50 protein-coding genes and 1 pseudogene (1 of these 51 cut by a window edge) are annotated in these 57,487 nt (G+C 72.7%); 35 read left to right on the forward strand and 16 right to left on the reverse strand.

Features of this window, described 5'->3' with window-relative positions; translation table 11 throughout:
- The 4 genes from NH2_RS20705 to NH2_RS20720 form a co-directional block, all read left to right on the forward strand.
- Positions 1-1,019, forward strand: a 1,019-nt coding sequence (locus NH2_RS20705; protein ID WP_157103895.1) for a C40 family peptidase, incomplete at its 5' end; no start/stop codon positions are given.
- A gap of 65 nt (positions 1,020-1,084) precedes the next feature.
- A complete protein-coding gene (locus tag NH2_RS20710) occupies positions 1,085-1,612 on the forward strand; it encodes a hypothetical protein (protein WP_157103896.1) in 528 nt (175 codons plus the stop codon).
- A 30-nt stretch (positions 1,613-1,642) separates the two neighbouring features.
- Entirely contained in the window at positions 1,643-3,481 is a 1,839-nt protein-coding gene (locus NH2_RS20715; protein WP_067656870.1) for a type IV secretory system conjugative DNA transfer family protein, read from the forward strand.
- A complete protein-coding gene (locus NH2_RS20720; RefSeq protein WP_067656873.1) occupies positions 3,481-3,867 on the forward strand; it encodes a DUF4913 domain-containing protein in 387 nt (128 codons plus the stop codon). Before NH2_RS20715 ends, NH2_RS20720 begins: the two co-directional genes overlap by 1 nt.
- Positions 3,868-3,904: 37 nt before the next feature.
- Here NH2_RS20720 and NH2_RS20725 read toward each other — a convergent pair whose 3' ends face one another.
- Entirely contained in the window at positions 3,905-4,462 is a 558-nt protein-coding gene (locus NH2_RS20725) for a hypothetical protein (protein WP_067656875.1), read from the reverse strand.
- Between the two features lie 389 nt (positions 4,463-4,851).
- On the opposite strand from NH2_RS20725, the gene NH2_RS20730 reads away from it, so the two are divergent.
- The 4 genes from NH2_RS20730 to NH2_RS20745 are packed head-to-tail and all read left to right on the forward strand — an operon-like array spanning position 4,852 to position 7,284.
- Positions 4,852-5,583 (forward strand): hypothetical protein, encoded by a 732-nt coding sequence (locus NH2_RS20730; protein ID WP_067656877.1) that lies wholly within the window; start codon positions 4,852-4,854, stop codon positions 5,581-5,583.
- A 53-nt stretch (positions 5,584-5,636) separates the two neighbouring features.
- The gene (locus NH2_RS20735) at positions 5,637-6,431 is read left to right on the forward strand and encodes a hypothetical protein (protein ID WP_067656880.1); all 795 of its coding nucleotides are present in this window, start codon (positions 5,637-5,639) and stop codon (positions 6,429-6,431) included.
- Complete coding sequence (locus NH2_RS20740) at positions 6,428-6,973, forward strand: hypothetical protein (RefSeq protein ID WP_157103897.1); 546 nt, start codon at positions 6,428-6,430, stop codon at positions 6,971-6,973. The genes NH2_RS20735 and NH2_RS20740 overlap by 4 nt, the downstream gene beginning before the upstream one ends.
- Positions 6,973-7,284 (forward strand): type VII secretion target, encoded by a 312-nt coding sequence (locus NH2_RS20745; RefSeq protein WP_067656886.1) that lies wholly within the window; start codon positions 6,973-6,975, stop codon positions 7,282-7,284. The genes NH2_RS20740 and NH2_RS20745 overlap by 1 nt, the downstream gene beginning before the upstream one ends.
- An 81-nt stretch (positions 7,285-7,365) precedes the next feature.
- Here NH2_RS20745 and NH2_RS20750 read toward each other — a convergent pair whose 3' ends face one another.
- The gene (locus tag NH2_RS20750) at positions 7,366-8,238 is read right to left on the reverse strand and encodes a peptidylprolyl isomerase (protein WP_067656889.1); all 873 of its coding nucleotides are present in this window, start codon (positions 8,236-8,238) and stop codon (positions 7,366-7,368) included.
- Between the two features lie 122 nt (positions 8,239-8,360).
- Between NH2_RS20750 and hisS the strand changes: the two genes are divergently transcribed.
- From hisS to NH2_RS20765, 3 genes are all read left to right on the forward strand, one after another.
- Positions 8,361-9,629: a histidine--tRNA ligase gene (hisS, locus tag NH2_RS20755; RefSeq protein WP_067656892.1), complete on the forward strand. Its 1,269-nt coding sequence runs from the start codon at positions 8,361-8,363 to the stop codon at positions 9,627-9,629.
- 23 nt (positions 9,630-9,652) lie between these two features.
- Positions 9,653-10,348 carry a hypothetical protein gene (locus tag NH2_RS20760; protein ID WP_067656896.1) on the forward strand — a complete coding sequence of 232 codons (696 nt, stop codon included), beginning with the start codon at positions 9,653-9,655 and terminating at the stop codon, positions 10,346-10,348.
- A gap of 92 nt (positions 10,349-10,440) precedes the next feature.
- Positions 10,441-11,451 carry a malate dehydrogenase gene (locus tag NH2_RS20765; protein WP_067656899.1) on the forward strand — a complete coding sequence of 337 codons (1,011 nt, stop codon included), beginning with the start codon at positions 10,441-10,443 and terminating at the stop codon, positions 11,449-11,451.
- Between the two features lie 78 nt (positions 11,452-11,529).
- Here NH2_RS20765 and NH2_RS20770 read toward each other — a convergent pair whose 3' ends face one another.
- The 4 genes from NH2_RS20770 to NH2_RS20785 all read right to left on the reverse strand — a co-directional run bounded on the left by NH2_RS20770 (position 11,530) and on the right by NH2_RS20785 (position 16,662).
- Complete coding sequence (locus NH2_RS20770; RefSeq protein WP_067656903.1) at positions 11,530-12,585, reverse strand: 2-oxoacid:ferredoxin oxidoreductase subunit beta; 1,056 nt, start codon at positions 12,583-12,585, stop codon at positions 11,530-11,532.
- Positions 12,582-14,519, reverse strand: coding sequence for a 2-oxoacid:acceptor oxidoreductase subunit alpha (locus NH2_RS20775; RefSeq protein ID WP_245650692.1), 1,938 nt, complete (start codon positions 14,517-14,519; stop codon positions 12,582-12,584). The genes NH2_RS20770 and NH2_RS20775 overlap by 4 nt, the downstream gene beginning before the upstream one ends.
- Positions 14,520-14,613: 94 nt before the next feature.
- Positions 14,614-15,627, reverse strand: coding sequence for an Rv2578c family radical SAM protein (locus NH2_RS20780; RefSeq protein ID WP_067656906.1), 1,014 nt, complete (start codon positions 15,625-15,627; stop codon positions 14,614-14,616).
- Between the two features lie 21 nt (positions 15,628-15,648).
- The gene (locus tag NH2_RS20785; protein WP_067656910.1) at positions 15,649-16,662 is read right to left on the reverse strand and encodes an NAD-dependent epimerase/dehydratase family protein; all 1,014 of its coding nucleotides are present in this window, start codon (positions 16,660-16,662) and stop codon (positions 15,649-15,651) included.
- Positions 16,663-16,800: 138 nt separating this feature from the next.
- Here NH2_RS20785 and NH2_RS20790 point away from each other — a divergent pair, with 138 nt between their 5' ends.
- Entirely contained in the window at positions 16,801-17,109 is a 309-nt protein-coding gene (locus NH2_RS20790; protein ID WP_067656913.1) for a type VII secretion target, read from the forward strand.
- The gene (locus NH2_RS20795; protein ID WP_067656916.1) at positions 17,106-18,743 is read left to right on the forward strand and encodes a hypothetical protein; all 1,638 of its coding nucleotides are present in this window, start codon (positions 17,106-17,108) and stop codon (positions 18,741-18,743) included. Before NH2_RS20790 ends, NH2_RS20795 begins: the two co-directional genes overlap by 4 nt.
- Before the next feature lie 36 nt (positions 18,744-18,779).
- Here the strand turns inward: NH2_RS20795 and NH2_RS20800 are convergent, their stop codons facing one another.
- Positions 18,780-19,307, reverse strand: a complete 528-nt coding sequence (locus NH2_RS20800; protein ID WP_067656919.1) for a hypothetical protein — start codon at positions 19,305-19,307, stop codon at positions 18,780-18,782.
- Between the two features lie 55 nt (positions 19,308-19,362).
- Positions 19,363-20,283: a KPN_02809 family neutral zinc metallopeptidase gene (ypfJ, locus tag NH2_RS20805; RefSeq protein WP_067656922.1), complete on the reverse strand. Its 921-nt coding sequence runs from the start codon at positions 20,281-20,283 to the stop codon at positions 19,363-19,365.
- Positions 20,284-20,449: 166 nt separating this feature from the next.
- Between ypfJ and aspS the strand changes: the two genes are divergently transcribed.
- The gene (aspS, locus tag NH2_RS20810) at positions 20,450-22,261 is read left to right on the forward strand and encodes an aspartate--tRNA ligase (RefSeq protein WP_067657164.1); all 1,812 of its coding nucleotides are present in this window, start codon (positions 20,450-20,452) and stop codon (positions 22,259-22,261) included.
- Between the two features lie 169 nt (positions 22,262-22,430).
- Here the strand turns inward: aspS and NH2_RS20815 are convergent, their stop codons facing one another.
- On the reverse strand, positions 22,431-23,123 hold the full coding sequence (locus NH2_RS20815) for a hypothetical protein (RefSeq protein ID WP_067656925.1): 693 nt from the start codon (positions 23,121-23,123) through the stop codon (positions 22,431-22,433).
- Positions 23,124-23,541: 418 nt separating this feature from the next.
- Here NH2_RS20815 and NH2_RS20820 point away from each other — a divergent pair, with 418 nt between their 5' ends.
- The 7 genes from NH2_RS20820 (at position 23,542) to NH2_RS20850 (ending at position 32,400) form a co-directional block, all read left to right on the forward strand.
- Positions 23,542-24,711, forward strand: a complete 1,170-nt coding sequence (locus NH2_RS20820; protein WP_067656927.1) for a phosphotransferase family protein — start codon at positions 23,542-23,544, stop codon at positions 24,709-24,711.
- 48 nt (positions 24,712-24,759) lie between these two features.
- Positions 24,760-26,157, forward strand: a complete 1,398-nt coding sequence (locus NH2_RS20825) for a replication-associated recombination protein A (RefSeq protein WP_067656929.1) — start codon at positions 24,760-24,762, stop codon at positions 26,155-26,157.
- Between the two features lie 11 nt (positions 26,158-26,168).
- Positions 26,169-28,835 carry an alanine--tRNA ligase gene (gene alaS, locus NH2_RS20830; RefSeq protein ID WP_067656932.1) on the forward strand — a complete coding sequence of 889 codons (2,667 nt, stop codon included), beginning with the start codon at positions 26,169-26,171 and terminating at the stop codon, positions 28,833-28,835.
- Positions 28,835-29,410: a Holliday junction resolvase RuvX gene (gene ruvX / locus NH2_RS20835; RefSeq protein ID WP_067656935.1), complete on the forward strand. Its 576-nt coding sequence runs from the start codon at positions 28,835-28,837 to the stop codon at positions 29,408-29,410. The genes alaS and ruvX overlap by 1 nt, the downstream gene beginning before the upstream one ends.
- A gap of 29 nt (positions 29,411-29,439) precedes the next feature.
- Complete coding sequence (mltG, locus tag NH2_RS20840) at positions 29,440-30,978, forward strand: endolytic transglycosylase MltG (RefSeq protein ID WP_067656938.1); 1,539 nt, start codon at positions 29,440-29,442, stop codon at positions 30,976-30,978.
- Positions 30,979-31,027: 49 nt separating this feature from the next.
- A complete protein-coding gene (locus tag NH2_RS20845; RefSeq protein ID WP_067657167.1) occupies positions 31,028-31,840 on the forward strand; it encodes a shikimate dehydrogenase in 813 nt (270 codons plus the stop codon).
- Between the two features lie 104 nt (positions 31,841-31,944).
- Positions 31,945-32,400: a B-4DMT family transporter gene (locus NH2_RS20850; protein WP_067656941.1), complete on the forward strand. Its 456-nt coding sequence runs from the start codon at positions 31,945-31,947 to the stop codon at positions 32,398-32,400.
- A gap of 48 nt (positions 32,401-32,448) precedes the next feature.
- Here NH2_RS20850 and aroB read toward each other — a convergent pair whose 3' ends face one another.
- From aroB to NH2_RS20870, 4 genes and pseudogenes are all read right to left on the reverse strand, one after another.
- The gene (gene aroB / locus NH2_RS20855; protein ID WP_067656944.1) at positions 32,449-33,567 is read right to left on the reverse strand and encodes a 3-dehydroquinate synthase; all 1,119 of its coding nucleotides are present in this window, start codon (positions 33,565-33,567) and stop codon (positions 32,449-32,451) included.
- 767 nt (positions 33,568-34,334) lie between these two features.
- Positions 34,335-34,853, reverse strand: a pseudogene (locus NH2_RS20860) (shikimate kinase); the annotation flags it as partial.
- Positions 34,850-36,118 (reverse strand): chorismate synthase, encoded by a 1,269-nt coding sequence (gene aroC / locus NH2_RS20865; protein ID WP_174552857.1) that lies wholly within the window; start codon positions 36,116-36,118, stop codon positions 34,850-34,852. The gene aroC and the pseudogene NH2_RS20860, both read right to left, overlap by 4 nt.
- Entirely contained in the window at positions 36,115-36,588 is a 474-nt protein-coding gene (locus tag NH2_RS20870) for a prepilin peptidase (RefSeq protein WP_067656950.1), read from the reverse strand. The genes aroC and NH2_RS20870 overlap by 4 nt, the downstream gene beginning before the upstream one ends.
- 129 nt (positions 36,589-36,717) lie before the next feature.
- Between NH2_RS20870 and NH2_RS20875 the strand changes: the two genes are divergently transcribed.
- The 6 genes from NH2_RS20875 (at position 36,718) to NH2_RS20900 (ending at position 41,873) form a co-directional block, all read left to right on the forward strand.
- On the forward strand, positions 36,718-37,878 hold the full coding sequence (locus tag NH2_RS20875) for a M24 family metallopeptidase (RefSeq protein ID WP_084505745.1): 1,161 nt from the start codon (positions 36,718-36,720) through the stop codon (positions 37,876-37,878).
- Positions 37,879-37,928: 50 nt separating this feature from the next.
- Positions 37,929-38,492: an elongation factor P gene (gene efp / locus NH2_RS20880; RefSeq protein ID WP_067656953.1), complete on the forward strand. Its 564-nt coding sequence runs from the start codon at positions 37,929-37,931 to the stop codon at positions 38,490-38,492.
- A gap of 20 nt (positions 38,493-38,512) precedes the next feature.
- The gene (gene nusB, locus NH2_RS20885) at positions 38,513-39,022 is read left to right on the forward strand and encodes a transcription antitermination factor NusB (RefSeq protein WP_067656956.1); all 510 of its coding nucleotides are present in this window, start codon (positions 38,513-38,515) and stop codon (positions 39,020-39,022) included.
- 283 nt (positions 39,023-39,305) lie between these two features.
- Positions 39,306-40,196 (forward strand): hypothetical protein, encoded by an 891-nt coding sequence (locus tag NH2_RS20890; RefSeq protein ID WP_067656959.1) that lies wholly within the window; start codon positions 39,306-39,308, stop codon positions 40,194-40,196.
- A gap of 30 nt (positions 40,197-40,226) precedes the next feature.
- On the forward strand, positions 40,227-40,916 hold the full coding sequence (locus NH2_RS20895) for a hypothetical protein (protein WP_067656962.1): 690 nt from the start codon (positions 40,227-40,229) through the stop codon (positions 40,914-40,916).
- 54 nt (positions 40,917-40,970) lie between these two features.
- Entirely contained in the window at positions 40,971-41,873 is a 903-nt protein-coding gene (locus NH2_RS20900) for an inositol monophosphatase family protein (protein ID WP_084505746.1), read from the forward strand.
- 138 nt (positions 41,874-42,011) lie between these two features.
- On the opposite strand, the gene NH2_RS20905 is transcribed toward NH2_RS20900, so the two are convergent.
- Positions 42,012-43,229 (reverse strand): ArsB/NhaD family transporter, encoded by a 1,218-nt coding sequence (locus NH2_RS20905; protein ID WP_067656967.1) that lies wholly within the window; start codon positions 43,227-43,229, stop codon positions 42,012-42,014.
- Between the two features lie 62 nt (positions 43,230-43,291).
- Between NH2_RS20905 and NH2_RS20910 the strand changes: the two genes are divergently transcribed.
- Both NH2_RS20910 and NH2_RS20915 read left to right on the forward strand, forming a co-directional pair.
- Entirely contained in the window at positions 43,292-48,967 is a 5,676-nt protein-coding gene (locus tag NH2_RS20910; RefSeq protein ID WP_218021733.1) for a TIR domain-containing protein, read from the forward strand.
- A gap of 66 nt (positions 48,968-49,033) precedes the next feature.
- Positions 49,034-49,591, forward strand: a complete 558-nt coding sequence (locus NH2_RS20915; RefSeq protein ID WP_067656973.1) for a DUF4334 domain-containing protein — start codon at positions 49,034-49,036, stop codon at positions 49,589-49,591.
- 16 nt (positions 49,592-49,607) lie between these two features.
- On the opposite strand, the gene NH2_RS20920 is transcribed toward NH2_RS20915, so the two are convergent.
- Positions 49,608-50,351 (reverse strand): HD domain-containing protein, encoded by a 744-nt coding sequence (locus NH2_RS20920; RefSeq protein WP_067656977.1) that lies wholly within the window; start codon positions 50,349-50,351, stop codon positions 49,608-49,610.
- A 47-nt stretch (positions 50,352-50,398) separates the two neighbouring features.
- The gene (locus tag NH2_RS20925) at positions 50,399-51,022 is read right to left on the reverse strand and encodes an alpha-ketoglutarate-dependent dioxygenase AlkB (RefSeq protein ID WP_067656980.1); all 624 of its coding nucleotides are present in this window, start codon (positions 51,020-51,022) and stop codon (positions 50,399-50,401) included.
- Between the two features lie 169 nt (positions 51,023-51,191).
- Here NH2_RS20925 and pyrR point away from each other — a divergent pair, with 169 nt between their 5' ends.
- The 6 genes in view from pyrR to carB are tightly spaced (at most 1 nt apart) and all read left to right on the forward strand, a layout consistent with a single transcriptional unit that may run on beyond the window.
- On the forward strand, positions 51,192-51,800 hold the full coding sequence (pyrR, locus tag NH2_RS20930) for a bifunctional pyr operon transcriptional regulator/uracil phosphoribosyltransferase PyrR (protein WP_067656983.1): 609 nt from the start codon (positions 51,192-51,194) through the stop codon (positions 51,798-51,800).
- Entirely contained in the window at positions 51,800-52,762 is a 963-nt protein-coding gene (locus tag NH2_RS20935; protein WP_067656986.1) for an aspartate carbamoyltransferase catalytic subunit, read from the forward strand. The genes pyrR and NH2_RS20935 overlap by 1 nt, the downstream gene beginning before the upstream one ends.
- Complete coding sequence (locus NH2_RS20940; protein ID WP_067656989.1) at positions 52,759-54,060, forward strand: dihydroorotase; 1,302 nt, start codon at positions 52,759-52,761, stop codon at positions 54,058-54,060. Before NH2_RS20935 ends, NH2_RS20940 begins: the two co-directional genes overlap by 4 nt.
- Entirely contained in the window at positions 54,060-54,569 is a 510-nt protein-coding gene (locus tag NH2_RS20945; RefSeq protein ID WP_067656992.1) for a PH-like domain-containing protein, read from the forward strand. The genes NH2_RS20940 and NH2_RS20945 overlap by 1 nt, the downstream gene beginning before the upstream one ends.
- A complete protein-coding gene (gene carA / locus NH2_RS20950) occupies positions 54,566-55,681 on the forward strand; it encodes a glutamine-hydrolyzing carbamoyl-phosphate synthase small subunit (protein ID WP_067656995.1) in 1,116 nt (371 codons plus the stop codon). The genes NH2_RS20945 and carA overlap by 4 nt, the downstream gene beginning before the upstream one ends.
- A 1-nt stretch (position 55,682) precedes the next feature.
- A protein-coding gene (gene carB / locus NH2_RS20955) for a carbamoyl-phosphate synthase large subunit (protein WP_067656998.1) crosses the window boundary here: on the forward strand, positions 55,683-57,487 show its 5' portion. The gene runs 1,564 nt beyond the window's last position; the window shows 1,805 of its 3,369 coding nt (coding positions 1-1,805); its start codon is at positions 55,683-55,685; its stop codon lies beyond the right edge, outside the window.

Raw genomic sequence — 57,487 nt, forward strand, 5'->3', positions numbered from 1 at the left:
TGCCGTGGCTGGACGGCGCGCCGACCCCGGATGTCGGCGGCGCGCAGGCGTACTCGGCCGACCCCAGGTGCAGCCGCGGCTTCGGCAGCGCGGGCGGCGCGCTCGCGGACGGCAAGGTCCCGGCCGAGCTGGAGATCTGGTACCGCAGGGCGGGCTCGCTCTGCCCGGAGATCACCCCCTCGCTGCTGGCCGCGCAGGCCAGGCAGGAGTCCGGCTTCCGGCGCGGGCTCACCTCGCCCGCGGGCGCGCAGGGGCTGGCGCAGTTCCTGCCGGGCACCGCCGCCTCGACCAACCCGGACGACGGCCAGCCCTACGTGATCGACGCCGACGGCAACGGCACCGCCAGCGTCTGGGACGACGGCGACGCCATCATCGGCCAGGGCCGCTACATGTGCGCCATCGCGGGCAAGATCAAGGGCTGGATCGCCGACGGCCGGGTGCGCGGCGACGTCGTCCCGCTGACGCTGGCCGCCTACAACGCGGGCGAGGGCGCGGTGCTCGCCTCCGGCGGCATGCCCAACCAGTACGCTGCGCACCTCTCGGAAACCGCACCCTACGTGCGCAATATCCTCAGCATGGAGCCGGAGTACCGCGACCCAGGTGCGAACGGGCGCTTCACCCCGGAGGAGGGCGGCGGCACCGCGCAGGTGCTCGCCGCCGCGCAGGAGTGGGTCGGCACCCCGTACGTCTGGGGCGGCGGCGGGCCACAGGGGCCGAGCAGCGGCGGGCTGGACGGTCCCGGGCTCACCGCCGCCGCGGTCTTCGCCGCCTCCTCCGGCACGGTGACGCTGCCGCGCACCGCCGAACAGCAGTGGGAGGCGGGCGCCGAGGTGCCGCTGGCCCAGGCCGCCCCCGGCGACCTGGTGTTCAGCGGCTTCGGCGCGCGCGGCCCCGCGCAGGTCGGGGTGTACGCCGGGAACGGCAGCATGATCCAGGCGGTGCCGGGCGCGAACGGTCAGGGCGGCGGCGTCACCGAGGTGCCGGTGCCGGGTGACGCCAGGGCGAGGAGGGTGCTGTGAATACTCGGCCGACGTGCGCGGACGCGTTACCCTGGAGGGGCAAGGGGAATTCACGCGCGACGCTGGTGGTGGTGCTGATGGCGGGCATCGCGGTGCTGCTCGCGGCCTGCGGCAACCGAGAGCCGGACTCCGCCGCGCCCGGCGGGGCAGGCCAGGCGACCTCGACCACGAGGCAGTTGGAAGCCGTCCCCGCCCCGGACCCGGTCACGCCGGACGGCGTCGCGGTCGCCGCGCTGCGCGAGATCTACACCTGGAACCCGGCCGCCGAGGCGCCGGGCGATTCGCTGGCGCGGGCCCGGAAGTTTCTCGGCCCCAGCCTGATCCGCACCGCGGATGCCCCCGCCGCGGACGGGCCGAAGCCGACCCTGCAGTGGGGGGAGTGGGCTGCCGCGGGAGCGACGGTGCGGGCGTTCACCTTCGCGTCCGGGGAGCGGCCGCTCGCGGCGGCGGACCCGAACGTGCGACAGTTCAAGATCGGAATCGAGCAGACCGTCGAGTACCGGAACGGCAGGCAGGAGCAGCTGCCGCCGGCCACCGTGATCGCCACCGTGGTGCGCACCGCCGAGGGCTGGCGGCTCGACGGTTTCCGCTGACCCGTTTCATCACAGAGTCCGGAGGAGCGCATGGCTAAGAAGAACGTGGTCAAGGACCCGGCCGAGGTCGGGCCCGACCTCGGGCTGTACGCCGTCTACGCGGGCTTCGCCGTCTTCGGCACGCTGTATCTCGCGCTGCACCTGGGCAACTGGTTCCTGACGCCGCCGCAGGACATGCCGATCAACCCGGTCGACATCGTCATCAGGCTGGTGAAGGGCGAACTCCGCTGGCCACCGGCGACGACGGCGCTGATCCTGCTGGTGATCGCGCTGGTGATCGCCTTCGTGCTGCTGCGCAAGCGGCGGACCAAGAAGGCGGCGGCCGGGCGGCTCGGGGTGGACGAGAAGGCCGACAAGATGGGCAACGGCAGCGCCATCGCGTCGCTCACCGAGGCCGGGGTGCGGGCCAAGGCCGAGCAGCTCGGCACCCGGCTGGAGCCGGGGCACAGCCCCGGCGTGCCGATCGGTATCGGGGTGGCCGACGGGGTCATGCTCTACGGGTCGTACGAGGATCTGCACCTGGACATCTGGGGGCCGCGGCAGGGGAAGTCCACGTCCCGGGTGATCCCGGCCATCCTCACCGCCATCGGGCCGGTGCTGGCGACGTCGAACAAGCGCGATGTGGTGGACGCGACGCGGGATGTGAGGGAGGCGAAGGGCAGCCGCACCTTCGTCTTCGACCCGCAGGGCGTGGCGGGGGAGGAGCCGACCTGGTTCTGGGATCCGCTGAAGTGGGTCGACGCCGCGCACGAGGGCTGCGAGATGCGCGCCGCCCGGCTGGCCGGGCACTTCGCCGACGGCGACGACGGCGAGGACGCCAAGGGCGACGCCTTCTTCGACCCGGAGGCCGAGGACCTGCTGGCCGGGCTCTTCCTCGCCGCCGCGGTCGGCGACGGCCCCGGGCAGCCGCGCCCGATCACCCAGATCTGGGAGTGGGTCACCAACCCGCTCGACACCGAGCCGATCGAGCTGCTGCGCCGCGCCAGGCACCACTTCACCGCGTCCGGCCTCTCCTCGCAGTACAACGCCGACCCGCGCACCCAGAGCGGCATCTTCGGCACCGCCAAGAAGATGGTGCGCTGCCTCAAGCTCTCCAATGTGCATCCGTGGGTCTCCCGCGGCGACGACCGCAGCGAATTCGACGAGCTGGCCTTCCTGGAGGGCAACGGCACCCTCTACAGCCTCTCGCTCGAGGGCCGCGGCTCGGCGTCGCCGCTGGTGAGCGCGCTCACCGAGGCGGTGATCGACGTGGCCATGCGAAAGGCGTCGAAGTCGCGCGGCGGCCGGCTGCCGGTCCCGCTGCTCGCGGTGCTCGACGAGGCCGCGAACGTGGTGCGCTGGAAGGATCTGCCCAAGCAGTACAGCCACTTCGGCTCGCGTGGCATCGTCGTGATGACGGTACTGCAGTCCTGGGCGCAGGGCGTGCGCTGCTGGGGGCAGGCCGGGATGAACGCGCTCTGGGCGGCGGCGAACATCAAGGTGCTCGGAAGTGGGGTTGACGACACCAGCTTCCTGCGCGAACGGTCCGAGGCGATCGGCTCGCACGACGCCATCTCGCAGTCGGTCTCGGAATCCAGTGGCGGCAAGAGCTTCTCCCGCTCGCTGAGTTCGTCTACCACGTTCAGCGTGCAGGCGCTGGCCCAGCTGCCGCGCGGCCGGATCATCGTGTTCGCCTCCGGCGCGCCGCCGGTACTCGTTCGAACGGTGCCGTGGTGGGAGAGCGAGTACGCTGCCGAAGTGAAGAACTCCATCGCGCGGCACGATCCGCAGCGCAAGACGGAGATCACCGACCTCTACGGTTCGCCGTCGCTCGACAAGCAGATCGCCGGCGAGGATCAGGGGCAGATCGAGGAGGTGCGGCCGCTGTGATGGAACCGCAGCAGCAGCAGCCCATGGTCCATGCGACCGTGGTCGAATTCGTGGAAAACTACCTGAGCGTGGTCTACCGGCGCCAGGTGACCGATCTGGGCGACACCGTCTGGTGCCCGGAGTGGTTCAAGCATGCCGAGGCGTGGGCGCGGCTGGACGCGCTGTGGCGCGCCTGGGAGCACTACCGGCTGGACGGCGCGACCGGGATGAGCGTGTGGTTCCTGGATCACGCCGATCCGCACATGGCCAAGCTTTTCGACCCGCGCGGGCCGTTCAAGTACTGCAGTGTGCGCAACGGCCACAAGGACATGCTCAACCCGCTGCCGGTGAAATCGCCGCAGCAGGGCGTGTTCGCCGATCCCACGCTGGGCGAGTACCGGATCTGAAGCCGTCGCCGGGCGGGTACGCCGCCCGGCAGCCGGGTCAGTTGCGGGTGCGCTGGAGGCCGCGTGGATCCTGCTCGCGCCCGCCGCGCTGCACCGACGGCGCGTCCGGGCGGGTGCGCACCGCCTCCTCCGGCGGTGCGCCGTGGCCCATCTCGACCAGCATCCGCACCGCGGCGAGTTCCGGTGCCACGCCGAGCCGTTCGAGGTGCTGCGCGATGGCGCTGCGGCGCTCGGCGGAGTCGTAGCGGAGCGCGGGCTTGGCCGCGAGCGCGGATTCGGCCGCGGCCATGCCGACGGAATCCCGCTCGGCGGAGAGCCGATCCTTCTCCAGCGACAGCCCCTTGGACGGCGCGGGCGCGCGATCCATCAACCGGCTCAGCTCCACGTTCCGCGGATCCTTCGCCTTGGATTCCCTGGCCTCCCGGACCTGGAGCTCCCTGGCCTCCTTCATCCTGGCCTCGGTGACCTTGACGCGCGCCTCGGCTTCCTTCTGACCGCGTTCCCTGGTGCGGAGCGCGACGAGTGTCGCGATCTGCAACATGGTCCGCATCACCGCGGCGGTCTCTTTGCCGATGTCGTCCAATTCCTCGGCCATGGCTGGCTCCCCGATGCCGCAGTTATCCGATGTGGTGGTACACCAGACGAACGTCGCGGGACCTTCAGGGACCACTCGGTAGGGAAATCGCTACCGGCGGAACTCCCTTCAGGCCCCGCGACCGAGAATGCTCCTCAGTCGAGATTACAGGATGCTCCGGCAAATGTGCGCGCCATCAGCGTGTCCTTCGCGGAATACTGCGCAAAGCAGGCGTTAGATACCGACCGGTCTGCCGCTGCTATCGGGCATCGGGTGCGCGCCGCCCTCCCTCTATGGTGTCGTGAGACGTTGTTCAGGGAGGTCGGGCCGGCCGAGCGGTCGCCGACACGAGGGGGGACGATGCCGAAATCGGCTGAGAGTCGGGTGCGCTGCCCGCGTGGTGTGTGCTGATGGCAGGGGGCTTCTACAACCACTACGACGATCCCGACGAGTTCTGGGATGACGAGCCGCTGGTAGCCGGTACCGCGGTCCGGTCGATTCGATCGCCGTCGTCTGTGGCGGAGCCTCCGGTCCGGTCCGCCGATCGAGCTGTTCCGTCCGGTGGGATCGAGCTCGTGCCACCCCTCGAGTCGGCGCTGGTATCGGTGGAGGTGGGTCTCGACTGCCTGCCGATCGGCATCACTTTGGAGCGCGGCTGGAAGAGCGCTTTCGAGCCGTCCCGGTATGCCGGGTCGATCATGGAGGCCTACCGGCACGGCCTCTACGTGATGGCCATTCGCGCCGTCGAAGGCGGCGCTTTGCCTCCGGCGACGAGGATGTCGCTTCGCGCCGCCACGCCGTTGTTGCTGCGGACAGTGACGCTCGACGAGTTCCGTCAGCTCTACGACCGCCTGTTCGGCGACGTCCCGGTCACGGTGCACGGGCCTGGCCGGGATCGATTCGGTGGGCCCGGACTCACTGTCACCGGCACTGTCTCCAAGCTGATCTCGATCGAGATCGATCGCGGCTGGGCGGAGCAGACCGAGACCGCTTTCATCGCGCAGGACGTTCTGCAGTGCTGCGAGCAGATCCGCGCTTCCCGACCGCATCCGGTGGTCGATGCGTATCTGGACGAGGAGTCGATCAGTGAGCTGGCTTCACGCATCGTGGCGCACGAGCGCCACTTGTTGCGGCACAGCTAGTTTGCCGCAGGCCGGGAAATTCGTCACGACGGAAGAGTGGATACCGAACGATCATGGCCGAACTGACCGAAATAACTCTGGAGCAAGTCAGAAATGACTTTGCTGCCAAGTACGAGGAACTGAAGAAGACGCCGGACACGCTCAATCATGCGGTCGATCAGCTGAAGTACTACACACCGCTCATCTACCTCAAGGTCACGGAGGTGCGGGACGACATCCAGCAGAAACTCGCCGAACTCTTCGATCTGCTCGATCAGGCGGTCGAGGGGATGTACGCTCCGTGGCTCTTTCTGAACTACGCGGCAAAGTGGCAGGCTGTGGGCGGCCGGGTTCGCGATGGCAACGGTATGCAGGGCAGACGTGAAAACAATATGGAGGGCCGCTGGGACGGAAGTGCCTACAAGGCATTCAAGACGACAAAAGAGAGTCAGCAGGCGGCGATGGTGTCCATCGACGCCATGTGCACCACGATGCACGACCGCCTCGTCACCGTCGCGGAGGAGGGGCAGAACCTCTACTACAACCTCGTCAATAAACTGGCGTCGATCATCGGTAGTGTGGCGACCTTCGCTGCCGAGACTTCGGCTACCGCGGGTGCTGCGGCGATCTGGACGATCAACAATCTCAACGACGCTATTGTCAAGGCCGTCGAACTCGTTGCTCAAGCGCTGACGGATTTCGTGAAGGTCCAGAGCAAAGTGTACGGGGCCGCCAACGATCTCAAGAAAATGATCGTGGCTCCCGCGGGGTTCGATGTCGCGAGCTCGGGCAAGGTGACGTGGCCGAGTACCGCTGCCGAGCAGTACGACAGCAGGGACGACGGCTGGAAGCAGGACGGAGCGGCATGATGAGCAGGAAAACCCTGCCGGGAATCGTGGCGGCAGTCACTACCGTGAGTGCTCTGACCGCTTGTGGGACCGAGAATCCGGCTGATCCGGCCACCCATCCCGGTTCGACGGCGGCGGCGGTGACCTCCACCCGGACAGCTCTGGGCTGTACGTACGACAAGCGCGGGGATTCGCGGTCCGTCGAGGAGGAGCGCCTCGGATCGGCGATTCTGGCTTTGCCGTTCCCCGCGAATATCTGCCTGTTCTCGGTCAAGGTGAGCGACTCGCTCGACAGGCCCGGAATGAGCTGGGTCACGATCGCACTCGAAGCGCCCGAGTCGAAGAGTCCCAACGATCTGCGATCGATCGCGACCGACATCGCGCAGGTCGTGAAGACGACCGACGTCGGATCGCGGACCGCGGTTCTGGACATCACGAACGGGGGCGCGCCACCGCCCAGATACTCGGAGTTACTGACCGATGAGGATTTTCAACAGCACTCTTGGAACGGCAACCCCTCCGAAGAGTCCGACCGCGCGATCTGGAAAGTGGTGAGCCAGTAGTGGCCAGGGAAATCAGCGTAGATGTCGAACTTCTGGAAAAAGTCTCCAAAGTGTGGATGAGCGAGGTTGCACCCACGCTCGGGTTGGCGGCGACGAGTATCGATGAGCTGAAGTACACGGCCGTGCAGTTCGGACCGCTGTTCGCCCTGATGTGGTCCGAGTACAGCCAAGCCGCCAATTTCCTCCAGAACCGTCTCGAGGAAGCCAAACCCGCGGCTGAACAACTCGGAAACGCGCTTTACTCGGCTGCGGCCAGTTTCCGGCAGCAGGAGCACGATCAGTCGAAGAAGCTCGAGAAGATTCCCGAATAGTTCATGGGCCGGCAACCCTGAGTCGCGCCGGATAAGCCGGACGCCGAGCCTCCTCGGGGAGTGGCCCGGCGTCCTGCCCGGTCAGTCGATCTGGACGGTGCTCAGGGTGATGGGCTCGTTCGGCGCGCCGTCACCGGGGCCGTTCGCGCTGTCGGTGCCGATCGCGGCGATCCGATCCAGCGTCGCCAGGCTCGCGTCGTCCACCCTGCCGAAGATGGTGTACTGCGGCGGAAGCTGGGAATCGCCGTAGACCAGGAAGAACTGGCTGCCATTGGTGCCGGGGCCCGCGTTGGCCATGGCGAGCACACCGCGCTGGTACGGGACCGGCTGGCCGGAGGCGGGGTCCATCTGGTCGTACTGGTCGGTCGGGTACTCGTTGTCGTACTCGTAGCCGGGGCCGCCGGTTCCGGTTCCGGTGGGGTCGCCGCACTGCAACACCTTCAGCCCCTCGCCCGCGGTGAGGCGGTGGCAGTCGGTGCCGTCGAAGAAGCCCTGGCTGGCCAGGCTGGCGAAGCTGTTGACGGTGCACGGCGAGGCCGCGTTGTCCAGGGTGACGCCGATCGGGCCGACGCTGGTGTCGATGCTCATGCTCAGGGTGGCGTCGGCGCCGGTGGTCGGGATGCCCGTGGTCTTGCTCGGCTTCTGCACCGGCTTGTCGGCGGGCTTGACGCCATCCCGGTAGGTGCAGTCCACGGCCGCGGCCTTGGGCTCGGCGGCGGGCAGCTCGCCGGCGACCGGGGTGCTGGAGAGCGAGGCGTCGGCCTGGTCGGTGGTGCTGTCGTCGCCACTGGTGAGGAAGTACACGCCGATGCCCGCCGCAACCACCACCACGACTCCGAGTACCGACCCCGCGATCGTCAGCTGCCTGCGCTTGCGCGCCCGCTCCGCCCGGTTGGCCAGCTGGCGCTCCAGCTTCCGCTTCGCCGTTGCTCGTCGCTGTTCGTTGCTCGGCACTGGCAGATCCTCCCGTTTCCGTGTCTTCCGCCCTACGAGTGTGCCATCCCTCCCTGAGACGGCTCGCGGCTGTGCGGAACCGGTTGGACTCCGCACCCCCCGGTGGAGGAAACTGGACCATCGTGACCAAGACCAGCAGCTTCGCCGCGCCCAAGGGAGTCCCGGACTACCTGCCCCCCGCCTCGGCCGAGTTCGTCGCGGTGCGCGACGGGCTGGTCGGCGCCGCCAGGCTGGCCGGATACGGGCATGTGGAGCTGCCGATCTTCGAGGACACCGGGCTCTTCGCGCGCGGCGTCGGCGAGTCCACCGACGTGGTGAGCAAGGAGATGTACACCTTCGCCGACCGCGGCGAGCGCAGCGTCACGCTGCGCCCCGAGGGCACCGCGGGCGTCATGCGCGCGGTCATCGAGCACAACCTCGACCGCGGCCAGCTCCCGGTCAAGCTCTGCTACGCGGGCCCGTTCTTCCGCTACGAGCAGCCGCAGGCCGGGCGGTACCGGCAGCTGCAGCAGGTGGGCGTGGAGGCGATCGGGGTCGACGACCCGGCGCTCGACGCCGAGGTGATCGCCGTCGCCGACGCCGGGTTCCGCGGGCTCGGGCTCACCGATTTCCGGCTGGAGCTCACCTCGCTCGGCGACGACACCTGCCGCCCGCAGTACCGCGAGCTGCTGCAGGAGTTCCTGCTCGGGCTGCCGCTGGACGCGGAGACCAGGCGTCGCGCCCAGCTGAACCCGCTGCGCGTGCTGGACGACAAGCGCCCCGAGGTCCGCGAGCTCACCGCGAACGCCCCGCTCATGCTCGACCACCTGTCCGAATCGGCCAAGGCGCACTTCGAGCAGGTGCTCGGCTACCTGGACGGGCTCGGCGTGCCGTACGTGGTGAACCCGCGCATGGTCCGCGGCCTCGACTACTACACCAAGACCACCTTCGAGTTCGTGCACGACGGCCTAGGCGCGCAGTCCGGCATCGGCGGCGGCGGCCGCTACGACGGGCTGATGGCGCAGCTCGGCGGCGCCGAGCTCTCCGGGATCGGCTTCGGCCTCGGGGTCGACCGCACGGTGCTCGCGCTGCGCGCGGAGGGGAAGGAAGCGGGCGATCCGGCGCGCTGCGACGTCTACGGGGTGCCGCTCGGCGACGCCGCCAAGCAGCGGCTCGTCGTCCTCGCCGGGGAGCTGCGCACCGCCGGGATCCGGGTCGATCTCGCCTACGGCGGGCGCGGCGTCAAGGGCGCCATGAAGGCCGCCGACCGCTCCGGCGCCCGCTTCGCGCTCGTCCTCGGCGACCGCGACCTGGCCGAGGGCACCATCGGGGTGAAGAACCTGGCCGACGGGGAGCAGCGGCAGGTGCCGCTGGCCGAGGTGGCCGGCGTGCTGCGGGATCAGCTCGGCTGAGCCGGGAGAGGAGAGAGCCCCGGATGAACGAGGACGCCGCGCACGAGGACGCCGCCCCGAAACCCGCCCCGGCCCCGGCCCGGCCGCCGGTGGGGCTGGATCTGGTCGAGCCCGAGGTGTACGCGCCGACCCTGCGCAAGCTCGCCGCCTTCGCGGCGGGCGCCGGGCTGATCGCGGCGCTGCTCGCCGCGGTGCTGCTCGGCCCGGTGCCCGCGCTCGCGGTGTTCCTGGTGATCGCGGCGCCGACCGTGCTCACCGTCGCGGCGGTGCGCAGGCGCCGGATGTGGCTGGCGGACGGCGTCATCCACGCCCGCACGGTGCTCGGCGAGCGCCGGGTGGCGGCGGCCGCGGCCACCGAGGTCGCGGTGCTGGTGCTGCCGGGGCGGATCAGCCGGGTCGCGCTCCGGATCACCGCGGGCGGTCCGGCGATCACCGTCCCGCTGGCGCTCTACACCGGCGGCGCAGGCGCCGAGGCGGGCGAGGCACGCGGCCGGGAGCTGCCGCTGCTCGGGCTGCGCGGGCTCGCCGACGCGCTGGCCGCCGCCCCGCTGGCGGCGGCGCTCGCGCTCTCCTCGGTGCTGGTGGCGCAGCTGCGCGCCGAGGCGCGCGACGCCCCGCTGGAGCAGCGCCCGCTCTACCGCGCGGTGCGGGCCGCGCTGGACGCCGGGCACCGGCGCGCGGTGGTGCTCAGCGACCGGGAGATCGCCGACCTGGCCTGAGCCTGTCTGCTCGCTCACCTTCGGCGGCCCGCGGCGGTGAGCCTCGATAGGGTTGGGGACGTCCGTGCCCCCGCTGAACAGGAGAGCCCGCCGTGACCAGCACCGATCGCACCGCTCCGGTGACCGTCGCCGTCACCGGCGGCGCGGGCCAGATCGCCTACGGGCTGCTCTTCCGGATCGCCTCCGGCGCCATGCTCGGCGCGCACACGCCGGTGCGGCTGCGGCTGCTGGAGATCCCGGCCGCGGTGGCCTCGCTCGCGGGCGTCGCGATGGAGCTGGAGGACGGCGCCTTCCCGCTGCTGGAGTCGGTGGACATCAGCGACGACCCGTGGACCGGCTTCGCCGGGGCGAATATCGCGCTGCTGGTCGGCGCCAGGCCGCGCACCGCGGGCATGGAGCGCGGCGACCTGCTCGCCGCCAACGGCCCGATCTTCACCGAGCAGGGCGCCGCCATCAACGCGGCCGCCGCCGACGACGTCAAGGTGCTCGTGGTCGGCAACCCGGCCAACACCAATGCCTTCATCGCCAGGAGCAATGCCCCCGACGTGCCCGCCGAGCGCTTCACCGCCATGACCAGGCTGGACCACAACCGGGCCATCGCCCAGCTGGCCCGCAAGACCGGCACGCCCGCGGCCGGGATCGCCCGGGTGGCGGTCTGGGGCAACCACTCCGCCACCCAATACCCCGACATCACGCACGCGACCATCGGCGGCCGCGACGCCCGCGCGGTGATCGCCGACCCGGCCTGGGTGGAGCGCGACTTCATCCCGACGGTGCAGCAGCGCGGGACCGCCATCATCGAGGCGCGCGGCGCCTCCTCCGCGGCCAGCGCCGCGAGCGCCGCCATCGACCACATCCACGACTGGGTGCTCGGCACCGCGCCCGGCGACTGGACCTCCATGGCGGTGCCGTCGGACGGCTCCTACGGCGTGCCCGAGGGGCTGATCAGCTCCTTCCCGGTGACCTGCGCCGACGGCGGGTACCGGATCGTCCCGGACCTGGAGATCGACGACTTCTCCCTGGCCAGGATCGAGCTCAGCGCGGCCGAGCTCGACCAGGAGCGGTCCGCCGTGATCGACCTCGGCTTCGCCAAGAAGGACTGAGGGGCCCGGCCGAGGGCCGGAAGCGGGCGTCCGGCGGACGCCGGGCGCGGCGGAGGTGATTGCGGTCGTCGCGCGCGGTCAGCGCTCGGCGGGGCCGACGGTCCAGGTCTCGGGGCCGTCGAGCAGCGCTTGCAGATCGCCGGGTTCACCGGCGGCGAGCTGGGCGCGCACCCCGTCGTCGTAGGTCGGCCGCTCGACATCCCGCAGAATGCCGGTGACCACGTGGTTCAGCTCCTGGTCGCCGAGCCGGGCCAGGGCGTGCGGGTACCCGGGGTCGGTGCTGTGCGCGTCGTGCACGACCACCTCCATGTCGCCCACCTCGTCCGCCCGCGCCACCGTCAGCCCGAACCCCGACCGCACCACGGCGAACTCCCGATCCGCGCCGAACCGCAGCGGCTCCCCGTGCCGCAGCGGGATCAGGCGCCGCGGCGCCTCCTCGCGGCGCAGCACGTCGAACGAGCCGTCGTTGAAGATCGGGCAGTCCTGCAGGATCTCCACGAAGGCCGCGCCCCGGTGCGCGGCCGCCGCGCGCAGCACCTCGGTGAGCCCGGCCCGGTCCGAGTCCAGCGCCCGCCCGACGAAGCTCGCGTCCGCGCCGAGGGCGAGCGCGAGCGTGTCGAAGGGGTGGTCCACCGAGCCGAGCGGCGTCGACTTGGTGACCTTGCCCGGCTCCGAGGTCGGCGAGTACTGCCCCTTGGTGAGCCCGTAGATCCGATTGTTGAACAGCAGGATCGTCATGTTCACATTGCGCCGCAGCGCGTGGATCAGGTGGTTGCCGCCGATGGAGAGCGCGTCGCCGTCGCCGGTCACCACCCAGACCGAGAGATCCGGCCTGGTCACCGCGAGCCCGGTGGCGATGGCGGGCGCCCGGCCGTGGATGGAGTGGATGCCGTAGGCGTCCAGGTAGTACGGGAAGCGGCTGGAGCAGCCGATCCCGGAGACGAACATGAGGTTCTCCCGGCGCAGCCCGAGCTCGGCGAGGAAGCCGCGCACCGTGGCCAGGATGACGTAGTCGCCGCAGCCGGGGCACCACCGCACCTCCTGGTCGGTGGTGTAGTCCTTCGCCTTCTGCGGCGTCAGCGCGAGCGGCACGTGCGCCAGCCCGGTGTGCGCGTGGTCGTCGATGATCGTCATCGGCTGCCCTCGGTCCGATAGGTCGCCCGCGCGCGGGCGGCGAAATCCTTGTCCTGCTCCAGCTCCCGGATCGAGCCGTCCAGCGCCGCGTCGATCACGCCGACGAGCTCGGCGGTGGGGAAGGCGGTGCCTGCGGTCCTGGTCCAGGGCACCACGTCCACCAGGTAGCGGGCGCGCAGCAGCAGCGCGAGCTGCCCGCCGTTCAGCTCCGGCGCCACCACCGTGCGGTACCGGCCGAGCACCGCGCCGAGATTCGCCGGGAGGGGGTTGAGGTGGCGCAGCTGCGCGTGCGCCACCGAGCGCCCGCGCCGCCGCGCCCGGCGGCACGCCTCGCCGATCGGGCCGTACGAGCTGCCCCAGCCGATGAGCAGCACCTCGGCGGCGCCGTCCGGGTCGTCCACCTCCAGGTCGGGCACCGGGATCCCGTCGATCTTGCTGCGGCGCAACCGGACCATGAGGTCGTGGTTCGCCGGGTCGTAGGAGATGTCGCCGGTGCCGTCGGCCTTCTCCAGCCCGCCGATCCGATGCGCCAGCCCCGGCGTGCCCGGCACCGCGAACGGGCGGGCCAGCGTCTCCGGGTCGCGGGCGTAGGGCAGGAACTCCCGCTCGGGGTCGGGCTCGGCGAAGCCGGGGTCGATCGGCTCCAGCTCGGCCACCCGCGGGATCGCCCACGGCTCCGACCCGTTCGCGATGGCGCCGTCGGAGAGCAGCAGCACCGGGGTGCGGTGCACCAGCGCGATCCTGGCCGCCTCGACGGCGGTGGCGAAGCAGTCCGCGGGGGAGCGCGGGGCCAGCACCGGCACCGGCGATTCCCCGTTCCGGCCGTAGAGCGCCTGCAGCAGGTCGGCCTGCTCGGTCTTGGTCGGCAGCCCGGTGGAGGGGCCGCCGCGCTGCACATCGATCACCAGCAGCGGGACCTCGGTCATCACCGCGAGCCCGATCGTCTCGCTCTTCAGCGCGAGCCCCGGCCCCGAGGTGCTGGTGACCCCGAGCGCGCCGCCCAGCGCGGCCCCGAGCGCCGCGCCGATCCCGGCGATCTCGTCCTCGGCCTGGAAGGTGGTGACGCCGAAGGACTTCTGCCTGCTCAGTTCGTGCAGGATGTCCGAGGCCGGGGTGATCGGGTAGCTGCCGAGGAAGACCGGGATCCCGGCCAGCCTGCCCGCGGTCACGATGCCGTAGGCGAGCGCGGTGTTCCCGGTGATCTGCCGGTAGCTGCCCGGCGGCAGCGCGGCCGGGGCGACGTGGTAGGTGGTGGCGAAGCTCTCGGTGGTCTCGCCGTAGGCGAACCCGGCGCGGAAGGCGAGCAGGTTCGCCTCCGCGATCTCCGGCCGCTGCGCGAACTTCTCCCGCAGGAAGCGCTCGGTGCCGCCGATCGGGCGGCCGTACATCCAGGAGAGCAGCCCGAGCGCGAACATATTGCGCGCTCGCTTGCCGTCTTTCTTGCCCGCGCCCGCCGCCTCGGTGGCGCCCGCGGTGAGCGTGGTCATCGGCACCCGGTGCAGCACCAGGTCGCCGAGTGTGCCGTCGTCCAGCGGATTTTCGGCGTACCCCGCCTTGGCCAGGTTGCGCCCGGTGAACTCGTCGGTGTCCACGATGACGGTGGCGCCGCGCGGCAGCTCGGCCAGGTTGGCGGCGAGCGCGGCCGGGTTCATGGCGACCAGCACGTCGGGGTGGTCACCGGCGCTGAGGATGTCGTGGTCGGCGATCTGGATCTGGAACGACGAGACCCCGGGCAGCGTGCCCTGCGGCGCCCTGATCTCGGCCGGGAAGCTGGGCTGGGTGGCGAGGTCGTTGCCGAAGGCGGCCGCCTCGTGCGTGAACCGATCACCCGTGAGCTGCATGCCGTCGCCGGAATCACCGGCGAACCGGATCACCACGCGGTCCAGCGGGGTCGGCCCGCTGGCCTTTGCCGGATGCTCGGGGGGCACGGTCACTGCCTGCCTCACCGTCCTCGTCGTCGAGTGGTGCTAGCACCCGCCAAGGTACTCCCGCGGGCCCGCGGCGTCCGGCGTACTCGCCGGTACCGGCTCAGCCGAAGAGCGCGAGCTGCGGGGCGGGCCCCGGCTCCGGCCGCGGGGCCGGGGCGCTGACCGCGCTGTCGCGCACCAGCCCGTGCCGCTCGCGCAGCGGGTCGACCCGCGCGCGCAGCCAGCTCGCGTACTCCGGCGAGACCTGGGCGCCGCGCCCGTAGAGCTGCCGGTAGCGGCGCAGCAGCGCCGGGTGGTGCTCGGCCAGCCAGCCGAGGAACCAGCCCTTGGTGCTGCCGCGCAGGTGCATGGGAACGGCGGTCGCCGACTCCGCCCCGGCCCCCGCCAGCGCGGCGAAGAGCGCGTCCAGCTGCTCGCTGCCGTCGGTGAGGTACGGGATCACCGGCGCCACCATGACGTGCACGGCGAATCCGGCGTCGGCCAGCGCCGCGATCAGCTCCAGCCGCGCCTTCGGCGCCGGGGTGCCCGGCTCCAGGCCCCGGTGCAGCTCCGGGTCGAGCATGGAGAGCGAGACCGCCAGCCGCACCGGGACCTCGCCCGCGGCCGAGGCGAGCAGCGGCAGATCCCGGCGCAGCAGCGTGCCCTTGGTGAGTACCGAGAACGGCGTGCCGGAGGCGGCGAGCGCCCGGATGATGCCCGGCATCAGCCGGTACCGGCCCTCGGCGCGCTGGTAGGGATCGGTATTGGTGCCGAGCGCCACCGGCTCGCGGCGCCACGACTTGCGGCGCAGCTCGCGCCGGAGCACCGCCGCCACATTGGTCTTCACCACCAGCTGGGAGTCGAAATCCGCGCCCGCGTCGAGCTCGAGGTACTCGTGCGTCGGGCGGGCGAAGCAGTACCGGCAGGCGTGTGAGCAGCCCCGGATGGGGTTCACCGTCCAGCGGAAGGGCAGTTTCGAGTTCTCCGGCACCTCGTTCAGCGCGCTCTTGCAGAGCACCTCGTGGAAGGTGATGCCGTCGAATTCCGGCGTGCGGACGGTGCGGACGAAGTCGGCCCGGCTCAGCCCGGGTAGCGCGCCGTCGTCCGCGTCGAGGGACTGCCCCTGCCACCGCACGCCATCAGTCGAACACCAGTTCTAGGCGGTGTCAAGCGTGTCCGCGGGGGCCCGGCGCGGCGGCAGGGTGCCGTCGGCGAAGAAGCGGGCCAGGTCGTGCACGGTTTCGGTCATCGGCCGCGGCCGGTAGCCGAGTTCCGTGCTCGCCTTCGTGTGATCCACCTCCGGTGCGGAGACCAGCGCGCCGAGCGCGGCCTTGGAGACGATGTCGGTCTTGAAGAGCTTGCCGACCGGAGCCAGCAGCGGAATGGCCCGCTCGACCGGGCGGGCCGGGATGGTGAAGCGCGGGCCGCGGGTGCCGCCCGCGCGCGCCGCCTCCCGGCAGAGCGCGGGCATCCGCACCATCTCGCCGCCGAGCAGGTAGTTCTCCCCGGTGCGGCCGTGCTCGCCCGCGAGGATCAGCCCCAGCGCGACATCGCGCACGTCGACCAGGTCGAAGGCGCCGTCGATCATGGCCGGGATCCGGCCGCGGGCGGCGTCGCGCAGCGTCCGGTTGATCCGGGAGAGCGGCGTGCCGTGGTCGGCCGGGCCGTAGACGCCGGTCGGGTTGCAGAGCACCGCGTCCAGCCCCTGCTCGAGCACGGCCCGCAGCTCCTGCTCGCCCGCCCACTTGGAGCGGTCGTAGACCGGGAGGCCGGGGTCGGTGGAGCGGCCGGAGCGCTCGTCGATCCGGCCGCCGCAGTCGTACTGGTCGTAGGCGTGGATGGAGCTGGCATGCACCAGCCGGCGCGCGCCAGCCGCCAGCGCGGCCTCGGCCACCACCCGCACGCCCCTGGTGTTCACCCGCCACGCCAGATCGTTCCGGTCGGCCAGGGTGATCACCGCGACCAGGTGGTAGACGATCTCGGCGCCGTCGATCGCGGCGCGCACGGCGTCCGGGTTCAGCACGTCGGCGCTCACCCAGGTGACGCCGTCGGCGGTGGGGCCGGGGGGCGCGGCGCGGTCGATGGCGATCACCTCGTGACCGCGATCGGTGAGCAGGGGGAGGAGGTTGGAGCCGAGGTACCCCGCGGCGCCGGTCACTGCGACCTTCATGGCGACGAGAATATAGAACTTGTTCTAGATTGCAACACGTTCTACTTTCCTCGGGTGTTCGGCAGGCTGAATCGGTGCAGCGCTCTGCGTTATATTGGGCCGACGAACGTGTACGACGATGGTGGGGGGGCAACTCGAATGACCGATCTCTCGGTGGACACCGACGGGGTGCGGGATTTCGCCGCGACGAATGCCGGGGTGGCGGGGCAGATCGCCGGGGCGGGGAATTTCGACGCGGTGGCCAATGTGTCCGCGCTGACGCCGGTCTTCGGCCTGATCGGGGCCGATTACCTGGTCATGTTCGCGGCCGCGCAGGTATTGCAGGCGCGCGATATCAACGATCTCTCGGGCAAGGTGGGCGAGCTCTCGAACTCCGCGTTCAACGCGGCCGCGGCCTTCGACGGCCAGGAGTTCGCCAGCGGCGCCGCGATCGGGGGCGCGCTGTGAGGCCGCTGGATTCCGGGGTGATCGCCCCGGCCGCGGAGCCGGAGCGGCTCGCGCACGAGGCGCTCACCGCCACCGCCGACCCGTCGCGGTACGCGATCCAGGACGTGGTGCTGCCGCAGCTGCCCGCCGACCTGGAGCCGGTCGAGGCGCCGGAATTCGTGCTGTCGCAGCGGATCACGGACGAGCCGGGCCATACCGCGGCCGTGCCCGGCGGGTTGCCCGGGCTCTCCGGGCAGGGCGGCGGCGACGGCGCGCAGGATGTACTCGCCGGGTTGCCGCCCGAGGCCGACGCGCTGCTCGGCACCGCAACGGGGGTCCTGGACGGCGCGAATCAGCTGGCGCAGCAGGCCACCTCGGCGCTCGGCACCGCCGTGGCGCCGGTGACGAGCGGCGTGCAGCAGGCCGCGCAGGACAGCGGGCTGCTCGGCGGCGCCGAGACCGGCGCCGCCGCGGCGCCGCTGCCCGCGCTCCCCGCCGACCCGGTGGGCGCGCTGCTGAACGGGCTCGCGCTGCCCGCGCTGCCCGGCGTCGACCTGCTCATGAAGCCGATCCTCGACCTGCTCGGCAGCTTCGGCACCGGCGTGCTCGGCGCGCTCGACCCGACCGCCATCCTCAGCGCCTCCTCCAAGATCATCGACACCGCCATGCAGGTGGCGAAGGGCAGCCTCAGCACCGTCGACCAGCTGTGGCAGGGCCAGGCCGCGCGCAATGCCCAGGTGGTCGGGCAGCAGGCGCAGAACCAGGCCACCGAGACCAGCCAGCGCGGGATCGACATCTCGGAGATCACCCAGCGCGCCGCGGCCGCGGTGCAGCAGGGCAACGCGCAGCTGCTCGGCATCGCCTCCTCGCTCGCCACCCAGGCGGTCGCGCTGGCGCCGGTGATCGTCACCCCGCCCGCGCAGGCCACGCTCATGGCGACCGCCACCGAGCACCTCGGCCAGGCGGTGGCGGTGGCCAATGCCACCCGCGGCGACCTGGCCGGGAAGACGGCCGAGCTCACGGCGGCGGTCAACCAGCTGATCGCGCCCGGTGGCGGGCCCGCGCCGCAGGAGGTGGCGCAGGCGGTGATGCAGAACATCGCCGAGCCGATCATGTCGCAGGCCACGGACGGCGTGGAGTCGGCGACCACCGCCGCCGGGCTGGACAGCTCGACCGTCCCGGGCAGCACCCCCTCCACCACCCCGGCCTCGGTGACGCCGAGCGGAACGCCGAGCACCACGCACGGCACGCCGGGCATCGTGCCCGGCTCGCCGACCCGCTCCGGCACCCCCGGCTACAGCCCGGGTACGCCGAACGGCACCGGCACGCCCAAGGTGACGACCCCGCTGCCGAACGCGCTGGTATCGCCGATGCGCGGAGTCCCGGGCATGCCGGGATCCCCGCTGGCCACCGGCGTGCCGAGCTCGACGGCGACCTCCACCTCCGGCTCGTCCGGCTTCATGGGCGGCGCGCCGGGCGCGGCGGGGGCAGGCCAGCGCGGCGACGACGAGCACGGCCGGAACGTGCAGCCCTACCAGAGCCGCACCGGCAACGACGACCTCACCGGCCCGCTCGGGGAGTCGACGCCCGAGGTGATCGGGGCGACGCACACCGACGAGCTGTTCGGCACCGACTACGACCAGGATCAGTTCTGAGCTTCCGGGGCGGGCGGCGGCCCGCCCCGGATCAGCTCAGCGCTTCTCCTCGAAGGCGTCGATCACCGTGCGGTAGAGCCGATCGAATCGGTCCCGCGCCTTTTTCTGGTCGTCGTTCAGCCCGTCGGTGAAGCCGGGGGCGTAGACGATGGCGTGCACCGCCTCGGCGTCCTGCGCCGGCATGACGTCGATGATGCGCGAGCCCTGGTCGGAGACGGACGGCATGCCGAGGTCCAGCTTCGCCAGCTCCGCCGTCTCGCTCACCGCCGCCTTCAGGACGTCCGCCGGGACCGTCCCCTCGACCTCGCGCGGCGTGGCGTCCGGCGCGCGGTTCGCGGCGATCGCGTCCGGCACCCGCACCGCCCTGCCGTCGGCGTACACCTGGAGCTCGGGGCGGAGGTCCACCCTGGTCTGCCAGCCGTTCGGAATCGCGGTCAGGGTGAGCAGCGGAACGGCGGTGGCAGGCGGCTGCGCGCTCGGCGTCGCGGGCTCGGCCTGTGCGGTGCCCGCCCCGCCGAGCAGGGCAGAGATCAGCAGCACCGGCAGCAGCAGTGCTCGTCGCATCGTGTGTCCTTCTGTCGGAACGGCTTCGGGGGTGTTCCCGCGCCGCAGACGATGGTCAGCGCAGGGCAGGGGGGTTGTCCAGGTTTCGCGCCGAATAGGTGTCGCACGCGTCCAACCGGCCGGTTCGGTACCCGGTCAGGAACCACTTCTGCCGCTGGTCGGAGGAGCCGTGCGTCCACGCCTCCGGATTCACCCGACCCTGCGAAGCCCGCTGGATCCGGTCGTCGCCGACCGCCGCCGCCGCCGAGAGCGCGTCGGAGATGTCGGTCTCCGTGAGCGGCTTCAGGAACGGGATGTCGCCGCCCGGCGCCGGCGTCTTGTCGGCGTAGTGCGCCCAGAGCCCGGCGTAGCAGTCGGCCTGCAGCTCGGTGCGGACCGCGCCGGACTCCGCGCCCTGCGGGTCGTTCTGCGCCCTGGCGATATCGCCGAGCTGGGTCTGGATGTGGTGCCCGACCTCGTGCGCGACGACGTACTCCTGGGCCAGCGGCCCGCCGCTGGAGCCGAACCGGTCCACCAGCTCCTGGAAGAACGAGGTGTCGAAGTAGGCGGAGTTGTCCGCCGGGCAGTAGAACGGGCCGACCTCGCTGGTGGCATTGCCGCAGCCGGTGCTCACCGCGCCGGAGAAGAGCACCAGCTTCGGCTCCTCGTACTGCACCCCGGTCTGCGCGGGCAGCTGCTCGGCCCAGACCGCGTCCAGGCTCTCCGCGGTGAGCACCACCCGGCAGTCCACGTAGCGGTTGGCGTCCGCCCCGGTCTCGCAGTGCTCGGGGGTGCCCTCGGTGGCGCTCGACCCGCCGCCGCCGTCCGCCCCGGTGAACTGGCCGAGGATGGAGCCGGGGTCGCCGCCGAGCAGCAGCGCGAGCACCACCAGGACGATGCCGCCCGCACCACCGCCGAGCGCGATCTTGCCGCCCCGCCCCGGCCCGCCGCTCGAGGCTCGATTCGGGTCGATCTGCAGGCCCTCGTTGAAGGTCATGTCGTCGCTTTCTGTTCGAACTGCCCGCGCGCCGGTACAGCTTGGCACGGCTATACCCGGTCCGGGTGGACGGATATCGGTTTTCCCTTGCCCGGCGGGTCTCACTACGATGGCGACCGCACTGGTCGCGCCCCACCGGTGCCCGGACCCCGTCGAAAGGAACCCCGTGCTGCGCACCCACTTGGCCGGCTCGCTGCGAAGCGAGCACGCCGGCCAGACCGTCACCCTGACCGGATGGGTGGCCCGGCGGCGGGACCACGGTGGCGTGATCTTCATCGATCTGCGCGATGCCTCCGGGGTGGTGCAGGCGGTGTTCCGGCAGGGTGAGGCCGCCGCGCAGGCGCACCGGCTGCGCGCCGAGTACTGCGTGCTGATCACCGGCGTGGTGGAGCAGCGTCCGGACGGCAACGAGAACCCGGAGCTGCCGACCGGCGCCGTCGAGATCGACGTCACCGAGCTGGAGGTGCTGAACGAGAGCGCCCCGCTGCCGTTCCAGCTGGACGAGCAGCCCGGCGAGGAGGCCAGGCTCAAGCACCGCTACCTGGACCTGCGCCGGGACACCCCCGCGCACGCCATCCGGCTGCGTTCCAAGGCCAACGCCGCCGCCCGCGCGGTGCTGGCCGGGCACGAGTTCGTCGAGGTCGAGACGCCGACGCTGACCCGCTCCACCCCGGAGGGCGCGCGCGACTTCCTGGTGCCCGCGCGGCTGCAGCCGGGCAGCTTCTACGCGCTGCCGCAGAGCCCGCAGCTGTTCAAGCAGCTGCTCATGGTCGGCGGCATCGAGCGCTACTACCAGATCGCGCGCTGCTACCGGGACGAGGACTTCCGCGCCGACCGGCAGCCCGAGTTCACCCAGCTGGACCTGGAGATGAGCTTCGTCCGGCAGGAGGACGTGATCCTGCTGGCCGAGGAGATCCTGGCCGCGCTGTGGAAGCTGATCGGCTACGAGATCCCCACCCCGATCCCGCACATGACCTACGCCGAGGCCATGCGGCGCTACGGCTCGGACAAGCCGGACCTGCGCTTCGGCGTCGAGATCACCGAGTGCACCGAGTACTTCGCGAACACTCCGTTCCGGGTGTTCCAGGCGCCGTACGTGGGCGCGGTCGTCATGCCGGGCGGCGCGAGCCAGCCCCGGCGTCAGCTCGACGCCTGGCAGGAGTGGGCCAAGCAGCGCGGCGCCAAGGGGCTGGCCTACGTGCTGATCGGGGCCGACGGCGAGCTGGGCGGGCCGGTGGCCAAGAACCTCAGCGACGAGGAGCGGGCCGGGCTGGCCGCGCACGTCGGCGCTGCGCCCGGCGACTGCGTCTTCTTCGCGGCCGGGCCCGCGAAGGCGCAGCGCGGGCTGCTCGGCGCGGCGCGCGGTGAGATCGCGCGCAAGGTCGGGCTGATCGACGAGAACGCCTGGTCCTTCGTCTGGATCGTGGACGCCCCGCTCTTCGAGCCCGCCGCGGACGCCACCGCGGGCGGCGACGTCGCGCTCGGGCACTCGGCGTGGACCGCCGTGCACCACGCCTTCACCTCGCCCAAGCCGGAGTCGCTGGCGACCTTCGACACCGACCCGGGCTCGGCGCTGGCCTACGCCTACGACATCGTCTGCAACGGCAACGAGATCGGCGGCGGCAGCATCCGCATCCACCGCCGCGACGTGCAGGAGCGGGTCTTCGCGGTGATGGGGATCGAGCCGGAGGAGGCCCGGGAGAAGTTCGGCTTCCTGCTCGACGCCTTCGCCTTCGGCGCTCCGCCGCACGGCGGCATCGCCTTCGGCTGGGACCGGATCGTCGCGCTGCTGGCCGGGCTGGACTCGATCCGCGAGGTCATCGCCTTCCCGAAGACCGGCAACGGGGTCGACCCGCTCACCGACGCCCCCGCCCCGATCACCCCGCAGCAGCGCAGGGAGGCCGGGCTGGACGCCAAGCCGCAGCACAAGGACGCGTCGAAGGGGAACGGAGTCGCGGCGGCCGCGCCGCAGGGCTGAGCGTCTCTCGGCGGCGGTCGTGAACCGCCGCCGGACACGTTCCGCGGCGCCCGCCGCGTCGGGGAGAAGGCGGCACGCGCGGAGTGCCGCCCTCCGCGCGACCCGGTCGCGGATGTGGTCCGGGCCGGTCGCAGGGCTACCCAGCTTCCTTCGCGCGCCCGGCGATCGGTCAGACCGGCGACAGCGCGCCACCGGTGAGCGTGCGGAAGGCGTAGGTCACCGCGAGGGTCGCGATGGGGAACGCCACCAGCAGCCCGAGCCCGCAGGCCAGCAACCCCAGGAGCGTGATCACCAGCACGGCCAGCGTCAGCAGCACGACCGGCCAGAGATTGCCGACCACCAGCCCGGCGCTCGCCTTCAGCGCGCCGAACGGCCCCAGGTCCTGGTCGATCGCGAAGTGCAGCGAGAACATGCACAGCACCCCGACCACGATCCCGGGCAGCAGGCAGAACGCCGACGCCAGCAGCGTGAGGGTGAAGGCGAGCAGCGCGGTGAGCACCACATTGCCCGCGTTCAGGTACTGGAAGAAGGCGCCGAATGTGGGCCGGTGCCCGTCGCATTCGTAGAGCGCCCCGCGGATCATGGCCGCCTGCAGCACCCAGACGCCGACGATCAGGACGAGGAACAGCAGCAGCACGCCGAACAGCGAGGTCGGCTCGAAGATCCGGACCACGAGCACGAAGACCAGGTAGAGCAGCACGCCCAGCGCGGAGACCGCGATCCAGGTCGGCGCGTCGGCGCGGAACTTCTCCCAGCCGTAGCTGATCGCCCGCCCGACATCGAGCGTCGCCGGCGCGCGGTTCTCGTAGCCGTACTGCGGCCGATCGTCCGGGTATGCGCTCGCGCCGGAGCCGGTGTACATCTGCCCGGTGGGGTCCGGCCCGGTGCCTTGCGGGCCGTATGCCGGACCCCCGTAACCCGGACCATCCGGTCCGTACCCGGAACCGGGCGGCGCGGGTTGCGGCGCGGTGTGCTTCGGACCGGTACCCTGAGGCTGCGAGCCGGGCTGGCCGTGGCTTTCGGTCATCGTCCGTGGACCCTTTCGACGCGGGGGCGGTGGCGGCGGAACGCGCAGCCGACGCGGAGACGGTATGCCCACGCCGAAGGTCGGATCATGGTGTGCCACACCACGGTCGAGATCGAGACAACCCGACTCGCGCGGGCGATGTCAAGCACGGCGGCGCGTGTTGCGCGGTGGCGGTGCGGGACACGCCGGGCGACGCGGAAAGGTTGTCGAACCGCTCGCTGAAAGTGACCCGATGCGAGTACTTTGAGAGACGATGACCGCACTATTGGCCGAACGCGCCGCCGAAGTCGTGGCCGCAGCGCAACATTTGCTCACAAAGCGGATGGGCGCTCCGGTGAAGCTGAGTGACCCGACCGAACTCGGCGGGAGTGGCAGAACCACGGTTCTGCGGGTCCGCGTCGCGGAGAACGCCTTCTCGCTACCCCGCACGCTGATCGTCAAGCAGGTGAACGGCTCCGGCGCGGTCGGCGGGTCGGGCAGCGTGGCGCCCGGGGTCACGGGCAGCGACTCCGCCTTCCTGCGCGAAGCCGTGTCCTACCAGTTCACCACCGCGCTCAGCCGGGAGCACCGCCCCGGTGCCTACCTCGTCGCCTACGACCTGCCCGCCCGGCTGCTGATCCTCAGCGACCTCGGCGAGAACGCCAAGATGACCCACGTGCTGCGCGCGGGCACCCCGAGCGCGACGCACAACGGCCTGATGGCGTACGCGCAGGCGCTCGGCCGGATGCACGCCGCGACCGTCGGCCGGGAGGCCGATTTCGTCGCGCTGCTGCGCCGGGTCGAGGTGGTGCACCGGATGGACGGCATCGCCCAGCAGGCGCAGGCCGCGGTCTCCGAGGTGCCCGGCATGCTGGAGCGCGAGCTCGGCGTCGACGTGCCCGGCGAGATCGCCGAGCGCATCGTGCGCGGCAACCGGCTCTTCACCGCGGGCCGCTTCCGCGCCTTCAGCCCCTCCGACCTGTGCCCGGACAACGTCATCCTGAACGAGGAGGGCGCGCGCTTCCTCGATTACGAGTGGGGCGGATTCCGGGACGCCTCGCTGGACGTCGCGTACGCGCTGGTCTCCTTCCCCGGCTGCCTCTGCGACGTCGAGCTCTCCCGGAACCGGGCGCAGCAGATGATCGAGGCCTGGCGCTCCGAGGTGGTCGGGGTCTGGCCCGCGCTCGCCGACGACGCGATGCTCGCCGAGCGGATCCTGGAGGCCAGGCTCATCTGGGTGTGGCTGAGCACCTACTGGTTCCTCCCCGTCGACCATCTGCGGATCGCCGCCGCCCGCGAGCACGGTCTCTCGGTGCCGCGCTCCGAGGCGCTGATCAACCGGTGGGCCGCGCTGGCCGAGGACGCCCGCTGCATCGGTGACGACCACGTCGGTGATTTCGCCGAGCGGGTCTCGGCGACGCTGGAGGAGCGCTGGTCGGTCTGACCGCTCGGCTCGGTAGCCGCGTCGGACCAGGCCGGTACGGTCGAACCCATGAGCGAAGGGCTGTTCGACGTGCCCGGTTCGGCGGCCGCCGAACCGGAGCGCGGCGCCGTCGAATTCCGCGGCGCCGGTGGCGGCGACCTGGTTCCGCTCGCCGTCCGGATGCGGCCCCGGACGCTCGACGAGGTGGTCGGCCAGCAGCACCTGCTCGGCCCCGGCTCGCCGCTGCGCCGCCTGGTCGAGGGCTCCGGCGCGGCTTCGGTGCTGCTCTACGGCCCGCCGGGGACCGGGAAGACCACGCTCGCCGCGCTCGTCTCCACCGCCACCGGCCGCCGCTTCGAGGCGCTCTCCGCGCTCTCCGCCGGGGTCAAGGAGGTGCGCGGGGTCATCGAGCTGGCCCGGCGCAGGCTCACCGCCGGCGAGCAGACCGTGCTCTTCATCGACGAGGTGCACCGCTTCTCCCGCACCCAGCAGGACGCGCTGCTCGCCGCGGTGGAGAACCGGATCGTGCTGCTGGTCGGCGCCACCACCGAGAACCCGTCCTTCTCCGTGGTCTCGCCGCTGCTCTCCCGCTCGCTGGTGCTGCAGCTGCGCCCGCTCACCCCGGACGACATCCGCGCGGTGCTGAACCGCGCACTCGACGACCCGCGCGGCCTCGGCGGCGCCTGCACCGTCACCGACGAGGCCATGGAGCACCTGGTCCGGATCGCGGCGGGCGATGCCAGGCGGGCGCTCACCGCACTGGAGGCGGCCACCTCCTCGGCCCCCGGCGGCACCGTCGACCTGGCCCTGGTCGAGGCCAGCGTGGACGAGGCCGCCGTGCGCTACGACCGCGCGGGCGACCAGCACTACGACGTGATCAGCGCCTTCATCAAGTCCATCCGCGGCTCCGACGTGGACGCCGCGCTGCACTACCTGGCCCGGATGATCAGCGCGGGCGAGGACCCGCGGTTCATCGCGCGCCGGCTGGTGGTGCATGCCAGCGAAGACATCGGCATGGCCGACCCGATGGCGCTGCAGACCGCCATCGCCGCCGCGCAGGCGGTGCAGCTGATCGGCATGCCGGAGGCCAAACTGGCGCTGGCCCAGGCCACCATCCACCTCGCGACCGCGCCGAAATCCGGCGCGGTGGTCGCCGCGCTCGGCGCGGCGCTCGCCGACGTCGGCGCGGGCAAGGCCGGCTCGGTGCCGCCGCACCTGCGCGACGGGCACTACGCAGGCGCCGCCGCGCTCGGCAATGCGCAGGGGTACCGCTACCCGCACGACCACCCCGGCGGGGTGCTCGCCCAGCAGTACCCGCCGGACGAGCTGGTCGGCGTCGACTACTACGCGCCGACCGAGCACGGCGCCGAGCGCGAGGTCGCCGCGCGGGTCGGAAAGCTGCGCCGGATCGTGCGCGGGCTGCGCGCCGGGCCGGGCAGCGGAAAATCGGATGAACCGGGCCGGTAGGCTGGACTTCCGTGCAGACCCACGACATCCGACGGCGCTTCCTGGACCATTTCGTCCGTGCCGGACACACCGAGGTGCCCAGCGCCTCGCTGATCCTGGCGGACCCCAACCTGCTGTTCGTGAACGCGGGAATGGTGCAGTTCAAGCCGTACTTCCTGGGGCAGGAGGAGCCGCCCTACCCGCGCGCGACCAGCGTCCAGAAGTGCGTGCGCACCGGTGATATCGACGAGGTCGGCATCACCACTCGGCACAACACCTTCTTCCAGATGGCGGGCAACTTCTCCTTCGGCGATTACTTCAAGGAGGGGGCGATCGGCTTCGCCTGGGAGCTGATCACCAAGCCGCAGGATCAGGGCGGCTACGGCTTCGACCCGGAGCGGATCTGGGTCACCGCCTACGAGTCGGACCCCGAGGCCGCCGAGATCTGGCAGCGGGTCGCGGGCATCCCGGCCGAGCGGATCCAGTTCCGCGACGGCAAGGACAACTACTGGGACATGGGCGTGCCCGGCCCCGGCGGCCCGTGCTCGGAGATCTACTACGACCGCGGCCCCGCCTACGGCCGCGAGGGCGGCCCGGTCGCCGACGAGGATCGCTACATCGAGATCTGGAACCTCGTCTTCATGCAGGACATCCGCGGCGAGCAGAGCCCCAAGCAGGGCCACCCGCCGGTCGGCACGCTGCCGAAGAAGAACATCGACACCGGCATGGGCGTCGAGCGGATCGCCATGCTGCTGCAGGGCGTGGAGAACGTCTACGAGACCGACCTGCTGCGCCCCATCATCGCCAAGGCCGAGCAGCTGACCGGCCGCGCCTACGGCGCCGACGCCGGCGACGACGTGCGCTTCCGGGTCATCGCCGATCACGCGCGCAGCTCCGCCATGCTCATCTCGGACGGCGTGAACCCGGGCAACGACGGCCGCGGCTACGTGCTGCGCAGGCTGCTGCGCCGGATCGTGCGCTCGGCCCGGCTGCTCGGCGCGGAGAAGCCGGTGATGGCCGAGCTGATCACCGTCGTCACCGAGCTCATGGCGCCCTCCTACCCGGAGCTCGGCACCGACTTCCGGCGGATCGAGACCGTCGCCGTCGGCGAGGAGACCGCCTTCCTCAAGACCCTGAGCACCGGCTCCACCCGGTTCGACAACGCCGTCACCGAGGTGAAGGCCGCGGGCAGCAGCACGATCCCCGGCGCCGAGGCGTTCACCCTGCACGACACCTACGGCTTCCCGATCGACCTCACCCTGGAGATGGCCGCCGAGGCCGGGCTCACCGTCGACGAGGCGGGCTTCCGCTCGCTCATGGCCGAGCAGCGGCAGCGCGCCAAGGACGATGCCGCCGCGCGCAAGCACGCGCACGCCGACCTCAGCGTCTACAAGGAGCTGATCGACCGCGGCGCCACCGAGTTCACCGGCTTCGCCGAGCTCACCTCCGAGGCCACCGTGCTGGCGCTGCTGGTCGACGGGGTCCGGGTGCCGGTCGCCTCCGAGGGGCAGCGGGTCGAGGTGATCCTGGATCGCAGCCCGCTCTACGCGGAGTCCGGCGGGCAGATCGCCGACCGCGGCAGCATCACCGCCACCGGGCTGAAGCTGCGCGTCGACGACGTGCAGAAGATCGCCAAGAAGCTGTGGGTGCACAAGGGCACCGTCGAGCAGGGCGCCGTCACCGAGGGCGATGCGGTGCTGGCGCAGGCCGACCCGGCCTGGCGGCGCGGCGCCACCCAGGGCCACTCCGGCACGCACATGGTGCACGCCGCGCTGCGTCAGGTGCTCGGCCCGAACGCGGTGCAGGCGGGCTCCCTGAACAAGCCCGGCTACCTGCGCTTCGACTTCAACTGGCAGGGCCAGCTCTCCGAGCAGCAGCGCGCCGATATCGAGGCGGTCTCCAACGACGCCGTCGGCGCCGACTTCCCGGTGAACACCTTCGTCACCGACCTCACCGAGGCCAAGCGGATGGGCGCGCTCGCGCTCTTCGGCGAGAACTACGGCTCCGAGGTGCGCGTCGTCGAGATCGGCGGCCCGTTCTCCATGGAGCTCTGCGGCGGCACGCACGTGCAGCACAGCTCGCAGATCGGTCCGATCACGCTGCTCGGCGAGGCATCGGTCGGCTCCGGCGTGCGCCGCGTCGAGGCCTTCGTCGGGCTCGACTCGTACCAGTACCTGGCCAAGGAGCGGGCGCTGCTGGCCGGCGTCGCCGCCTCGCTCAAGGTGCCCTCCGACGAGGTGCCCGCCCGGGTCGAGCAGCTCGTGGAGCGGCTCCGGGTGGCCGAGAAGGAGCTGGAGCGCAATCGCACCGCCGCGGTGCTGGCGAGCGCGGCCGCCTTCGCCGAGCGGGCCGAGCGGATCGGCGCGGTGCTGCTGGTCGCGGCCGCGGCGCCGGAGGGCATCGGCGGCGGCGATCTGCGCACCCTGGCCACCGACATCAGGGGCAGGCTCGGCGCCGAGCCGGGCGTAGTGGTGCTGCTCGGCAATGCCGATGGCAAGGTGCCGTTCGTGGTCGCGGTGAACAAACCCGCCCAGGAGCTCGGTCTGAAGGCAGGCGACCTGGTGAGCAGCTTCGGCCCCGGCATCGCCGGGCGCGGCGGCGGCAAGCCGGAGATGGCGCAGGGCTCCGGCTCCGACCCCTCCGGCATCGAGGCGGGGCTGGCCGCGGTGCGCGGCCGGGTGGGTGAACTCGCCGGCTGATGGCTGATTCCGAACGGCACGGGCCGTCGGCGGTGGCGCGCTCCGCCGACCGGCCGGATCCGGCGAGCGACCCCGGTCGCGGCAGGCGGATCGGTATCGACGTCGGCAGCGTGCGCGTCGGCGTGGCGTCCTGCGACCCCGACGGCATCCTGGCGACCCCGGTGGAGACGGTGGCGCGGGCGAAGGGCCGGGGATCGGATTCCGCCACGGCGCCGGATATCGCACGATTAGCCGAGATTGTGCGGGAGTATGAAGCGGTCGAGGTGATCGTCGGGCTGCCCCGAACATTGCGGGGCGAGAACGGCGCGTCCGCCGCCGTGGCGCTCGCATTCGCGGATCGGTTGCGGGAAGCGGTCCAACCGGTCCCCGTCCGACTCTCGGACGAACGGTTGACTACCGTGTCAGCTGCACGTGCATTGCGGGACAGCGGGGTTCGCGCGCGCGGCAGCCGGCGGGTGATCGACCAGGCGGCGGCGGTGGCGATCCTGCAGGGTTGGTTGGACGAACGGAGCTCGGTGGTGAAGTCGGTCGAACGCACGGTGGGGCCCGAGGGAGAGGTGCCGCCGCATGTGTGACCGCTCGAACCGGAGGGAGGCGCCCCGGCATGTCTGAGCGCTGGGCGCGGGCCGAGGAGCGCTACCGGCAGAAGGAGGCCGAGCGCCGCTACAAGCGCAGGGCCCCGGTGACCGCCGAGCCCGAGTGGGACGGCTACGACGACGAGACCAGGGTCATCCCGCGCTACGACGACCAGCTGCCCGGTGGCTACCCCGACGAGCCGTACCAGGCCGGGGCCTACCCGGGTGACGGCGGCTACCCGGACGACCCGCCCGGCCACGCCGACCCCGAGCACTACCCGGACGAGGAGCCGCCGCGCCCTCCCGCCGACCGCGGTCCGCGCGGGCCGCGCCCGTCCGGTGAGCCGCGGCGGCGCCGGGACGGCGCGGAGCCGCGCCCGCGGCGTGGGTCCGGCCGCGAGTCCTCCCGGATCGCCTCCCGCAAGGCCGAGGAGCGCAAGCGGCGCAGGCGCAACTTCTGGCTGATCGGCGCGCTCTTCGCGGTGCTGGTGGTGGCGGCGGTGGGCTATGTCGGAACCAAGCTGGTCGGCGGGTACACCCCGGCCGAGGACTTCGCCGGGCCCGGTGGCGACCCGGTGGTGGTCGAGGTGAAGTCCGGCGACACCGCCACCCAGATCGCCGCCTCCATGTACGACCGGGGGGTGGTCGCCAGCAGCGCCGCCTTCTACGAGGCCGCCGTGCAGAACTCCGCGATGAGCGGGGTGCAGCCCGGCTTCTACGCCATCGCCAGCCGGAGCCCCGCCAAGGCGGCCGTCGCCGAGCTGGTCGGCGGCAATGCCAGGGTGGGCAATGTGGTGGTCTCCGAGGGCAGGCAGCTGCACGACCAGCACGACGTGAACACCGGCTCGCGCAAGGAGGGGATCTACACCAAGATCGCCGCGGCCAGCTGCCTCGGCAGCAAGTGCGTGACCTACCAGGAACTCGACGCCGCGGGCGCCTCCGCCGACCTGGCCGCGCTCGGCGTCCCGGAGTGGGCGCGCGAGGCGGTGCGCGAGGTTCCGGACCGGCAGCGGCAGCTGGAGGGGCTGATCATGGCAGGCTCCCTCGACTTCGACCCGAGCGGCACCGCGCAGCAGATCCTGGCGCAGCTGGTGAGCGCCAGCGCGCGCAGCTACGAGGCCGCCGGGCTGCTGCAGTCCGGCGCAACCAACCAGCTCACCCCGTACGAGACGCTGATCGCCGCCTCGCTGGTCGAGCGCGAGGCGCTTCCGCAGGACATGGGCAAGGTGGCCAGGGTGATCGTGAACCGGCTGAAGGTGGACCAGCCCCTGCAGTTCGACTCCACCGTGAACTACGCGCTGGACAAGACCGAGGTCGCGACCACCGACGCGGACCGGGCCACCAGGACGCCGTGGAACACCTACGCCATGGCCGGGCTGCCCGCCACCCCGATCTCCTCGCCCTCGCTGGAGGCGCTGAAGGCCATGGAGAACCCCACACCCGGCGTGTGGCTGTACTTCGTGACCATCGATCAGCAGGGGACCACGCTCTTCACCGAGTCCTACTCCGAGCATCTGCGCAATATCGACCGCGCATTGGAGAGCGGGATCCTCGACAGTGGGCGCTGACGGCGGCGCTGCCGGGGCTGGCACCGGACGCCCCGCCGCGGCCGGGGGCGTGCGGCGGGCCGCGGTGCTCGGGAGCCCGATCGCGCACTCGCGCTCGCCGCAGCTGCACCTCGCGGCCTACCGGGCGCTCGGGCTGGACTGGAGCTACGAGCGGATCGAGTGTGCTGCCGCCGCGCTGCCGGGGCTGGTCGCCGGGCTGGGGCCGGAGTGGGCCGGGCTCTCGGTGACCATGCCGGGCAAGGAGGCGGCGCTCGCCGTCGCCTCGTCGCGCACCGATCGCGCGGTGCTGGTCGGCTCGGCCAACACCTTGGTGCGTACCGCCGAGGGCTGGCGGGCCGACTGCACCGATGTCGACGGGGTCGCCGGGGCATTGCGCGGGGCCGGGGTCGAGCGGGTCACGCGCGCCGTCGTGCTCGGCGCCGGCGGTACCGCCCGCCCCGCGCTGCTGGCCCTGCGCGAGCTCGGCGCCGCCGAGGTGACCGTGGTGGCCAGGGACGCGGGCCGCGCCGCCGGTGCGCTGGAACTGGCGGCGCGGCTGGGGCTGCGCGCCGCGCACACCGATTTCCGGCTCGACGCGCTGCGCGAGCACTGCGCCGCCGCCGACGTCGCGATCAGCACCGTCCCCGCCGACGCCGCCGGTGCGGTCGGCGAGGCGGTCGCCCTCGCCCCGCTCGTTCTCGACGCGCTCTACCACCCGTGGCCCACCCGGCTGGCGAGCGCCGTCGCGGCCGCCGGGCACACCGTGGTGAGCGGCTTGGAGATGCTGCTGAACCAGGCATTCGGACAGGTCGAGCAGTTCACCGGGCAGCCGGCGCCGCGCGCCGCCATGCGCGCCGCGCTCGCCGCGACGCGCGCGGGCTGACCGGATCCGCCCGTCTCGGACACCCCGGGCCGGGCGACCCGGGCATTTCCGCAGGAGCGGTACGGTGCTGTGGTTATGGTGATGGGCATGAACGGTAGGTGGACATGAACACATGGGTGCTGCGCGCGGTGGTTCTCGGCGCGCTGGTGGTGTTCCTGCGGGCCGTGCTCGGCTTCGCGATGGTGAACTGGCCCACCCACGGCGCGCTGCTGCGGCTGCTGTGCCTGCTGATAGTGGTGGCGGCGGTCGTCGCCTGGGGGGTGCTGGACGGCAGGGCCGATCGCGCGCGCATCGAGCGCGGCGGCCAGGGCGCCGACCTGACCATGCGCTGGTTGCGGGCCGGGCTGGCCGGCGGGATCGGCAGCGGCCTGGTGGCCTGGATCCTGGACTTCCTGCCCCGCTTCGACCTCGGGGACAACGGCCTGCTCTTCGAGCTGACCGCCGGAGCCGCGTTCATCGTGCTGCTGATCTTCGTGCCCGCACTGATCGGCGCGGCGATCGGTCGCAGGGCCGGTGGGGGTCGTAAGACGAGTGCACACCCGCAGGCCGCCCCGGCGTAGGTTCGCCCGGCGAAGGGACAGCCGAGGGAGGGGCTGTCCCTGGCAACGTCAGAGCAGGACCGCGCCGTTGTCCGGCGTCGGCTGCTTGGCCACCACCGAGTAGGCGGCGGCGAGCAGCGCCGGGTCCGGTCCTTCCAGGCGCCCCGGCTTGGCGAGCCCGTCCAGCACCACGAAGCGCAGCACCCCCGAGCGGGTCTTCTTGTCGGTCTGCATGCCCTCGAGCAGCTGCGGCAGCGCGTCCGCGTCGTACCCGGTGGGTAGCCCGAGCGCGGCCAGGATGCTGCGGTGCCGGTCGGCGGTGGCATCATCCAGGCGCCCGGCCAGCCGCCCCAGCTCGGCGGCGAACACCAGCCCGACCGACACGGCGGCGCCGTGCCGCCAGCGATACCGCTCGCGGCGCTCGATGGCGTGGCCGAGGGTGTGGCCGTAGTTCAGGATCTCGCGCAGCCCGGCCTCCTTGAGGTCGGTGCCGACCACATCGGCCTTCACCTGGATGGAGCGCCGGATCAGCTCGGGCAGCACATCGCCGGTGGGGTCGAGCGCGGCCCGCGGGTCGGCCTCGATGAGGTCGAGGATCACCGGGTCGGCGATGAACCCGGTCTTCACGATCTCGGCCATGCCCGCCACGATCTCGTTGCGCGGCACCGTCTCCAGCGTCACCAGGTCGACCAGCACGGCGGCGGGCTCGTGGAAGCTGCCGACCAGGTTCTTGCCCGCCTCGGTATTGATCCCGGTCTTCCCGCCGACCGCCGCGTCCACCATCGCGAGCAGCGTCGTCGGCACGTGCACGATGCGCACCCCGCGCATCCAGGTGGCAGCCACGAAACCGGCCAGGTCGGTTGCGGCGCCGCCGCCGAGGCTGACCACGACGTCGTTGCGGGTCAGCCCGATCCGGCCGAGCACCTCCCAGCAGAACCCGGCCACCGCCAGGTCCTTGCCCGCCTCCGCGTCCGGGATCTCGATCCGGTGCGCGTCCACTCCGGTCTCGGCGATGGCGGCGCGCACCGCCTCCGCGGTCTCGGCCAGCGGCGGCTGGTGGAAGATCGCCACCGAGCGGACGCCGCCGCCCGCGGTGACGGACTCGACGAGTTCGCCGAGCAGCCCGCGGCCGACGATCACCTCGTACGGGTCGGCGGTGCGGACCTGGAGTCGGATCGGCTCTGTCACGTGTGCTCCGAATCTGTGCGTGTGGTCGGAAAGCGGTTGCGCCCGCGGGCGCGCCTGGCCCCGGAGCGCCGCGCCCGCCCGCCCTCGGCGGACACGGTCCCGGGCGGGTCGGACGTGGGTGGCGCGGAGCTCGAGTTCGCGGTGCTCCCGGCCGAAGGCGCCGCGCCCCGGCCCCCGGAGCCGCCGCCGCCCTGCGTCGCTGGGCCGTCGGCCCGATCCGCGGCCCCGGAGGTTGCGCTGTCGCGGGTTTCGGCCGCCGGACCCCGAGCTCCGCTGTCGTGGCTCCCGGCCGCGGTACCACGGCCTCCCGTATCGCTCGCTCGGCCCCGGCCCGCGGTTTCGGCCGCCGTACCCCGGCCTCCCGTATCGCTCGCTCGGCCCCGGCCCGCGGTTTCGGCCGCCGTGCCCCCGGTCTCGCGGGCACCTGTCCCGGCACCGCCCGGTGTATCGCCCGTGGTGGCGTCGGGCCGCCGCCCGGTGGCGGTGATCCGGCGCTTGCGACGGCGCCGCCGCGGGGCACGGGCCGCGGCACCTTCGGCGGCGACGCGATCGCCGGATATGCGCTCGGTGGCAGCGCGCTCCGGCGAGTTCCTGGTGCTACCACTCGCTTTCGCGGCCCGCTCGGCATCACCCCGCACACCCTGCTCCTGACCCCGCCGCGCGACGGCGCGGGCCCGCGCCCTGCGGCGCGCCCGCGACCGGCTGCCCGGCGCGGGAACCGGCCCGGCCGGGGGCACGGCGACCTCGGGTGGGTCCACCTCGACGCCGAGCTCGGCCAGGATGGCCCGCACCACGCGCCCCGGGCTGCGCCCGTCGGTGCGCACCCGGATACTCGCGACCTCCCGGTAGAGCGGCCGCCGGATCCGCATGAGCTCCCGGTACTTGGCCCCCGGATCGGCGCCGTTGAGCAGCGGCCGCCCGGTACTCGCCCCGGTCCGGCGCAACCCCTCGGCCACGCTGATCTCCAGGTACACCACGGTGCGCTCGCGCAGCAGCGCCCTTGTGCTCTCGGAGAGCACGGCACCCCCGCCGAGCGAGACCACGCCGCGCTCGTCGAGCACGGCGCGCCGCACCACCCGCTCCTCGATCCGGCGGAACTCCGGCTCACCGTCGGCGGCGAAGATCTCCGGGATGGTCCGCCCGGTCTCCTCCTCGATCCCGGCGTCGGTGTCGTACAGCGGGACGCCGAGCTCCCTGGCCAGCTTCCGGCCGATGGTCGACTTGCCCGCGCCCGGCGGTCCGACCAGCACCACGCGCGGGGCGTGGGGGCCGGTCGGCACGGTCATCGGGAGCGGCTGCCCGCCGGCACGTGCGGACGGGCCTCCAGCCGCTCGAGGTAACGAGCGATGTTGTCGGTGGTCTCGGTGAGCGAATCGCCGCCGAACTTCTCCAGCGCCGCCTGCGCGACCACCAGCGCGACCATGCTCTCGGCGACCACACCCGCCGCGGGCACCGCGCACACGTCGGAGCGCTGGTGGATGGCGACGGCCTCGTCCCCGGTCGACATGTCGACGGTGGCCAGCGCGCGCGGCACCGTGGAGATCGGCTTCATGGCGGCGCGCACGCGCAGCGGCTCGCCGTTGGTCATCCCGCCCTCGAGCCCGCCGGCCCGATTGGTCGAGCGCAGCACGCCGTCCGGCCCGGGCCGCATCTCGTCGTGCGCCGCGCTGCCGCGCCGCCGCGCCGTCTCGAAACCGTCGCCGACCTCGACGCCCTTGATCGCCTGGATCCCCATCAGCGCGGCCGCGAGCCTGGAATCCAGCCGGTTCTCCCCGCTGGTGAAGGAGCCGAGCCCGATCGGCAGCCCGGTCACGATCACCTCGACCACACCGCCCAGGGTGTCGCCGTCCTTCTTGGCCGCCTCGATCTCGGCGATCATGGCAGCCTCGGCGTCGGCGTCGAAGGCGCGCACCGGGCTGGCGTCGACGGCGGCCAGATCGCCGGGACCGGGCAGCTGCTCGGCGGTGCTGCGCGCGGTGCCGATGGAGATCACGTGCGAGATCACCTCGACCCCGAAGGCCTGGCGCAGGAAATTGCGGGCGACGGTGCCTGCGGCGACCCGGGCCGCGGTCTCCCTGGCGCTCGCCCGCTCCAGCACATTGCGGGCGTCGTCGAAGTCGTATTTGAGCATGCCGGAGAAGTCGGCGTGGCCGGGGCGCGGCCGGGTGAGCGGCGCATTGCGGGCCAGCTCGGCCAGCTCGGCCTCGTCCACCGGGTCGGACGACATCACCGTGGTCCACTTGGGCCACTCGGTATTGGCGATCTCGATGGCCACCGGGCCGCCCATGGTGCGGCCGTGCCGGACACCGCCGACCACGGTGACCTTGTCGGCCTCGAACTTCATCCGGGCGCCGCGCCCGTACCCGAGCCTGCGGCGGGCGAGCTGCGCGGAGATCTCCTCCGACGTCACCTCGACGCCGGCGACCATCCCGTCGAGGAGGGCGACGAGAGCGGGACCGTGGGATTCTCCGGCAGTTATCCAGCGCAACACGGGTTCATCCTCCCATGTCGGGCGGGGTGCCCGGGCACACGGTCCGGCGCGGCAGGTCATGACGGCCCGCCCTGCCCGATCGCCACCGGCGCGGCGACGGCGACCAGGGTCGCGGCGCACATGCCGGGGCCGTGCGGCACGGGTTGCCCGCGCACCGGCAGCCCGCGCCGGTGGCGCAGCGCGAGCAGCACCAGCCCGGCCACGGCGGTGCCCAGCGGGGCGAGCAGCGCCGCCCACACCCAGGCCCGCGCACCCGCGCAGGCCGCCGCCGCGCCGAGCGCGACCGCGAGCTTCACGTCGCCTGCGCCGATTCCGGCGGGGGAGATCAGGTGAACGGTCAAGTACAGCCCGGTGAGCAGGGCGGCGCCGAGAAGTGCCTGGCCGAACCGCCCGCTGCCGGCGGCGTAGCCGAGCACGGCCAGCGCGCCCGCCGCGGTGAGCCGGTCGGGCAGGCGGTGGGTGCGCAGGTCGATGAACGAGGCGAGGACGCACCAGGCGGTGAAGACCAGGAGGGCGAGGAGTGCGGACATGCGTTCAGCCTGCCCCGGCATGGCCCCGGCGGAAAGCGGAGTTCCAGCGCCTGTGGACAACTCCGGGGCTGTGCACAACCCGGCCTTTCCGGGGCGGCCGGAGCGGCCCGGCGGAGTAGTTTCGACGCCATGCCCGATGATCCAGCGCCACAGCCCCCCGGGTCGCCCACCGCCGGTGCCCCGCTCGTTCCCGATCACGCCGCACGCCGCGCCGCGCTGCGCAGCCTGCTGGTGGAGAACGGGGTCGACGCCCTGCTCGTCACCGACCTGGTGAACATCCGCTACCTCAGCGGCTTCACCGGCTCGAATGCCGTCCTCCTCGTGCACTCGTGGGATACCAGGAGCTCGGAGGAGCGCACGGTGCTCTGCACCGACGGCAGGTACCGCAGCCAGGTCGCCGAGCAGGTGCCCGACCTGCGCGCCGAGATCGCCAGGGCCTGCGCGCCGCGGCTCGTGGAGCTGGCGGGGGAGTGGCAGCTCGGCCGCATCGGCTACGAGAGCCACGTGATGACGGTCGACCAGCACCGCGCCCTGGCGGAGCAGCGCACCGGGCTCGAGCTCGTGCGGGTGCCGGGGCTGGTCGAGCAGCTGCGGATGGTCAAGGACGGCTACGAGGTGGATCGGCTCGCCGCCGCCTGTGCCGCGGGCGACGCCGGCCTGGCCACCCTGCTGGAGCGCGGCGGGCTGCGCCCCGGCCGTACCGAACGCGAGGTGGCCAGGGAGCTGGAGTGGGCCATGTTCGAGCACGGCGCCGCCGGGGTCGCCTTCGAGACCATCGTCGCCGCCGGTGCCAACTCCGCGGTGCCGCACCACCGGCCCACCGGGGCGGTGCTGGCCACCGGCGATTTCGTGAAGATCGACTTCGGCGCCGTCGTCGACGGCTACCACTCCGACATGACGAGGACCTTCGTCCTCGGCCCCGCCGCGGCGTGGCAGCGCGAGGTCTACGAGCTGGTGCGCGAGTCGCAGCGGGCGGGCCGGGAGGCGCTGCACCCCGGCGCGCGGGCCGGCGACGTGGATGCCGCCGCGCGCGACGTGATCGAGGCGGCCGGGCACGGCGAGTTCTTCGTGCACGGCCTCGGGCACGGGGTCGGGCTGCGCATCCACGAAGCGCCGGGCATCGCGAAAACGGCAACCGGTACACTCTTGTCCGGCGTGGCGGTGACCGTCGAACCAGGTGTGTACTTTCCCGGCCGCGGCGGAGTCCGGATCGAGGACACGCTCGTGGTGCGCGAAACGGGCCCGGAACTGCTCACCCGCACCGGCAAGGACCTGACCGAGGTCGGCTGACCCGGTCGCCGCGAATCCACATACGCAGACAACGAGGAGACCCGAGCACAGTGGCGGACACCAGCGACTTCAAGAACGGCCTGGTGCTGAAGATCGACGGTCAACTTCAGCAGATCACCGAGTTCCAGCACGTGAAGCCGGGCAAGGGCCCCGCCTTCGTGCGCACCAAGCTGAAGAACGTGCTGTCCGGCAAGGTGGTCGACAAGACCTTCAACGCGGGCGTCAAGGTGGAGACCGCCACGGTCGACCGGCGGGACATGACCTACCTGTACCACGACGGCTCGGACTACATCTTCATGGACGGCGAGACCTACGACCAGATCTCCATCGGCGAGTCCACCGTCGGCCCCGGCGCCCGCTTCCTGCTGGAGAACATGTCGGTGCAGGTCGCCACGCACGAGGGCGAGGCGCTCTTCGTCGAGCTCCCGGTCACCGTCGAGCTCGTGGTGAAGCACACCGATATCGGCCTGCAGGGCGATCGCTCCACCGGCGGCACCAAGCCCGCCACCCTGGAGACCGACGCCGAGGTACAGGTGCCCCTGTTCATCAACACCGGCGACAAGCTGCGTATCGACTCGCGCGATGGCAGCTACCTCGGCCGGGTCAACGCCTGACGGCTCCGGCGACCCGAGACGTGGCGGATCAGCCCGCGGACAAGAAGCCCGCGTACAAGAAGCTCGGCGCCAGGCACAAAGCCCGGCGCCGGGCGGTGGACCTGCTCTTCGAGGCCGAGGCGCGGGACGTCGACCCGGCCGTACTCGCCGACGAGCGGGTCGACCTGGCCGGTCGGGACCAGACGGTCGCACCGGTCCACCCCTACACCCGGACGCTGGTCGACGGCGTCGCCGACGACCTCGACCGGGTGGACGGCACCATCGAGTCCTACCTGCAGGACTGGGCGCTCTCCCGGCTGCCCGCCGTGGACCGGGCCATCCTGCGGATCGCCGTCTGGGAGCTGTTCCACGCGCCGGACGTGCCGCCGGTGGTCGCGGTCGACGAGGCGGTCGAGCTGGCCAAGGAGCTCTCCACCGACGACTCGCCCGGCTTCGTGAACGGCGTGCTCGGCAAGGTCGTCCTCGTCGCCGAGCAGGTGCGCGCCGCCGCGGCGGCTACCCGCGCGCCACGCGGGGACGCCACGAACTGACGCCCGGCCGCAGCGGCCGGCGCGGGTGTGGCGGCTACTCCGCCGCGCCGCGCACAGGCGCCACGAGTTGTCGCCGGCGCGGCGCCGTCCTCCGGCGCGCCGGACACTCGACGACCGCGCAGCGGCGGTAGCGCTTCGGGCTCGTCCCGCCGAAGGCTCCGGTCGGGGTAGCAGCCGAGCGTCGGCTCGGTCCCCAACTCTGCTGGGAGGCAATCGGTCCGGGTTCGGACCTGCCGCACGCACCCCACCCGTATGCTGGACACCTACGTGGAGGGGAGTTCCGATGACGCGCGCGCTGGCGTGGCTGCGCAACAACGTCGATGGGCTCGTGGCGCTGGTGCTGGCGTTCATCGTCGGCATGCTGGCGGTGCTGGATCTGATCGATGTGGACAGCGTCAATGCCGTTGTGCTGCTGGTGCTCGGCCTGCTGGCCGGCACGCTGCTGCGCGACCGGCACCTCTCCGCGCAGGCGGTGCGGGACGCCTCCTCGGTGCAGCTGCTGTACGGCTCGGCCATCGGGCACGCGCACACGCTGGCCCGCGGCGGCACCGAGCAGTGGATCTTCAAGGGCGGCACCGGAACCTACATCCGCGCCGTCACGCTGCGCTCCTGCGTGGAGAACGCCAGGCGCGAGCAGCGGCCGCTGCGCATGCAGCTGGAGATCCTCGATCCCTCCGACGAGCAGCTCTGCAAGACCTACGCCCAGTTCCGCACCTCGCTGACCCCGGAGGGCGACCGCACCGGCGAAGCATGGACCACCGACCGCACCCGGCGCGAGGCCTTCGCCACCGTGCTCGCGGCCTGCTGGTACCGGCAGCGGTTCACCTTCCTCACCATCGGCGTCGGGCTCTCCAAGGTGATGTCGACCTTCCGCTGGGATCTCTCGTCCAGCTGCGTGATCGTCACCCAGGAGAGCACCAACTCGCCCGCGCTCATGTTCGAGCGGGACAAGCCCTACTACCGCGACCTGAGCCGGGAGCTGGTGGCCAGCTTCAAGCAGGCGCGGGAGGTGGAGCTGAGCCGCGCCGACACCGTCCCGCTGGCCGACGAACCCTCGGTGGACCAGGTGCGCAGGCTCTTCGACGCGCTCGCGCTGCCGCTACCCGCCACCTTCACCGACCGCGATGTCGCCGACATCGTGCGCCGCGCCCTGCAGCCGAGGAACCCGTACTGATCGACGCCCGCTGAACCCGTGAGTCCCGCCATGGAGAGCATCGCCCCGCACCCCGATTCCGACTACCGCCGGCTGCAACTGCTGCTGCAGGGCGGCCGCCCGCACGCCGTGCGCAGCTGGGCTGCCGGTTACCTGGCCGCGGTGCTCACCGGCGATCGGCAGGCGTACGCGGTGCGCCACCCGCTCGGCTTCGTCTGCTTCCCGGTGTTCCGGGAAGACGGCCACGGGGTCTGCCTGCACGTGTGGACCGCGGGGGTCGACGCCTCCTCGACCACGTCGGCGATCCACGCGCACAGCTGGGACCTGGTGAGCACGGTGCTCTACGGTGAGGTGGGTAACGAGGTGGTGGAGATCGACGCGGGCGGTGTTGCGCCCACCCACCGGCTGTACGAAATCCACAGCGGACGCGATGGCGACCAGGTGCGCGGGACGGACCGCATGGTTTCGTATCGCCGCAGGTCGCGGGAGTTCTTCCGGCGCGGCGACGTGTACGACCTGCCGCACGGTGTATTCCATGTATCGGAGGTGGGCGGCGAGGCCGCCACGGTCGCGCTCGGCCGGGATCGGCACGGCAGGCCGGACCTGTCGCTCGCCCCGCCGCACGTCCACGACCACCGGGTGCACCGGACCGTGCGCACCCCCGAGGAGACCCGTCGGGTGGCCGGACTGGTTCTGGCCCGGCTGCGCGACGACGCCACCGCCGACCGGGAGGCCCGATGAACGACACTGGTGCGACGGTCGACCGGACCCGGCCGGGCGAGCGGAGGCGGAGCCATGCGAACACGTGAGGCGGTACCCGGCCGGAGCAGGGCGGGCGGCTTCGCAGCGCCGACGGTGAGCGCGGTCGCGGTCGCCGCGGCCCGGGTCGCCGTGGCGGCCGCCGAGGAGGCGGGCGCGGTGATCAGGGCGGGGCTGCACGGCGCGCTCGGCATCAGCGTCAAGGACGCGGGCGGCGACCTGGTGACCGAGCTCGACCTGCGCGCCGAGCGGATCATCCTGGACCGCATTCGCGGCGCCTTTCCCGGGCACCGGGTGCTGGCCGAGGAATCCGGGCTGCTCGAGGGCGTCGACGCCGACTGGACCTGGGTGGTCGACCCGCTGGACGGCACCAACAACATCGCCATCGGGCTGCCGGTCTGCACCGTCGGCATCGCGCTCTGCCACCGCGGCACCCCGGTGCTCGGCGTGGTGCACGAACCGGTCGCGGGCCACACCTGGTCGGCGATCCGGGGGCGGGGGGCGTACGGCCCGGACGGCCGGCTGCGCTGCGGCAGCGGCCCCGCGGCCGGGTCCGGGCCGGTGCTCGCCTGGTTGCAGGGGTATCCGATCCGGCGCAGCGACCCCGCCGCGCGGGCGCTGCGGCTGACGCTGGAGGCCGGTGCCCGCAGGCTCATCCAGCTCTGGTCGCCGCTGCTGTGCTGGATCATGCTGAGCCGCGGTGATATCGACGGCTTCGTCGGGTACGGCGCGGGCCAGATCGACCTGCCCGCGGGCACGCTCATCGCGCGTGAGGCCGGGGTGCGGATCGTCGGCTTCGACGGCGCGCCGCTCACCGAGCACATCACCCCGGCCGGGGGCGCGATCGACTTCGTCGCGGCCCGCCCCGAGGTGCTGCCCGCGCTGGCCGGGCTGGTGGAGTCGGCGGCCGCGGTGCGGGTGAGCGGACTCCCGGGCTGAGGGGCGGGGTGGCCGAGACCGGAGCGGCGACCGCGCTGGGGCGGGGCTGTCCGGCAATCGGCTGCGGGTCGATGACCGAGCTGGGGCGGGGCTGTCCGGCGATCGGTCGCGGGTCGATGACCGGGCCGGGACGTGCCCTCAGGCGGTCAGCACCAGGGCGGTGACGGCGCCGCCGGTGGCGAGCGCCGCGAGCACCAGCCCGGTGAGCACGAACCGGCGCATGGGCACCGCGACCCCGTGCGCCCGGCAGAACTCCAGGCAGAGCAGCGTGGCCAGCGAGCCCCACGGCGTCACGATCGGGGCCACGTTGGTGCCGATGAGCAGCGCGAGCAGCTGGGTCTTGTTCTCCACCGGCACCACCGCCTCGCCCGCGGTGTACGCGGGCAGGTTGTTGGCGATATTGGACAGCCCGGCGCCCGCCGCCGCGGCCCGGAAGGCGCCTGCCGCATCGGAATCGGTGCCGATCAGCGCGCCCATGAGCTCGCCGAGGCCGAATCGGCTCAGCGTCGGCACCACCAGGAAGAGCCCGACCACGAAGACCAGCAGCCGCCACGGCAGCAGTGACCAGCGCAGCGCGGCGCGGTCCCAGACCGCGAAGGCGGCCACCGCGAGCGCGGCCGCCAGTACCGCCGCGATCCCGATCCGCTCGCCGAGGAGCGGGATCGCCGCCACGAAGAGCAGGCAGGCGGCGGAGGTGGCGATCAGCAGGGCGCGGTCGCGCGGGCCGTCCAGCCGGACCGGCTCCGGTGGTAGGTAGGCGTCGGCGTCGCGGTGCGCCCGCCGCCAGTAGAACCACCACAGGCAGAGCGCCGTCGCCGCCAGCGCGACCAGCTGCGGCAGCGCCATCACCGCGGCGAACTCCACGGCGCTCAGGTCGATCCGCTCGGCGGCGAGCAGGTTGGTGAGGTTGGAGACCGGGAGCAGCAGGCTGGCGGTATTGGCCAGCCAGAGCGTGGTCATGGCGAGCGGCAGCGGCGGGATCCGGGCCGGTCCGGCCAGCGCCAGCATGACCGGGGTGAGCAGCACCGCGGTGGTGTCCAGGTTCAGCAGGATGGTAGTGCCCGCCGCGAACACCACGCAGAGCGCGAAGAGCGCGGGGTAGCGGCCCCGGCCGACGATGGCGAGCCGGTGCGCGATGACGTCGAAGACCCTGGCCCGCCTGGTCAGCTCGGCCAGCACGATCACGCTGCCGAGGAAGAGCAGCAGCGGGCCGATGCGGCGCATATTGTCCGCCGCCTCGGCGCGCGGCAGCAGCCCGGTGACGACGCAGAGCACGCCGGCCACCAGCAGCCCGATCCGCAGGCGATCCAGGGTGGAGAACGTGCGTGGCGAGGGGGATTCGACCGGCTCGGGCACGACCCCATCATGGCAGTAATCGTCTGCGGGACATGTCCATCGGGTGGGCCATACTGTCGGGTGTGACGGATCAGGGGCGGGCACGGGACTTCTTCGTCAGTTACTCGCCGGCGGACGAGCGCTGGGCGACCTGGCTGGCCTGGCAGCTGGAGGCGACCGGGTACAGCACGCTCATCCAGGCGTGGGATTTCGTGCCCGGCACCAACTTCATCGACTTCATGGACCGCGGCGTGCGGGATTCCTCGGTGATGCTGGCACTGCTCTCCGAGCACTACCTGGCCTCCCGGTACGGGACCATGGAGTGGCAGGCGGCCATGCGCACCGACCCCGGCAAGCTCATCCCGGTCCGGATCGGGGAGTGCGCGCCGGAGGGGCTGCTCGCCACGCTCACCTGGATCGATCTGCTCGGCGTCACCGATGCGGAGCGGGCCCGCGCGGTGCTCTTCGACCGGGTGCGGCAGGTGCTGGCCGGGCGGAACAAGCCCGCCGCCGCGCCCGGCTTCCCGGTCGGGCGCTACGACGACCGGCACTTCCCCGAGCTCGAGCGGGTCGCGGCGGCGGCCGCCGAGCGCGCCAACCGGCACGTCCCGGTGGCGGAGCCGGGTTTTCCCGGCGCGCCAGGCGGGGCGCCGCGGCAGCCGGGCGTGAGCGTGCTGCACATCGCGGGGCCGCGCTTCGGCCGCGGCCTGCTCGGCGACGAACCCGGCACCGCCCGCGACCTGCAATCCCGGATCTGGGCGAATGTGACGCACGCGGTGGACGCGGGGGTGCCCGCGCCGGAACTGCTGCTGGTCTCCGGCGATCTCACCGAGTCCGGCAAACCCAAGGAGGCGGACGAGGCGCTCGCCTTCCTCACCGGGCTCCGGGTGCTCCTCGGCCTGGAGCCGGACCGGATCGCCGTCGTGCCAGGCAATCACGACGTCTCGAAGGCCGCCTGCCACGCCTACTTCCTGAACTGCGAGGCCCGCGACCGCACCCCGCAGCCGCCGTACTTCCCGAAGCTGGAGCAGTTCACCCGGCTCTTCGGCGAGCTGTACCAGGGGCTGGAGCACCTGGTCTTCGACGTCGGGCAGCCGTGGACGCTGTTCCCGATCCCGGCGCTGCGGGTGGTGGTGGCCGGGCTCGACTCCACTATGGCCGCCACCCACCTGCCCGAGGACGACCACGGGCTGCTCGGCGAGGTGCAGGCGGCCTGGTTCGCGGAGCGGCTGCGCGCCTTCGAGAACGACGGTTGGCTGCGGATCGGGCTGCTGCGGCACGACCCGCTGCCCGGCCCCGGTGGCGACCCGCGCGACCCCGCACTGCTGCACGACGTGCCGGTGCTGAGCAGGCTGCTCGGCAACCGGCTCAACCTGCTGCTGCACGGGCCCGGCCCCGGCGGCGTGCTCGCCGACCGGCTGGACGGCGTGCTGCCGGTGCTGCCCGCCGCCGCGCCCGGCGCCGCGGAGATCCTGCACATCACCGCGGACGGCGTCGCCCGCTACCCGGCCGGCGCCACGGAGCCCGCGGCGCTGGTCCCGGTCGAGTTCACCGGGGCCGCCGCCGCGCTCACCGCGGCCGAGACCACGGCGCTCCCGGCGCCGCCCGCCGAGGACCCGGCGCTCGACCCGCACGACCGGCTGCTGGCCAGGGTCGCCGAGGTGGTCGAGGCCAGGTATCCGGGGGCCACCGTGCGCCGGGTGGCGGCGGTGCCGCCGCACCTGCTGGTGACCAGGGACGCGGACGGCGTCACGGTGCAGTCCCGGGTGGCGGTGCACGTCGGCGAGGTGACCGGCGAGGTGGTGGACGCGGTGCTCGCGCACGAGCCGGGGTTCGGCTCCGAGCTGGTGTACCGGGGGGCGCCGCCGCCGCGCTCGCTGCGCGAGCGGGCCGCCGGGTACGGGCTGCGGGTGCGCAGCTTCAGCGAGTTCCAGGGGCTGCTCGACCTGGACGACTACCTGACCGGGCAGGCCGCCCGGCTGCGCACCGACCACCGCTACCCGCCGGAGCTGTACGTGCCGCAGCGCTTCCGGGTGCTCGACCACGGCGACCAGCGGGTCGAGGACGACCTGGTGGCCGAGCTGCTCCGCGTGGTCGCCGCCGACCAGGGCCGGTTCGTGCTCGTGCTCGGCGACTTCGGGCGCGGCAAGACCTTCGCGCTGCGCGAGCTGGCCCGCCGGATCACCGAGACCATGCCCGCGCTGGTGCCGATCCTGGTGGAGCTGCGGCACCTGGACAAGACGCACTCGGTGGACGCCCTTGTCGCCGCGCACCTGGCCAACCACGGCGAGGATCGGATCGACCTGAAGGCGCTGCGCTACATGCTCGCCGAGGGCCGGGTGGTGCTGCTCTTCGACGGCTTCGACGAGCTGGTGAACCGGATCAGCTACGAGTTCGCCGCCGACCACCTGGAGACGCTGCTGCGCGCCGCCGAGGGCAAGGCCAAGATCGTGGTGGCCGCGCGCACCCAGCACTTCGCCTCGCGCGCGCAGGTGCTCACCGCGCTCGGCGAGCGGGTCGGGGCGCTGCGCGAGCGGCGCATCTTCGGCATCGAGGAGTTCGGCCCGGCGCAGATCCAGGCCTTCCTGGCCAATCGGTACGGCGGCGACACCGCGCGCGCCGAGGCCAGGATGCGGCTGCTCACCGGGATCGAGGACCTGCTCGGGCTGGCCCGCAACCCGCGCATGCTCAGCTTCATCGCCGATCTGGACGACCGCCGGCTGCGGGCCGCGGCGGGGGCGCGGCAGGCGGTCGGCGCGGCCGGGCTCTACCGGGAGATCCTCGAGTTCTGGCTCTCCTACGAGGCGGAGCGAGCGAGTGGCGGCCCCGGCGCGCAGCCGGGGCTGCGGCTGGCCGAGATGTGGCAGGCCATCACCGCGTTCGCGCTGCGGGTCTGGGAGACCGGCGAGCCGTACCTGCGCCGCGCCGAGCTCACCGACGTGGCGCGCGAGCTGGTGGAGCTGGTCGGGCCGCAGCGGCTCTCCATCCCGCAGTCGGCGCACGCCATCGGCTCCGGCAGCCTGCTGGTGCGCACCGAGGAGGACCTGTTCGGCTTCATCCACGCCTCGGTGGCGGAGTGGCTGGTGGCCGATCACATCGCGGACCGGTTCCGCGGCGGCGACCGCACCCCGCCGCAGCTGGCGCAGGCGCTGCTCTCCCCGCTCTCGGTGGACTTCCTCTGCGACCTCACCGACGCCCGCTCGCTGCGCGAGTGGGCCGAGGTGGTGCTGGCCGAGCCGGACGCCGACGAGGTGCTGCGCACCAACGCCATCCGGGTGACCACCCGGCTGCGCACCTCGCGCTCGGCCGACCTGCGCGGCGCGGTGCTCGCGGGCGAGGACCTCTCCTACCGCGACCTGCGCGAGGTCGACCTGACCGGCGCCGACCTGACCGGCGCCCGGCTGGTCGGCACCGACCTGCGCGGCGCGGTGCTGCGCGATGCCAGGCTGGTCGGGGCCAGGCTGGACGAGGCCGACCTGACCGGCGCCGATCTCGGCGGCGCCGACCTGAGCCGGGCCCGGCTCACCCGCACCGACCTGACCGGCGCGCGCACCGACGGCGCGCACTGGCTGCGCACCGCGCTGCTCGCGGTGACCGGCGCCCCGGCCGGGCTGGACCGGCTCGGCGCCGCGGTGGTGCCGGGGAGCGGGGCCATCACCGAGTTCGCGCCCGCCGCGCTCGGCGTCCGGCACGGCTTCCACGCCAGGCACGGCAGGCTGCCGCAGCCCATCGCCTATAGCCCGGACGGCGGCACCATCGCCATCGGCAGCGACGACGGCGGCGTGCACCTCTACGACGCCGACACCGCCCGCCCGCTGCGCACCCTGCAGGGACACCGGGCCCGCACCTTCGCCGTGCTCTACGCGGGATCGCTGCTGATCAGCGGCTCCGGCGACGGCAATGTCGGGCTCTGGGACCCGGGGACGGGGGAGAGCAGGAACATCCTGCGCGGCCATCGCGACTGGGCCTGGCCGGTGGTGGCGGGCGACGGGCTGCTCGCCACCGGCGACGCGGAGGGCGTGCTGCGGGTCTGGTCGCTGCCCGGCGGCGACCTGCGGCACGAGACCGAGCCCGCGGGGCCGGGCGAGCTGATCTACACCCTCGCCGTGCACGGCTCCCGGCTGGCCGCCGGGTACCGGGACGGCACGGTCCGGGTCTGGGATGCCGGGACCGGCGCCGAGCTGCACCGCTTCACCGCCGCGAGCGGCGCGGTCTACCGGCTCGCCTTCGACCCCACCGGCACCGTGCTCGCCATCGGCGGCGGCCGCGGCGCGCTTGCACTGTGGAATCCGGCGACCGGGCTGCACGAGCTGGCCGGGCACACCGGCGCCGTCTACACGCTGGCCTTTCACCCGGCCCGGCCACTGCTCGCCTCCGGCGACACCGACGGGGTGATCCGGCTGTGGGACACCGCGACCGGCGCACTCGCGCACACCGCGTCCGACCACGCCGCCGCGCTGTACTGGGTCGCCTTCGACCACGCCGGTGACCTGCTCGCCTCCGCCGACAGCGCGGGCGTGGTCTGCGTGCGCGACGCCGACACCGCGGTCACCAGGCACCGGCTCACCGCGCACACCGGGTCGGTGTGGCCCTTCGCCTTCCGGCCCGGCGGCGGCCAGCTGGCCGTGACCGACGACCAGTTCACCACCCGGCTCTGGGATCCGGGCACCGGCCACTGCAGGCACACCCTCGCCGGGCACGGTCGCAGCATCCGCACCGTCGCCTTCAACGCCGACAGCAGCCTGCTCGCCGCCTGCGGCAACGACGGCAGCGTCCGGCTCTGGGATCCGGTGACCGGCGCCGCCGGGCGCAGGCTGGTCGGCAGCGAGGACCGGCTGGTCACCTACGAATCGGCGGCGTTCGTCCCCGGCAGGCCGCAGACCCTGGCCACCGTGGGCAACGACGGCAGGCTCAGCATGCTCGACCTCGGCACCGACCTCTACGACCGGCACCTCGGGGTGGACGCCGCGCCCATCTGGGCCAGCGCCTTCGACCCCACCGGCGCGCTGCTCGCCACCGCCAACGACGACGACACCGTGGTGCTCTGGCGGCGCACCACCGGCGCCCAGTACCTGGTGTGCCGGGAGCACCGCGGCCGGGTGCGCTCCATCGCCTTCGACGCCGCCGGGACGCTCATGGCCACCGGCTGCGACGACTCCGTGGTCCGGGTCTGGGACGTGCACTCCGGGGAGTTGCTGCGCAGCCTGCGCGGCCACACCGACCGGGTCTATGCCGTCGCCTTCCACGGTACCGCGGTGATCAGCGCCTCCTGGGATACCACCGCGCGGATCTGGGATCTCGGCACCGGCGCGCTCCGGCACGAGCTGACCAGGCACAGCGACCGGCTCTGGACCGCCGCCGCCGACCCGGTCACCGGCCTGCTCGCCACCGCGGGGGACGACCTGGTGGTCCGGCTCTGGGACGTCGCCACCGGCAAGCACCTGCACACCCTCGAGGGGCACCGCCGCCGGGTCTGGTCGGTCACCTTCGACCCCGCCGGAAAACTGCTGGCCGGTGGCGGCGACGACGGCACCGTGCTGCTCTGGGACCTCGCCGACCCCGGCGTGCCGCGGATCAGGGCGGCGCTGCTCGGGCTGCCGGAGGGCTGGGCCGCGCTGGCGCCGGACGGCCGGTACAAGGTCTCCGGCGATACCGGCGGGCAGTTCTGGCACGTCGTCGGCACCACCCGGTTCGAGACCGGCGAACTGGACGCGCAGCTCCCGGAGATTCGCAGGTTGGCGCCGGACGAGCCGTTCTGACCGATACCCTGAGAGACGGATACTCTGATCGTTGCACGGGCCCCGACACGAGGAGAGAACACCGACATGGTCGCGATCGACAGCGCCGCCACCGCAGCCGCCGAGCTGGCGCTGCTGCAGCAGTCCGGCGCCACCCCCGAGCAGGCATGGGCGCTCTTCGACGGCCTGCCGCCCGCCCGCACCGACGAGGTCACGCTCGGCCGCTGGCAGGGTTCGGAGCTGGACACCGGGCACCCGTTCGCCGGTGTGCTCGCCGCCTCCGGCTGGTACGGCAAGCAGTTCGACGGCCCCGAGCAGGTGCACCCGCTGCTCTTCGCCGACTCCACCGGCGCCGTCTTCCCGGTCGACCCGCGCCGCGTCCCGCTGACCCTCACCGACAAGGTGCCGCTCGCCGGGGTCCGGCTGATCAACAGGGCGCTGCCGGTGCTCGGGATCGCGCTGCGCACCCGCAAGTACACCGCGCGGCTGCGCGATATCGAGTACCGCGGCGCGGTGAGCGTCGCCATGGTCTACGACCACCTGCCGATCATCGATCACTTCCGGCGCGTCGACGAGCACACCCTGCTCGGCATCATGGACATGCGCGAGATGGCCGAGCCGTACTTCTTCGTGCTGAAGCGCTGACGGGTCGGGGCCGCGACTAGCTCGGCTCCTCCGCGAGGATGGCGGCGAAGCGCTCGTCGGCGCGGTCGAGCTGGGCGGCGATGTACTCCTTGACGTGCGCGGCGAGCGGCGTGTCGGGGCGGCGGAGCAGCTCGCGGTAGACGGCGGTGAGCGGGGCGTACTTGCGGGCCAGCCGGGGCATGACCGGGCCGGTGGCGTAGAGGATGCCGACCCCGTTGTCGGTGAAGTCGGAGAGCTTGACCACCCGGCCCCAGGGGGAGTGGTCGAGGCTCGCCGCGATGTGCTCGCGGTAGCGGCGGTGCCGGTGGGCGACATCCGACGACTCGGCGGGGTCGCGCTCCTGATTCGTCACCGCGGCGACGATCTCCGCCACCCGCGCGCCGAACCGCTCGCTCAGCAGGGCGAGCGCGGCGGTGCGCGGCTCGGCGCCCGAATCCCCGTGCAGCGCGGCCAGTTCCGGCGCGTGGTCCTCGACGGCGTCGTGCAGCAGCCCGGCGATCACCGGGACGGCGTCGCGCACCTCGTAGTGGCTGACGATCCGGATCGCCACCCGCAGCAGGTGGCTGAGGTACGGCTCGCGGCCGTACCTGTCGTCGCGGTGCAGCTCGGCGGCGAGGTCGAGCGCGGCGAGCACGTCGGCGCGGCCGGGCAGCTCCGCCACCTCGTGGCGCAGCCGCTCGCGGAGCCCCTCCTCGCCGTAGACCTCGCTGATGGTGTGCAGCGGCATCACGGCGAGTACCCCCGCCTCCGGTGTGCCCATGCGAGCAATCTATCCCGGCGGGCCGGGCGCGGCCGACCGAGCGCCGGTCAGCGCACCCCGCGCGGCCGGAACTGCACGCTGATCCGCGGCCCGGCCGGGCGCCTGGTCTTCGGCACCGCGTGCTCCCAGGTGCGCTGGCAGGAGCCGCCCATGACCAGCAGGTCGCCGTGGCCGACGTGGTAGCGCAGGCTCGCGCCGCCGCCGCGGGGGCGCAGCAGCAGCGCGCGCGGCGCGCCGAGCGAGACGATGGCGACCATGGTGTCGTGCGTGGCGCCGCGGCCGATGGTGTCGCCGTGCCAGGCCACGCTGTCCCGGCCGTCGCGGTACCAGCACAGCCCGGCGGTGCGGAACGGCTCGCCGAGCTCGGGGCCGTAGTGCGCGGAGAGCGCGTCCCGCGCGGTCGTCAGGATCGGGTCGGGGAGCGGGTCCCGCTCGCCGTAGAAACTCAGCAGCCGCGGCACGTCGACCACCCGGTCGTACATGGGCCGTCGCTCGGCCTGCCACGGCACCGTGGCCGCGAGCCGGTCGAAGAGCGCCTCGCCGCCGGAGAGCCAGCCGGCCAGCAGGTCGACCCAGGCGCCTCCGCCCAGCTCGGTGCGGCGCAGCGCGGCGAGCTCGCCGAGCCCGGGCGCGGGCGACTGGTCGAAGAGCGAACCCTGCAGGGCGGTCATCGGAGCGACTCTACAGATACTCGAACACCTGTGCTATAGCAGGTTCGGGCGTGGCCGACCTCACATCGCGATACCGCTGGTGAAGGGCACCTTCGCGGCGCTGCTACGCTCCTTCCTCGGTAAGACATCCTTTAACGGACCGTCCGGTGAGGCGGGGAAGGAGGTCGGCATGGTCGTGCCCGACGACAAGTCCGAGCGGCACTCGGCCGATCGGCTCGCAGGCGCTCGCGAGCTGCTCTCGGCCGCCGACGTGGGGCGCACCGTCGCCCGCATGGCGCACCAGATCATCGAGAAGACCGCGTTGGACTCCGGCGGGCCGGAGGCCCCGCGCGTGGTCCTGATCGGCATCCCGACCCGCGGCACCACGCTCGCGGCCCGGCTCACCGACCGGATCGAGGAGTTCACCGGCGTCCGCCCCGCGCTCGGCTCCCTCGACATCACGCTCTACCGGGACGATCTGCGCTCGCGGCCGCACCGGCCGCTGGAGCGCACCTCGGTGCCGGACGGCGGCATCGACGACGCGCTGGTCGTGCTCGTCGACGACGTGCTGTTCTCCGGCCGCACCGTGCGCTCGGCGCTGGACGGGCTGCGCGACCTCGGCCGCCCACGTGCCGTGCAACTCGCGGTGTTGATCGACCGCGGCCACCGGGAGCTGCCGATCCGCGCCGACTACGTGGGCAAGAACGTGCCGACCAACCGCGCGGAGGACATCTCGGTGCTGCTCACCGAACACGACGCCCGCGACGGCGTCTACCTGCACCACGAGGAGGAGGCCTGATGCGACACCTGCTGACGGTCGCCGACCTGGACCTGGTGGCCGCCACCGAGCTGCTCGACGAGGCCGAGCGGTTCGAGCAGGCGCTGCTCGGCCGCGAGGTGCGCAAGCTGCCGACGCTGCGCGGCCGCACCGTGATGACGGTGTTCTACGAGAACTCCACCCGCACCAGGGTCTCCTTCGAGGTCGCGGGGAAGTGGATGAGCGCCGACGTGATCAATGTGAGCGCGAGCAGCTCCTCGGTCGCCAAGGGCGAGTCGCTGCGCGACACCGCGCTCACCCTGCACGCGGCGGGCGCGGACGCGCTGGTGGTCCGGCACCCGGCCTCCGGCGCCGCGCACCAGATCGCGCGCTGGCTGGACGCCTGGGCGGTGGCCGAGGGCAGGCCGGGCGGGCCCGCGGTGGTGAACGCCGGTGACGGCACCCACCAGCACCCGACCCAGGCGCTGCTCGACGCGCTCACGCTGCGTCAGCGGCTCGGCGACATCGCGGGCAGGCGGGTGCTGATCGTCGGCGACATCCTGCACAGCCGGGTGGCCCGCTCGAACGTGCTGCTGCTGCACACCCTCGGCGCCGAGGTGGTGCTGGTCGCACCGCGGACGCTGCTTCCGGTCGGCGTGGAGTCCTGGCCCGCCCGCGTCTCGCACGCGCTCGACGCGGAGCTGCCCGGCGCCGACGCGGTGCTCATGCTGCGGGTGCAGGCGGAGCGGATGAACGGCGGCTTCTTCCCGTCGGCGCGCGAGTACGCGATCCGGTACGGCCTCTCCGAGCGCAGGCTGGCGCTGCTCGACGAGGCCGCGGTGGTGCTGCACCCCGGGCCCATGCTGCGCGGTATGGAGATCGCCTCGCCGGTGGCCGACTCGAACCGGGCGGCGATCCTGCAACAGGTGACGAACGGAGTGCACGTGCGGATGGCGGTGCTGTTCCGGCTGCTGATCGGAACAAACGAGGCGGTCGCGGTATGACGGGGCTGCTGATCCAGGGGGCCCTGCTCTACGGCGAGGGCGAGCCGGTCGATGTGCTGATCGCGGACGGCGAGATCAGGGAGATCGGCGCCGATCTGGACGCCGGCGACGCCGAGATCCTGGCCGCGCACGGCCGGGTGCTGCTCCCCGGCTTCGTCGACCTGCACACCCACCTGCGCGAACCCGGCCGCGAGGACACCGAGACCATCGAGACCGGCTCCGCCGCCGCGGCGCTCGGCGGCTACACGGCGGTTTTCGCCATGGCCAATACCGATCCGGTGGCCGACTCCGTGGTCGTCACCGACCACGTCTTCCGGCGCGGCCGCGAGGTCGGGCTGGTCGACGTGCACCCGGTCGGCGCCGTCACCGTGGGGCTGAGGGGCGAGCGGCTCGCCGAGATGGGCACCATGGCGGCAGGCGAGGCCGGGGTCCGGGTCTTCTCCGACGACGGCCACTGCGTCGCCGACCCGCTGCTCATGCGCCGCGCGCTGGAGTACGCCAACTCGCTCGGCGTGCTCATCGCGCAGCACGCGGAGGAGCCGCGGCTCACCGTCGGCGCGGTCGCGCACGAGGGGCCGAACGCGGCCCGGCTCGGCCTGGCCGGCTGGCCGCGCGCCGCCGAGGAGTCGATCGTGGCGCGCGACGCCCTGCTCGCCAGGGACGCGGGCGCCAGGGTGCACATCTGCCACGCCTCCACCGCGGGCACCGTCGAGCTGCTGACCTGGGCCAAGGCGCAGGGCATCGCGATCACCGCCGAGGTGACCCCGCACCACCTGCTGCTCGACGACTCCCGGCTGGAAACCTACGACGCGGTGAACAAGGTGAACCCGCCGCTGCGCGAGAAGTCGGATGCCGCCGCGCTGCGGCAGGCGCTCGCCGACGGCGTGGTCGACTGCGTCGCCACCGACCACGCGCCGCACGCCGAGCAGGACAAGTGCTGCGAGTTCGCGGCCGCCCGCCCCGGCATGCTCGGGCTGGAGACCGCGCTCGCCATCGTCGCGCAGACCATGGTCGCCCCCGGGCTGCTGGACTGGCGCGGGGTGGCCCGGGTGATGAGCGAGAACCCGGCCCGGATCGTCGGGCTGGACGACCAGGGCCGCCCGATCGCCGTCGGCGAACCGGCCAACCTGGCCTTGGTCGACCCGGACGCGGAGTGGACCGTGCGCGGCCGGGAACTCGCCAGCATCGCGCAGAACACCCCGTTCGAGGAGATGACGTTCCGCGCGCGGGTCACCGCCACCGTGCTGCGCGGCCGGATCACCGCCCGTGACGGCGCGGTGCGAGCGGGAGGCCACTGATGGAACGCATCCTCTGGGTCGCCGGGCTGCTGCTGTGCTTCCTGCTCGGGCTGTACCTCATGTACCGCGGCTGGCAGAACCGGGCGAAGCGACAGGCCGAGCGGATCGGCGAGCTGTCCCCGGTCCCCGCCGAGCTCGGCGCCCAGCTGCTGGAGCCCACCACCGGGCTCTACCTGGGCAGCACCATCGCGCCCAGCTGGCAGGACCGGATCGCCGTCGGCGACCTCGGCTTCCGCGCCACCGCGGAGCTCACCCGCTTCGAGCACGGCATCCTGCTGGAGCGCGCGGGCGCGCCTGCCATCTGGATGCCGCAGGAATCGATCAGCGTGGTGCGCACCGAGCGCGGCCACGCGGGCAAGGTGATGACCGAGGGCGGCGTCCTGGTCGTGCGCTGGACGCTGCCGACCGGCACCGAGATCGACACCGGGTTCCGCGGCGACGACAAGACCGTGTATCCGGCCTGGACGGCAGCCCCGTCCCGGCCGACGACAGGAGACGACGAGGGATGACAGGACAGCAAGCGGCGCTGGTGCTGGAGGACGGCCGGATTTTCCGCGGCACCGCCTACGGCGCCGTCGGCCAGACGCTCGGGGAGGCGGTCTTCTGCACCGCCATGACCGGGTACCAGGAGACCCTCACCGACCCCAGCTACCACCGCCAGATCGTGGTGGCGACCGCCCCGCAGATCGGTAACACCGGCTGGAACGACGAGGACGACGAGTCCGGCCGGATCTGGGTCGCCGGGTACGCCGTGCGCGACCCCGCGCGCCGCGCCTCCAACTGGCGCGCCACCACCACGCTGCCGGAGGAGCTGGAGAAGCAGGACGTGGTCGGCATCGCGGGCATCGACACCCGCGCGCTGGTCCGGCACCTGCGCACCCGCGGCTCCATGAAGGCGGGCATCTTCTCCGGCCCCGCGCTGGCGGGCACCGACGAGCTGGTGGCCAGGGTCACCGGCCAGGGCTCCATGCTCGGCGCCGACCTCGCCGGCGAGGTGAGCACCGACGCCGTCTACACCATCGAGCCGGTCGGCGGGCACAAGCACACCGTGGTCGCGGTCGACCTCGGCATCAAGACCAACACCCCGCGCATGTTCGCCGAGCGCGGCATCCGGGTGCACGTGGTCCCGGCGGCCACCGCGCTGGAGCGCATCCTGGAGCTGAGCCCGGACGGCGTCTTCCTCTCCAACGGCCCCGGCGACCCGGCCACCCAGGACGGCGCGGTCGCGCTCACCCGGGGTGTGCTGGAGCGCGGGCTGCCGCTGTTCGGCATCTGCTTCGGCAACCAGATCCTGGGCCGGGCCCTCGGCCGCGGCACCTACAAGATGAAGTTCGGGCACCGCGGCATCAATATCCCGGTGGTCGAGCACGAGACCGGCCGCATCTCGATCACCGCGCAGAATCACGGCTTCGCGCTGGAAGGCGAGCGCGGCGAGGTGTTCGACACCCCCTTCGGCCGCGCGCAGATCAGCCACGTGTGCGCCAACGACGAGACCGTCGAGGGCGTCCGGCTGCTCGACGGCCGCGCCTTCTCGGTGCAGTACCACCCCGAGGCCGCCGCCGGCCCGCACGACGCCGCGTATCTCTTCGATCGGTTCGCCGGTCTGCTGGAAGGAGCCTGATATGCCTCGTCGCGAGGATCTGCAGCACATCCTGGTCATCGGCTCCGGCCCGATCGTCATCGGCCAGGCCTGCGAGTTCGACTACTCCGGCACCCAGGCCTGCCGGGTGCTGCGCGCCGAGGGGCTGCGCGTCTCGCTGGTGAACTCCAACCCGGCGACCATCATGACCGACCCCGAGTTCGCCGACTCCACCTACGTGGAGCCGATCACCGCGGAGTTCGTCGAGAAGGTCATCGCCAAGGAGCGCCCGGACGCCATCCTGGCCACCCTCGGCGGCCAGACCGCGCTGAACACCGCGGTCGCGCTGCACGAGCGCGGGGTGCTGGCGAAGTACGACGTCGAGCTGATCGGCGCCGACTTCGACGCCATCCAGCGCGGTGAGGACCGGCAGAAGTTCAAGGACATCGTCGCGAAGGTCGGCGGCGAGAGCGCCCGCTCCCGGGTCTGCTTCACCATGGACGAGGTCCGCGACACCGTCGCCGAGCTGGGCTTCCCGGTCGTGGTGCGGCCGTCGTTCACCATGGGCGGGCTCGGCTCCGGCATGGCCTACGACCACGCCGACCTGGACCGCATCGCCGGCGGCGGGCTCGCCGCCTCGCCCACCGCGAACGTCCTGATCGAGGAGTCCATCCTCGGCTGGAAGGAGTACGAGCTCGAGCTCATGCGCGACGGCCGCGACAATGTCGTCGTCGTCTGCTCGATCGAGAACGTCGACCCGATGGGCGTGCACACCGGCGACTCCATGACCGTCGCCCCGGCCATGACGCTCACCGACCGCGAGTACCAGAAGCTGCGCGACCTCGGCATCGCCATCCTGCGCGAGGTCGGCGTCGACACCGGCGGCTGCAATATCCAGTTCGCGGTGAACCCGGCCGACGGCAGGCTCATCGTGATCGAGATGAACCCGCGGGTCTCCCGCTCCTCGGCGCTGGCCTCCAAGGCCACCGGCTTCCCGATCGCCAAGATCGCCGCCAAGCTGGCCATCGGCTACACCCTGGACGAGATCGTCAACGACATCACCGGCGAGACGCCCGCCTGCTTCGAGCCGACGCTGGACTACGTGGTGGTCAAGGCGCCGCGCTTCGCCTTCGAGAAGTTCCCCGGCGCCGACGCCACCCTCACCACCACCATGAAGTCGGTGGGCGAGGCCATGTCGCTCGGCCGCAACTTCAGCGAGGCGCTCGGCAAGGTGCTGCGCTCGCTGGAGACGAAGGCCGCCGGCTTCTGGACCACCGAGGACGGCCGCTGGGCGCCGTCCGGCGAGGAGAGCGGAGCCGCGGCCGATTCGGATCGCGCCCGCTTCGCGGTCGAGCAGATCCTGGCCGACCTGCGGGTGCCGACCGAGGGCCGGATCTACCAGGTCGAGCGGGCACTGCGGTTCGGCGCGAGCATCGAGGAGGTGGCCGCGGCGTCCGGGATCGACCCGTGGTTCGTCGCCGAGGTGGCCGGGCTGGTCGAGCTGCGCGCCGAGCTGCTCGATGCCCCGGTGCTGGACGAGCCGCTGCTGCGCCGGGCCAAGTACAGCGGCCTCTCCGACCGGCAGCTGGCCGCGCTGCGCCCCGAACTGGCCGGCGAGACCGGGGTCAGGGTGCTGCGGCACCGGCTCGGCGTGCGCCCGGTGTTCAAGACCGTCGACACCTGCGCCGCCGAGTTCGAGGCCAAGACGCCGTACCACTACTCCGCCTACGAGCTCGACCCCGCCGCGGAGTCCGAGGTGGCGCCGCAGCGCGAGCGGGAGAAGGTCATCATCCTCGGCTCCGGCCCGAACCGGATCGGCCAGGGCATCGAGTTCGACTACTCCTGCGT

Source organism: Nocardia harenae NBRC 108248, from assembly GCF_001612885.1.
Taxonomy (GTDB): Bacteria; Actinomycetota; Actinomycetes; order Mycobacteriales; family Mycobacteriaceae; genus Nocardia; species Nocardia harenae.

Coding starts and splice junctions, on each gene's coding strand:
- NH2_RS20715 (WP_067656870.1), top strand. CDS start 1,643: ATGGCTAAGAAGAACGTGGTCAAGGACCCGGCCGAGGTCGGGCCCGAC.
- NH2_RS20720 (WP_067656873.1), top strand. CDS start 3,481: ATGGAACCGCAGCAGCAGCAGCCCATGGTCCATGCGACCGTGGTCGAA.
- NH2_RS20725 (WP_067656875.1), bottom strand. CDS start 4,462: ATGGCCGAGGAATTGGACGACATCGGCAAAGAGACCGCCGCGGTGATG.
- NH2_RS20730 (WP_067656877.1), top strand. CDS start 4,852: ATGGCAGGGGGCTTCTACAACCACTACGACGATCCCGACGAGTTCTGG.
- NH2_RS20735 (WP_067656880.1), top strand. CDS start 5,637: ATGGCCGAACTGACCGAAATAACTCTGGAGCAAGTCAGAAATGACTTT.
- NH2_RS20740 (WP_157103897.1), top strand. CDS start 6,428: ATGATGAGCAGGAAAACCCTGCCGGGAATCGTGGCGGCAGTCACTACC.
- NH2_RS20760 (WP_067656896.1), top strand. CDS start 9,653: ATGAACGAGGACGCCGCGCACGAGGACGCCGCCCCGAAACCCGCCCCG.
- NH2_RS20770 (WP_067656903.1), bottom strand. CDS start 12,585: ATGACGATCATCGACGACCACGCGCACACCGGGCTGGCGCACGTGCCG.
- NH2_RS20785 (WP_067656910.1), bottom strand. CDS start 16,662: ATGAAGGTCGCAGTGACCGGCGCCGCGGGGTACCTCGGCTCCAACCTC.
- NH2_RS20790 (WP_067656913.1), top strand. CDS start 16,801: ATGACCGATCTCTCGGTGGACACCGACGGGGTGCGGGATTTCGCCGCG.
- NH2_RS20800 (WP_067656919.1), bottom strand. CDS start 19,307: ATGCGACGAGCACTGCTGCTGCCGGTGCTGCTGATCTCTGCCCTGCTC.
- ypfJ (WP_067656922.1), bottom strand. CDS start 20,283: ATGACCTTCAACGAGGGCCTGCAGATCGACCCGAATCGAGCCTCGAGC.
- NH2_RS20815 (WP_067656925.1), bottom strand. CDS start 23,123: ATGTACACCGGCTCCGGCGCGAGCGCATACCCGGACGATCGGCCGCAG.
- NH2_RS20820 (WP_067656927.1), top strand. CDS start 23,542: ATGACCGCACTATTGGCCGAACGCGCCGCCGAAGTCGTGGCCGCAGCG.
- NH2_RS20825 (WP_067656929.1), top strand. CDS start 24,760: ATGAGCGAAGGGCTGTTCGACGTGCCCGGTTCGGCGGCCGCCGAACCG.
- ruvX (WP_067656935.1), top strand. CDS start 28,835: ATGGCTGATTCCGAACGGCACGGGCCGTCGGCGGTGGCGCGCTCCGCC.
- mltG (WP_067656938.1), top strand. CDS start 29,440: ATGTCTGAGCGCTGGGCGCGGGCCGAGGAGCGCTACCGGCAGAAGGAG.
- NH2_RS20850 (WP_067656941.1), top strand. CDS start 31,945: ATGAACACATGGGTGCTGCGCGCGGTGGTTCTCGGCGCGCTGGTGGTG.
- aroC (WP_174552857.1), bottom strand. CDS start 36,118: ATGACCTGCCGCGCCGGACCGTGTGCCCGGGCACCCCGCCCGACATGG.
- NH2_RS20870 (WP_067656950.1), bottom strand. CDS start 36,588: ATGTCCGCACTCCTCGCCCTCCTGGTCTTCACCGCCTGGTGCGTCCTC.
- NH2_RS20875 (WP_084505745.1), top strand. CDS start 36,718: ATGCCCGATGATCCAGCGCCACAGCCCCCCGGGTCGCCCACCGCCGGT.
- NH2_RS20890 (WP_067656959.1), top strand. CDS start 39,306: ATGACGCGCGCGCTGGCGTGGCTGCGCAACAACGTCGATGGGCTCGTG.
- NH2_RS20895 (WP_067656962.1), top strand. CDS start 40,227: ATGGAGAGCATCGCCCCGCACCCCGATTCCGACTACCGCCGGCTGCAA.
- NH2_RS20900 (WP_084505746.1), top strand. CDS start 40,971: ATGCGAACACGTGAGGCGGTACCCGGCCGGAGCAGGGCGGGCGGCTTC.
- NH2_RS20915 (WP_067656973.1), top strand. CDS start 49,034: ATGGTCGCGATCGACAGCGCCGCCACCGCAGCCGCCGAGCTGGCGCTG.
- NH2_RS20920 (WP_067656977.1), bottom strand. CDS start 50,351: ATGGGCACACCGGAGGCGGGGGTACTCGCCGTGATGCCGCTGCACACC.
- NH2_RS20925 (WP_067656980.1), bottom strand. CDS start 51,022: ATGACCGCCCTGCAGGGTTCGCTCTTCGACCAGTCGCCCGCGCCCGGG.
- pyrR (WP_067656983.1), top strand. CDS start 51,192: ATGGTCGTGCCCGACGACAAGTCCGAGCGGCACTCGGCCGATCGGCTC.
- NH2_RS20935 (WP_067656986.1), top strand. CDS start 51,800: ATGCGACACCTGCTGACGGTCGCCGACCTGGACCTGGTGGCCGCCACC.
- NH2_RS20940 (WP_067656989.1), top strand. CDS start 52,759: ATGACGGGGCTGCTGATCCAGGGGGCCCTGCTCTACGGCGAGGGCGAG.
- NH2_RS20945 (WP_067656992.1), top strand. CDS start 54,060: ATGGAACGCATCCTCTGGGTCGCCGGGCTGCTGCTGTGCTTCCTGCTC.
- carA (WP_067656995.1), top strand. CDS start 54,566: ATGACAGGACAGCAAGCGGCGCTGGTGCTGGAGGACGGCCGGATTTTC.